Source organism: Streptomyces sp. NPDC004647 (assembly GCF_040609575.1).
Taxonomy (GTDB): domain Bacteria; phylum Actinomycetota; class Actinomycetes; order Streptomycetales; family Streptomycetaceae; genus Streptomyces.
In genome coordinates this window covers 1-56,620 of record NZ_JBEXKU010000037.1, presented here as the reverse complement: position 1 = coordinate 56,620, position 56,620 = coordinate 1, and the positions used below count along the sequence as shown (strand labels likewise).

Here is a 56,620-nt window from a genome sequence, read left to right as displayed (position 1 = left end):
GCCACCGACAAGATCATGGCGGCGATCACCGAACTCCTCGCGGAACTGCGCGAAGAGCCCGTACCCACCGAGACATACGACCACCGCCAGGCCCGCGCGGAGCAGCGCAGGAAGGCCGAGCGGCAGAAGGCCCAGGAACAAGGGGAGAGCAAGTGACGCGCTGCGCGGTGTTCGGCACCGGGTCCTGGGGCACCGCCTTCGCCATGGTGCTGGCCGACGCCGGCTGCGAGGTGACCCTCTGGGGCCGCCGCCCCGAGCTGGTCGAGGCCATCAACACCGGCCGCACGAACCCCGACTACTTTCCCGGGATCGAGCTGCCCGCCTCGGTACGGGCCACCACCGACCCCGCGGAGGCCGCTCGCGACGCCGAGTTCACGGTGCTCGCCATTCCTTCCCAGACGCTGCGCGGCAACCTCACCCGGTGGGCGCCGCTGCTGCCCTCCGACACCGTGCTCGTGAGCCTGATGAAGGGTGTCGAACTCGGCACGGCCAAGCGCATGAGCGAGGTCATCGAGGAGGTGGTCGGCAAGGCGCCCGCCGGCCCTCCCACCGGCGGCACCTCCCTCGGGACGCCCTCCGGACGGAGCCCGGGGGAACAGTCCGCGGAGGATGTGCGCAGGAGGGTCGCGGTGCTCACCGGGCCGAACCTGGCCAAGGAGATCGCAGCCCGGCAGCCCGCCGCAGCCGTCGTCGCCTGTGTCGACGAAGCGGTGGCGCGACGGCTCCAGGCCGCCTGCCACACCCCGTACTTCCGCCCGTACACCAACACCGATGTGGTCGGCTGCGAACTGGGCGGCGCGGTCAAGAACGTCATCGCGCTCGCTGTCGGAATCGCCGACGGCATGGGCCTCGGTGACAACGCCAAGGCGTCGCTGATCACCCGCGGGCTCGCCGAGACGACCCGGCTGGGGCTGGTGATGGGCGCCGACGCCCATACGTTCGCGGGCCTGGCGGGCATGGGCGACCTGGTCGCCACCTGCTCCTCACCGCTGTCCCGCAACAACACCTTCGGCACCAACCTCGGCCGCGGCATGACCCTCGACGAGACCATCGCGGTCACCAAGCAGACCGCCGAGGGCGTCAAGTCCTGTGAGTCCGTGCTCGATCTGGCCCGGCGGCACGGGGTGGACATGCCGATCACCGAGACCGTGGTCGGCATCGTCCACGAGGGCAAGCCGCCGCTCGTGGCGCTCAAGGAGATGATGTCCCGCAGCGCCAAGCCCGAACGCCGCTGAAGCCGCGGGGAGCCCCACGAACCCCGCAGCGGTGCGCCCCGCGGGACGGCGTCGGGAGCGAGCGCGATTGCCCGGTGTCGCCGACTGCCGGACGCCCGGAGGCGCAAGGTAGTCTCGTCGCGATATGAGCAGCGAGTCCTCCCCCCAGAGCCCCGTCCCCTCCTCCGTGGGAGGGACCCCTCCCACCGGAGAAGCCGGGCGCAAGCCGCGCGTCGCCGTCGTGTTCGGCGGGCGCAGCTCCGAGCACGCCATCTCCGTGGCCACCGCCGGCGCCGTGCTGCGCGCGATCGACCGGACGAAGTACGAGGTGCTGCCCATCGGCATCACCACGGACGGCCGCTGGGCGCTGACCGCCGACGATCCCGAGCGGATGGCGATCGCGGACCGCCGGCTGCCGAGCGTGGACCAGCTGACGGAGTCCGCCGAGGGCGCCGTGCTGCTGCCGGTCGACCCGGCCAGCCGCGAGGTCGTCTACACCGAACCCGGCGCGGTGCCCAAGGTGCTCGGCGAGGTCGACGTCGTCTTCCCGGTGCTGCACGGGCCGTACGGGGAGGACGGCACCCTCCAGGGGCTGCTGGAGCTGTCCGGGATTCCGTACGTCGGCGCGGGTGTGCTCGCGTCCGCCGTCGGAATGGACAAGGAGTACATGAAGCGGGTGTTCATCTCCTACGGGCTGCCCGTCGGCCCGTACGAGGTGATCAGGCCCCGCGAGTGGGACCGGAACCCCTCCGCCGCCCGGAAGAAGATCGTCGACTTCGCCGGGGAGAACGGCTGGCCGGTCTTCATCAAGCCCGCGCGCGCCGGATCCTCGATGGGCATCACCAAGGTCGACGGGCTGGAAGGGCTCGAGGACGCTCTCGAGGAGGCCCGGCGGCACGACCCCAAGATCATTGTGGAGTCGCTGCTGCGTGGCCGGGAGATCGAGTGCGGGGTGCTGGAGTTCGAGGACGGGCCGCGGGCGAGCGTCCCCGCCGAGATCCCGTCGGTGACCTCGCACGACTTCTACGACTTCGAGGCGAAGTACATCGACTCCGCCGCCGGTGTCGTGCCCGCGCCGCTCACCGCCGAGGAAACCGCGAGCGTCCAGGAGCTGGCCGTACGGGCCTTCGACGCCGCTTCCTGCGAGGGTCTGGTCCGCGCGGACTTCTTCCTGCTGGACAGCGGGGAGTTCGTGATCAATGAGATCAACACGATGCCGGGCTTCACACCGATCTCCATGTACCCGCGGATGTGGCAGGAGAGCGGTGTGAGCTACCAGGAGCTGGTGGACCGGCTGATCCAGGCGGCGCTGCGCCGCCCGACCGGGCTGCGCTAGCGGGTACCGCTACCGGCCTCAGAGCCTGCTCGGCACGGTCCTCTCCACGGCGCCCGCGAGGTCGGTCAGCGCATCGACCTCGGGGGCGTACTTTCCCGGAACCGTCAGCTCGACGAAGGCCTTGCGCCCGGTGGTGGTGAACCGGTAGCCGTCCTCCTGCTTCTCCAGCAGCCAGTCGACGCCGTTGACCTCCACCGCATCCGCCGTGGGGTTGTAATGTTCACTTCCGGGCGTCAGCAGCTCGGGCCGCGGTACCCCGCAGCGCAGCTGCACCGCGGGGTCGCCCCAGTCCGCTGCGAAGTCCGAATCGGGCTCGCTCGCACTGCGGTCGAGCCCGTCCACGGTCCCGGGCAGCTCGTCCTGCAACTTCCGGCACATCTCGGCAGCCTGCGCCGACGGCGTGGGGACCGGGCGTGCGCCGCCTCCGTCCGTGAGGGAACAACCGGCGGTGGCAGTCAGCAGGGCGACGGCGGGCAGGCAGAGGAGCCGGCGGGTGAAAGCACTCACCGGCCGAGCATAGACGGGGGCTACAGATGGACCACCGGGCAGGTCAGGGTGCGGGTGATGCCGTCCACTTGCTGGACTTTCGCGACCACCATGCGACCGAGTTCGTCAACCGTGTCGGCCTGCGCGCGCACGATGACATCGTAAGGACCGGTCACGTCCTCGGCCTGGATCACCCCCGGGATCTTGGCAATCGTCTCGGCGACGGTCGAGGCTTTGCCGACCTCGGTCTGGATCAGGATGTACGCCTGTACCACGGAACCTCCAGGGCGGCCACGAGGATCATGTGGGAAGAAGAGACGCCACGGTATCGCGTCGCCGAGCGGCAGGGGGAGACCCGCGCACCGGACGGCGTGCTCTGTGCGGCGGACAGGAAGTACAAGTTGACCGTACCGACACCACTGTCGGTACGCGAGCGCAAGCGCACTGGGGCAGAAGGGGCACACCGATGAAGGGCACCGTGGGCGAGTTGGGGGAGTTCGGGCTCATCAGGGAGCTGACCTCGCGGCTCACCACCACCCCGGCCGTACGGCTCGGGCCCGGGGACGACGCCGCGGTGGTCACCGCACCGGACCGGCGGGTCGTCGCCAGTACGGATCTGCTGTTGGAGGGCCGGCACTTCCGCCGCGACTGGTCCACGGCGTACGACGTCGGCCGTAAGGCGGCCGCCCAGAACCTCGCCGACATCGCGGCCATGGGCGCGGTCCCGACCGCGCTGCTGCTCGGCCTGGTCGTCCCGGCCGACCTCCCCGTGACCTGGCCCGTCGAGCTGATGGACGGTATCCGCGACGAGTGCCAGGTGGCGGGCGCGGCCGTGGTCGGCGGCGACGTCGTACGCGGCGACACCATCACCGTCGCCATCACCGCGCTCGGAGATCTGCGCAACCACGAGCCGGTCACCCGGTCCGGGGCCCAGCCGGGCGACGTCGTCGCCGTGACGGGATGGCTGGGCTGGTCCGCGGCCGGGCACGCCGTGCTCTCCCGGGGATTCCGGTCGCCCCGTGCCTTCGTGGAGGCACACCGCCGCCCCGAACCGCCGTACCACGCGGGGCCCGCGGCAGCCGGCCTCGGTGCCACCGCGATGACCGATGTCAGCGACGGACTCGTCGCCGACCTCGGGCACATCGCGGAGGCCAGCAAGGTCCGGATCGATCTCCACTCGGGCGCGATCGACGTCCCCACACAGATGTCCGACATCGGGCAGGCCGTCGGCGTGGACCCGCTGACCTGGGTGCTGGGCGGGGGAGAGGACCACGCGATCGTCGCGACCTTCCCGCGGGATGTGAAACTCCCGGCACGGTGGCGGGTGATCGGCGAGGTGCTCAACCCCTCGGCTCTGCCGCAGGTGACCGTGGACGGGGCGCCCTGGGAGAAGGCGGGCTGGGACCACTTCGGCGACATCGAGGACAGCCACTAGATTCGCCCGTATGCAGATATCCCCGCAGAGCCCTTCGCAGGCACCGCCCCGTGTGCTGACCATCGCCGGATCCGACTCCGGCGGCGGCGCGGGCATCCAGGCCGATCTCAAGGCGATGCTGGCCATGGGTGCGCACGGGATGAGCGTGCTCACCGCCGTCACGGCGCAGAACTCGCTGGGCGTGCAGGGCGCGTGGGAACTGCCGGCCGAAGCCGTCCGGGCGCAGTTCCGCAGTGTCGTCGACGACATCGGGGTGCAGGCGGTGAAGACCGGCATGCTCGCCTCGGCCGAACTCGTCGAGACCGTCGCGGAGCTGCTGGCGGATATCGGTGCACCGGTCGTGGTCGACCCGGTGGGCGTCTCCAAGCACGGCGATTCGCTGCTCGCGCCCTCAGCGCTCACTCACGTCCGTACGAAGCTGCTGCCGTTGGCGACCGTCGCCACCCCGAATCTGGACGAGGTGGCGCAGTTGACCGACGTGCGGGTCCGGGGGGAGGCGGATCTGCGGAGGGCGGCGGATGCGGTGCTGGAACTCGGGCCGCGCTGGGCGCTGATCAAGGGCGGGCACCTCGACGGGGATGCGGTGGATCTGCTGACGGACGGCGCGGAGGAACACTGGCTGCGGTCCGTACGGCACGACAACCGGCACACCCACGGCACCGGCTGCACGCTCGCCGGCGCCGTCGCGGCGCAGCTGGCGCGCGGGCGGACCGTGCCGGAGGCGGTGACCGCGGCCAAGGAGTACGTGACGGGGGCGATCGCGGGGGGCTTCCCGCTGGGTGGCGGCATCGGCCCGGTGGACCACGCCTGGCAGTGGCGCCGGGACTCCGCACAACGGCCCGCGACTCAGGCATGACAACGAGCCGGCGAGAGCCGCCGACGAGGCGGCAAGGGCCGGTTACGGGGCTACGGGCCCGTGAGGGCATGCAAAAAGCCGGTCCACCTGTCGGTGGACCGGCTCAGGCAACCGGCGAGGGCTGCGCTACGACGGGAACGTCAGCGCGCGACCTTGCCGGCCTTGATGCACGAGGTGCAGACGTTGAGCCGCTTCGGCGTCCGCCCGACCACAGCGCGCACCGTCTGGATGTTGGGGTTCCAACGACGGCGAGTGCGGCGGTGCGAGTGCGAAATGTTGTTGCCGAAGCCCGGCCCCTTGCCGCAGACGTCGCAGTTGGCAGCCACGGGTCACTCCAAAGACTTCAGATGCACTTACGGTGAATCCCGGCGTCGCCGAGGTCAGTGATCGACCGGCAGTGCCAGGTGGGAATGGCCCGATTCTCATCGGGCAACCGGAGCAGCATACAACGACCGCTCCCGTACAACGAAACTACCATGGCGGGCCGGGGCCCCCGCCCCGTGCAGGCCCTGGACCCGCGACTACCCTGCGGTGGAATTCCCCGCCCCGGTCCGAGGAGGACGCAGGTGCTGCACACCCTCGACGCCACCACGGTACGCACGTGGTGCGGGCTCGCCCTGGAGGCGCTGGGGGAGGCCCGGGAGGGGATCGACGCGATCAACGTCTATCCGGTCGCGGACGGGGACACCGGGACGAATCTCTATCTGACCGTGGAATCGGCGGCACAGGCCGTGGACGCGGTATTCGCCGCGCACGCGGCGGTCGCCGATGACACGGGACCCGCGCTCCCCGACGCCGTACGGGCGATGGCCCACGGGGCGCTGATCGGGGCCCGGGGGAACTCCGGGACGATCCTGGCCCAGCTGCTGCGTGGCATGGCGGAGGTGCTGGCCGCCCCTGCCGGTGACGGCGCCGGGAAGTCCGCGGGGCGTGCGCGGGGGGCCCGCCGCGCGCCCGTTGTGGTGCCGCCCGGGCTGCCCGGCCCGCTCGGCATGCCCGGTCTGCCCGGCATCGCGACTTCGGGCGGGGACGCGGAGAGACTGCGACGCGCGCTGCGGCGGGCCGCGGAGTCGGCGTACCAGGCTGTCGCGCACCCGGTGGAGGGCACCGTCCTCACGGTGGCCACCGCCGCGGCCGATGCCGCCGAGCGGGCCGAGGGCGGGGCTTCGGTCGTGGCGCGTGCCGCGTACGAAGGGGCGTGTGCGGCGCTTGAGGCGACCCCTGGGCAGCTCGACGTCCTCCGCCGTGCCGGCGTCGTGGACGCGGGCGGCTGCGGTCTGGTCACCGTGCTCGGCTCACTGGTGGAGGCCGTGTCCGGCGAGACCGCGATGGGACCGATCGGCGCCGCGGAGCGCGGGGAGGGCAGCGCCACCGGTCGGCCGGGCCGCCCTGAGCATGTGCAGCGCGGACCGTCCGCCATCGGGTCCGGCGGTGCGCTCGGCCCCGGTGGGAGAGCCCCCGCGGGGCCCGCCTACGAAGTGATCTATCTGCTGGAGGCGGACGACGAGTCGGTCGCCGAACTGCGCAGGCGGCTGGACGAGCTCGGCGACTCGCTGGTCGTGGTGGGCGGCGACGGGCTGTGGAACGTGCATGTGCACGTGGACGACGCGGGCGCCGCCGTGGAGGCGGGCGTCCACGCAGGACGCCCGTACCGGATCCGGATCACCCACTTCGACGCCGCCGTACCCACGGGCGCCGAGGTGTGCACACCGGGCGACGGCACGGGCGGCGACCCGCAAGGACAGCGTGAGCGGGCGGCACGCGCCGTCGTGGCCGTCGTCCCCGGCGAGGGGCTCGCAGCGCTCTGTCTGGAGGCCGGCGCGACGGTGGTCACCGCGCGTCCCGGGGAGCCACCGGCCAGCGGTGAGCTGTTCCAGGCCATCCGCCGGGCCCACGCGCGCGAGGTCGTGCTGCTGCCCAATGACGCGGACCTGCGGCACACCGCCGCGGCGGCGGCGGAGCAGGCGCGGACCGAGGGTGTACGGGTCGCGCTGATCCCGACCCGCTCCAGCGTCCAGGGCATCGCCGCGCTCGCCGTGCACGAGCCCGGCCGCCGCTTCGACGAGGACGTCGTCGCCATGACCGCCGCCGCCGGCGCCACCCGGTACGCCGAACTCGCCGTCGCCGAGCGGCAGTCCTGGACCATGGCCGGGGTCTGCCAGGCCGGCGACGTGCTCGGCCTGATCGACGGCGACGTCGTGGTGATCGGCGCCGATCTGGCCGGAACCGCCGCGACCCTGCTCGACCGGATGCTCGCCGCGGGTGGCGAGATGGTCACGCTGGTGCTCGGCTCCGGCATCCCGGACGACCTCGCCGACGGGCTGGAGTCGCACGTACGGGAGGCCCACCTCGCCGTCGACACCGTCGTCTACCGCGGCGGTCAGCCGTCCGTACCGCTGCTCATCGGCGTCGAGTGATCCTCGAGTGAGTCGGACGCCCGGCCCTGTCACCGCCATGGTGTGGAATGGACTGCGTGCCCGCGCTGGATGAATCCCTGAGAAAGACGGTCGGCGGCAACACCGCGAAGGTGATGGCCGACCATCTCGGCCTGCACACCGCGGGCGACCTGCTGCACCACTACCCCCGGCGGTACGCCGAGCGCGGCGAGCTGACCCGGCTCGCCGACCTCCCGCTGGACGAGCACGTCACCGTCGTCGCGCAGGTCGCCAAGGCGGCCAAGAAGACCTTCAACCACGGCAAGGGCGTACGGCTGGAGGTCGTCGTCACCGACGGCAGCGGCGCGCTGACCCTGGTCTTCTTCGGCCGGGCCGCACACCATCACGAGCGCGAACTGCTGCCCGGCCGGCGCGGCATGTTCGCGGGCAAGGTCTCGGTCTTCAACCGCACCCGCCAGCTCGCGCACCCCGACTACGAGATGCTGGACCAGGACAGCGGCGCCGACGCGGTGGACAGCTTCGCCAGTCAGCTGCTGCCGCTCTACCCCGCCTGCAAACAGCTCTCGTCGTGGCAGATCGCCAAGTCGGTCGGCGCGCTCCTGGACACCTTCGAGGCCGACGGCTGGCAGCACCTCGCCGATCCGCTCCCCACCGGGCTGCGGGCGGGCCGGGGCCTGGACACCCTGCCCGAGGCGTTCCGCAAGGTCCACCGGCCGCGCACCAAAGCCGATATCGCCGCCGCCCGTGACCGCCTCAAGTGGGACGAGGCGTTCATCCTCCAAGTCGCCCTGGCCCGGCGGCGGCATGCGGACGCGCAGCTGCCCGCCGTGCCGCGGGTACCGCGCGAGGCCGGCCTGCTGGACGCCTTCGACGCCAAGCTGCCCTTCACCCTGACCGACGGCCAGCGAGCGGTGTCGGCGGAGATCTTCGACGACCTCGCCACCGAACACCCCATGCACCGCCTCCTCCAGGGCGAGGTCGGCAGTGGAAAGACCATGGTCGCGCTGCGGGCGATGCTCGGCGTCGTCGACGCGGGCGGACAGGCCGCGATGCTCGCGCCGACCGAGGTGCTGGCCCAGCAGCATCACCGGTCGATCGTCGAGATGATGGGCGAGCTGGCCGAGGGAGGCATGCTCGGCGGGGCGGAACAGGCCACCAAGGTCGTGCTGCTCACCGGCTCGATGGGCGCCGCCGCCCGCCGTAAGGCGCTGCTCGACCTGGTCACCGGCGAGGCCGGGATCGTCATCGGCACACACGCCCTGATCGAGGACAAGGTCCAGTTCCACGATCTGGGCCTGGTCGTGGTCGACGAGCAGCACCGCTTCGGGGTCGAGCAGCGGGATGCCCTGCGTTCGAAGGGCAAACAGCCGCCGCACCTCCTGGTGATGACCGCGACACCCATCCCGCGGACCGTGGCGATGACCGTCTTCGGCGATCTGGAGACCTCCGTCCTCGACCAGCTGCCCGCCGGCCGGTCGCCGATCGCCAGCCATGTCGTACCGGCGAAGGACAAGCCGCACTTCCTCACCCGGACCTGGGAACGGGTGCGGGAGGAAGTGGAGGGCGGCCACCAGGCGTACGTGGTGTGCCCGCGCATCGGCGACGAGGAGGACGACCCCAAGAAGGCGTCGGCGGAGGACGAGGCCGAGAAGCGGCCCCCGTTGGCCGTGCTGGACATCGCCGAACAGCTTGCCAAGGGCCCGCTCGCGGGGCTCCGGGTCGAACCGCTGCACGGCAGGATGCAGCCCGACGCCAAGGACGAGGTGATGCGCCGGTTCGCCGCGGGGGACGTGGACGTCCTGGTGGCGACGACGGTGATCGAAGTCGGGGTGAACGTGCCCAACTCCACCGTGATTGTGATCATGGACGCGGACCGCTTCGGCGTCTCGCAGCTGCACCAGCTCCGCGGCCGGGTCGGCCGCGGCAGCGCCCCCGGACTCTGTCTGCTCGTCAGCGAGATGCCGGAGGCGAGCCCGTCCCGCGCCCGGCTGGACGCGGTCGCCGCGACGCTCGACGGCTTCGAACTGTCCCGGATCGACCTGGAGCAGCGACGCGAGGGCGACGTCCTGGGACAGGCCCAGTCCGGCGTCCGGTCGTCGCTGCGCATGCTCGCCGTCATCGAGGACGAGGAAGTGATCGCCGCGGCCCGCGAGGAGGCGGTGACCATCGTCTCCGGCGACCCCGAGCTGACCGGCTTCCCGGAGCTGCGGACCGCGCTGGACGCCCTGCTGGACGCCGAGCGGGAGCAGTTCCTCGACAAGGGCTGAACCACCCGCGGACCGGCCCTGGGACAGGGAACGGCGGCATCTGAACGAGGAACGGCGGCAAGCGAACGAGCGGCCGGATAACGGGCGGGCCCGGCGGCCGGCGAGCGGAAGAAATGTCAGACCCCCCTGGGAGAATGGACACAGTCCGAGCCGATCCATCAAGGGATAGGCCGACTTGGACCATTGGGGGCTGTATTCATGGCATTCAGGCACATCAACGAACTGCCGCTCGGTGACAAGATCTTCCGCATCGAGCTCGCCAGCGACGACGACTCCACCGTGACTCTGACCCTCGCCGGATGGCATGAGGACATGCCCGAGGCGCTGCTCGCCTCCGGCGCGCTCACCCTGCCCCTCTCCGAAGTACCGCCGCTCCGTATCGCGCTCAACCGCGCCCTGCGCGCGCTCGCGCTCGTCGCCGATGTGGCCGAGCCCATCCCGGACCGGGACGTCCTGCGCGAGCTGTTCCCCGGCCACGGTGCCCCCTGGGTGCCCCAGCACGAGGAGGATCTCACCCACCGATTCCACGCGGGCGAGACCATCGCCCGGATAGCCGCCCGTTTCGGCCGCACCCCCGACTCGGTGCGGACGAAGCTCCGTGAGCTCGGCCATGACTCGCGCCGCCCCGAGTACTGCCCGCCCGACGGCTGCCTGTCCTGGTCGCGGTACGCCTCTCCCGCTCTGGTCGGGGCCGTCGGGGAGTCCGCACAGGACTGACACCGGTCCGGGGCGTGACCGAGGCCGGGCCGGCGGTGGGACCGGCCCGGCCGGACGCCATATCGTGGGGGGCAGCGGCCGTCGCCGGCTGCAGGCCGCTGCTCCACCCACGACGAAGGACCGGACTCCATGACCCGCGTGATCGCCGGAGCCGCCGGCGGACGCCGCTTGGCCGTACCGCCGGGCAATGGCACCCGCCCCACCTCCGACCGCGCGCGCGAGGGCCTGTTCTCCACCTGGGAGTCGCTGCTCGGCAGCCTGCACGGTGCCCGCGTCCTCGACCTCTACGGCGGCTCGGGCGCCGTCGGCCTGGAGGCGCTCTCCCGCGGCGCCGCGCATGTGCTGCTCGTCGAGGCCGACACCCGCGCCGCCCGCGTCATCCGGGAGAACATCCGATCCATCGGGCTGCCCGGCGCCGAGGTGCGTGCCGGCAAGGCGGAGCAGATCCTGGCCAGCCCGGCTCCCGAGGCCGCGTACGACGTGGTCTTCCTCGACCCGCCGTACGCGGTCACCGACGATGATCTGCGCGAGATCCTGCTCACACTCAGTGCGAGTGGGTGGCTCACGGAGGATGCGCTCGCCACCGTGGAGCGCAGCACCAGAGGCGGTGAATTCCGGTGGCCCGCCGGGTTCGACGGGCTGCGGGCCCGTCGCTACGGCGAGGGCACGCTTTGGTACGGTCGCGCCGCCCCGACGCGCACCACTGCGACGTCCCCCATCACGTCATGACCGGACCGGAGAGCGAGGAACAACTGTTGCGCCGCGCAGTCTGTCCGGGGTCCTTCGACCCCGTTACCAATGGACACCTCGACATCATCGGCCGTGCTTCCAAGCTGTACGACGTGGTGCACGTCGCCGTGATGATCAACCAGTCCAAGCAGGGCCTGTTCACCGTCGAGGAGCGGATCGATCTGCTCCGCCAGGTCACCGCCGAGTACGGCAACGTCCAGGTCGAGGCCTTCCACGGCCTTCTCGTCGACTTCTGCAAGCAGCGCGACATCCCGGCCATCGTCAAGGGCCTCCGCGCGGTCAGCGACTTCGACTACGAACTCCAGATGGCCCAGATGAACAACGGCCTCTCCGGGGTGGAGACGCTGTTCGTCCCCACCAACCCCACGTACAGCTTCCTCTCCTCCAGCCTGGTCAAGGAGGTCGCGGCCTGGGGCGGCGATGTCTCCCACCTCGTGCCCCCGCTGGTCCTGGAAGCCCTCACCGAGCGGCTCGCCGAACGCGGTGAGTGACCTCTGCCGTTGCCGCGTCGGGCCGTTGAGCTGAAGGCCCGTCAGTAGGTGTCGGCACGGTGTCCGTGGCCGTACAGTCGTTCCGTACCGGCCCTCCGGCATGCTGTGTGTCTCCCGGAGGCGCCGCGCCCGTCGGCGGCTCCGCCGCGGGCCGGCCCCCTGGCAGAGAGAGGATTGGCGAGCACCCAAGGTGGACGTGCAGAAGAAGCTCGACGAGATCGTCGAGACCGTCGGCAGCGCTCGGTCCATGCCCATGTCGGCCTCGTGCGTGGTCAACCGCGCCGAGCTGCTCGCCATGCTCGAAGAGGTCCGCGAAGCCCTCCCCGGCTCCCTCGCCCAGGCGCAGGAACTGCTCGGCGGCCGTGACCTGATGGTCGAGGAGGCCCGCCAGGAGGCCGAGCGGATCATCAACTCCGCGCACGCCCAGCGAGGCTCGCTGATCTCCGACACCGAGGTCGCCCGGCAGTCCCAGGAGGAGGCCGACCGCATCCGCGCGGAGGCCCGCCGCGAGGCCGAGGAGATCCGCGCGGAGGCCGACGACTACGTCGACAGCAAGCTCGCCAACTTCGAGGTCGTCCTCACCAAGACCCTCGGCTCCGTCGGCCGCGGCCGCGAGAAGCTGCTCGGCCTCGGACCCGGTCTGGACGAGCAGGGGTACGAGGACGAGGACGCCCCGGAGCGCAGCGTCGACCCCGGCACCCTCCGGGAGCGGGCCGACTCGTATGTGGATGCCAAGATCGGCGCCTTCGAGGCCGTGCTCTCCAAGACCCTGGCCGCGGTGGGCCGCGGACGACAGAAGCTGCACGGTCAACAGGCCGCGGACGATCTCGGCGCGCACATGGCCGCCCAGGACGGCGCGATGCACGCCCCGCAGACCAGCGACGCCGACTACCTGGCGGGCCTGGCCGCGCCCCAGGAGCACCCCCAGCAGCCCGAGATGCCGCCCCAGCTGCCGCAGCAGCCCCAGCAGCAGCCCGAAATGCCGGTCCAGTTGCCGCAGCAGCCCCAGCCGCAGCAGGAGTACTACGATCCGGCCGCGGTCTACCAGCAGGACCCGTACGCCTACCAGGGCTACGTCCAGCAGGACGCGTACGGCTACCCGCTCCAGGACCCGTACGGCTATCAGCAGCCCTACGACCCGAACGCCGGCTACGCACCCCAGCCACCCCAGCCACCCCAGCCACCCCAGCAACAGCAGCAGCACCCACAGCAGCAACAGCAGGCCTCGGCGCTCGACGAGACGAGTCTTTTCGACACCAGCGTGATCGATCTGGACCAGCTGCGGCAGTACGAACAGGGTCGCTGACCGTCCCGGCCGCTGCCCCGCGGAGCGGATTGGGACTCCGGCCGCGCGTCCAGTATCCTGGCTGTTCGGTCGCGTGTACGTCCGCGATCTCGGCTGCCCGTTTCAGCTCAGTTTCGGACGGCCGGTACCGCAGCGTAGAAAGTTGGAAGCCCTGAACGCCCGCCTCGACCACCGCAACCCGCTCGTGTTCGACACACATGAGCTGGGTCGGCGTCCTGGCACGCTGCAGCGGCTCTCCCGCTCCGTCAAGGCGCCCGGGGACCTCGGTATCGAGGTCATCGGGGTGCCCGACGACGCGACCGTGGAGCTCGATCTCCGCTTGGAGTCGGTCATGGAAGGTGTGCTTGTCACCGGCACCGCCCGTGCACCGCTGACAGGCGAGTGCGTAAGGTGTCTGGAGCCGCTGGAGCGAGAGCTCGACGCGGACTTCCAGGAGATGTTCTCCTACCCCGACGCCGATGTCCGGAGCCGCGAAGCGGAATCGGGCGACGACGCCGAGGACGAGGACACGCTCTTCCTCGAGGACGGCCTGTTCGACCTCGAGCCCGTGCTGCGTGACGCGGTGGTGCTCGCACTGCCGCTGCAGCCGGTGTGCCGGGAGGACTGCCCCGGACTGTGTTCCGAATGCGGAGCACGGCTCGCGGACGACCCGGACCACCACCACGACGCCGTCGACGCACGTTGGGCGGCACTGCAGGGACTCGCCGAAACCGTCAAGGGCGGCGAGAAGGACAACATGAGCGGCGCCGAAGCGGGCGTCGACGAGAAGCAGGAGAAGTAGCCGTGGCTGTTCCGAAGCGGAAGATGTCGCGCAGCAACACGCGCCACCGCCGGTCGCAGTGGAAGGCTGCGGTCCCCACCCTGGTGGCGTGCGAGCGCTGCAACGAGCCGAAGCAGCAGCACATCGCGTGCCCGAGCTGCGGCACCTACAACCGCCGCCAGGTCCTCGAGGTCTGATCGGCGGGTGACAGGCTTCATGTCGGACGCCAAGACGCCCCAGGCTCCCCGTAAACGCGGGGGTGACCCGGCGCAGCAGGCGGACACGGCCTCGTCCCACACGCTTCTGGAAGGGCGGCTCGGGTACAAGCTCGAGTCCGCCCTTCTGGTGCGTGCGTTGACCCACCGCTCCTTCGCGTACGAGAACGGCGGGCTGCCCACCAACGAGCGCCTCGAATTCCTCGGGGACTCCGTGCTCGGCCTGGTGGTCACCGACACGCTGTACCGCATCCACCCCGACCTGCCCGAGGGCCAGCTGGCCAAGCTGCGGGCCGCGGTGGTCAACTCGCGCGCGCTGGCGGAGGTCGGCCGCGGCCTCGAACTGGGCTCCTTCATCCGGCTCGGCCGGGGCGAAGAGGGCACCGGGGGCCGGGACAAGGCATCGATCCTCGCGGACACCCTCGAAGCGGTGATCGGCGCGGTCTATCTCGACCAGGGGCTGGAGGTCGCCGGCGAGCTGGTGCACCGGCTCTTCGACCCGCTGATCGAGAAGTCCTCGAACCTCGGGGCCGGCCTGGACTGGAAGACCAGTCTCCAGGAACTGACCGCCACCGAGGGGCTGGGTGTTCCCGAGTACCTGGTCAGTGAGACCGGGCCCGACCACGAGAAGATCTTCACGGCTGCTGCCCGCGTCGGTGGTGTCACGTACGGCACCGGCACCGGCCGCAGCAAGAAGGAAGCCGAGCAGCAGGCGGCGGAGACCGCCTGGCTCTCGATCCGCGAAGCCGCGGACGCTGCCGCCGCGGATGCCGCCGCTGCGGAGTCCGAAGCTTCGGATCCGGACGCCGACAGCGTCGTCGACTCGGCCACGGCGGCCGAACCGACGGAGGACGAGCACACCGTCGGGCACGCCCCGGCAGGCGCCGACGCCTCGCGACCGTCGGGCAAGTCCCTCGGTGAGGCCGCCCGGGCGGGCGGCGCATCCGGAGCGGCGCGCTAGCCGGGCAGTGTCAGGGGGAGCGTCGCGGGCATGCGAGGCTCCCCCCGAACGCCCTTCCGGGGCGGGTGCCATGGCGAAGCCCGGGGGAGTCTCCCGTACAGAACGCCCGTCCCTGCCTTGGACCGCCGCCGCTGACCCGTCCCGATCGACAGGTCAGGCCCCACGCCCGGTTCGAGAGGTGGCTGCCGGGGCACGAGGACGCCGAGCCCACTGCGGAGCGGCTGATGTCCCCGTCCCGTCCGCGCGGCGGGCCGCACCTCGTCGCGCCGCCGGAGACATGCCGTAGCCGCTGCCGTGTCCACGACGTGACTCCTCCCGTGCCCCTTCAGGGGGCGGGAGGGAGAAGCAACGCCCCCGCGGCGCCGCGGAGCACCACCTTCCGCGCGCCGCGTATCCCGATCCCCTCCCGGAGGAGCCCCCGTGCCAGAGCTGCCCGAGGTCGAGGTCGTCCGCCGTGGCCTGGAACAGTGGGTCTCCGGCCGCACGATCACATCGGTCGAGGTACGGCACGCCCGCGCGATCCGCCGTCATCTGGCCGGCCCGGCCGACTTCGCGGACCGGCTGATCGGCCGTACGTTCGGTCCGGCTCACCGCCGCGGCAAGTACCTCTGGCTGCCGGTCGAGGACACCGGCACCTCCGTCCTCGGCCACCTCGGCATGAGCGGCCAACTGCTCGTACAGCCCGCGGGCGCCCCCGAAGAGCCCCATCTGCGCATCCGCGTGCAATTCACCGACACCCGGACACCAGAGGCCGGCGGGCTGGGCGGCACTGAGCTGCGCTTCGTCGACCAGCGGACCTTCGGCGGGCTGTCGCTGCACACCCAGGTGCCGGGGGAACCGGACGGCCTGCCGGACGCCATCGCCCATATCGCCCGGGACCCGCTGGACCCGGTTTTCGACGAGGACGCCTTCCACGCCGCGCTGCGCCGCCGCCGTACGACCGTCAAGCGGGCGCTGCTCGACCAGTCGCTGATCAGCGGGGTCGGCAACATCTACGCCGACGAGGCGCTGTGGCGCTCGAAGCTGCACTACGAGCGCCCGACGGCGACCGTGACCCGGCCACGGAGCGTCGAACTCCTCGGCCACATACGGGATGTGCTGAACGAGGCCCTCGCAGTCGGCGGTACCAGCTTCGACAGCCTCTACGTCAATGTGAACGGGGAGTCCGGCTACTTCGACCGCTCCCTGGACGCGTACGGCCGCGAGGACGAGCCCTGCCGCCGGTGCGGCACCCCGATCCGGCGCCGTCCGTGGATGAACAGGTCCAGCTACTACTGCCCCCGCTGCCAGCGCCCTCCGGTGCGGAGAGCGCTGCCCCGGCGCGCGTGAGCCACAGACCGTCGCCAATTGCCTATATTCATTGAGGTTTGTCCCGGTTCAGGGATCCCTCATATGCGTATGCGGAGGCGATGGTGACGGACGCGCCCACGGTGGTTGGCCCGGAGCAGCCGAGGACGACGGAGGGCGCGGCACCGCCGACGGCGACAGCGAACCACCCCGCTCCCGCTCCGGCCGTCCCGGCGGGCCGGCTTCGCTGGTCCCGGCCGCGGACCTGGCCGCGCGACTGGCTCGTGCTCGCCGCGTACTGGCTGGCCTCCCGGCTGGTGATGCTCGCGCTGCTCCGCCAGGGCCACGACGACATCGCGCGCGAGGTCCATGTCCTCTACCACCGCTGGGACGGCCGGCTGCGGGACGGGTCCTTCCCGGTCGGCGACGTCTCCTGGCAGTACCCGCCCGGGGCCGGGCTGGTGATGGTCGTGCCGGGCCTGGCGCCCGCGATCAGCTATCTGCAGGGGTTCGTCCTGCTCATGATCGTCTCCGACGCGGTGGTGCTGGTGGCTCTGGCGCGGGCTGCTCACCGGCGCCAGGGGAGCAGCCTGGCCGGTGCCTGGCTGTGGCTGCTGGGGCTGCCACTCCTGCTCAGCCTCCCCTACGCCCGCTACGACGTGCTGGTCACCGGTATCACCGTCCTCGCGCTGCTCGCACTGGCCGGCCGGCCGCGGCTGGGCGGGGTGCTGGCCGGCCTCGCCGCGGTGATCAAGGTGTGGCCGGTACTGGCCGTACTGGGCACTCCCCGCGGCCGCACGACCCGGGAGGCGTGGCTCGCGCTCACGATGTCCGCAGCGGCCCTGCTCCTGCTGCTCGGGGTCGCCTTCCGTGGCGCGTTCGACTTTCTGTTCGCGCAGCAGGAGCGCGGCGTGGAGATCGAGTCGATGGGTGGGGCGCTGCTGCACACGGCGAGGTTCCTCGGGTGGCCGGGACGGGTGAGACACCAGTACGGGTCGTTCGAGTTCGTCGGGCCGTACGTCTCCTCCGTGGCCCTCGCGTCGCTGCTGCTCACTGCCGTGGCCTTCGGCTGGCTGCTGCTGTGGCGGCTGCGGGCGCGCCGGTGGAGCGAGGCCACACCGTACGACGCCGCACTCGCGGCGGTGCTGCTGTTCACGGCGACGAGCAGGGTGATCAGCCCGCAGTACCTGATCTGGCTGATCGGCCTGGCCGCCGTGTGCCTCACCGTCGGGCGGACCACGCAGCGGCCGGTCGCGGTGCTGCTGCTGCTCGCGGCGGCGGTGACCACGGTGGACTACCCGCTGTTCTTCGGCGCGGTGCTGAACAGCTCCTGGCAGGGCGTCGCGGTGGTGGTCCTGCGGAACATGCTGCTGCTCGCGGCGACGCTGCTGTCCTGCCTACGGCTGTGGCGGGCGACCGTCCCGCGCCCCCGGTCCCGGTAGGGGCCCTTCCGGTCGGCCGTATGCCGGCCGGGTCGCCTCAGAAGCCGAAGAAGTGAAACGGGGGGTCCCTGACCTGGAGCTTCCTCGGCAACCAACGCTGTGACCTGCGGCTTAACTGTTGACGGTTGTCAACGTTGGTCGCCCTTGGGTGCCATCGGACGGCCCAGGGACGGCCCGAACGTGCCCAAACATCGAGCGGTCATAGCGCACCGTTCGGCATAGTTCTATCTATGGGACGGACTCGCGAGGAAGAGCAATGGGTAGCTGAGTGCCTTCGGGAGGCCTTGCCCGGCGTTGAGGTTTCTCCTCACGACGATGGAAGCCGCCCGGGTATGCACGACTTCCATTTGATTCGGGCCGGGCAGATATTTGCGGCCCTGGAAGTCACAGCAGCTGCCGACGCGGAGTCGATCGAACTTTGGAAGAGCATGGCGCGTCGCGGGCGTTGGATTCGCGACGAGCTCGCTGGCGGTTGGACGATAGAGCTGCTGCCCACAGCTCGGGCTAAGCACGTGCGTGCGAAGCTTCCCCAGCTGCTAGCACAGCTAGAACAACTGGGCATCACGCGCTTGGGTGAGACATATGGGCCAGCAGAAGATCTCGTGCGCCAAGCAGATGCGCTTGGGGTTGTCTTCGCACACCAGTCACCAAGCACGGACTTTCCCGGCAGCATCTACTGCACCATCAGCCTGCCGCCCGAGAAGTCTGGCGGCATGGTTGCCGACACGGGAGACGCCTTCGCTCATTGGGTCAGCGATTGGTTGGTCGAGCCGCAGCAGGCTGACAACCTCGCAAAGCTGAGGCGTTCGGAAGCAGACGAGAGGCATCTGTTCGTACTCCTGCCCGGTTTTACTACTGCACCCTTCGTTGCCTTTGACCCCTTGATGAGGCCTGACGGGCCTCTCCCGACCGTGGCCCCAGTGCTGCCTGATGAGATCACGCACCTCTGGGCCATGAGCACGTGGGATACGGGAGATGGCTTCACCTGGGCGCCTCATGTGGGGTGGTCCAGATTTCACAAGGTCGTATGAGGTCGGCGGAGTCTCAATGACCCAGTCAAGCGCCGGCGAGGCGAATCCTGGAGCGTCAGGTTGGTGGGCTGACCTGACGGGATGCTGACCTGCACGTTCCTGGGTCACACGCCGCTGTTCCCCCTTGGTCGCTGACCCTTCGGGCGCAGGGGACACGATGACCGATTGGAGTTCGCCGGTCCCGGGTTGTAACTTCCGCCCACATGAGCGAACCAGTCACGGTCAGTGCCGAAGTCTTCCGGGCTGCGGCAGGGCTGAACATCACGCTGAACCTGTCGCCTGTCGCCCTCGATGCGCTGGGCAACTCGGGCCACCTCGAAACGTACCTGGCGCACCCTGATCATGAGGGAAGCGGCGACGAGGTGGCAAAGATCACACTGGCAGTGGGGCCCTCGGCCACCTAAGCGGACGAGTGCTCAGGACGGCACATCGGGCAGCAGCCCCAGCTGCCCCAGGAAGTCCATCTCGTCGAAGTAGAGCCGGTAGTCGACGATCCGGCCGTCCGTCACGGTGGCGATGTCCACCCCGCGGATCCTGATCTCCTTCTGGGTCGCGGGAAGAGTCTCCCCGGAGGGCAGATGCAGCGGCCCGGTGTTCCTGCCGCTGAAGATCCCCTCGTCGATGGCCGTGTCGCCGACCTCGTACGCGTGCAACGACTCGAACGTGGCCTCGGGGACCGCCTCCGTCATCTGCCGCCAGTACTCCACGATGTTGTCGCGCCCGCGGATCTCCCCCTCGTCGGGGGTGACGGCGACCGCGTCCTCGGCATACAGCTCGGCGATGGCCTTCAGATCCGGGTGTGTGGTGAGCGCATCCGTGAGCCGGTCCATGACCTCACGAGCCTGTCCCATGATCCACCTCCTCAACTGCGGATCACCCACTTCATTCTCCCACCGCGGCCGCGCACGAGCAGACCGGAGAACGAGATGACAGTCCACCCGGTTGCCCCACGCACTTAAGCGAGACAGCGAGACACACATGGACGGGCCACGCCGGTCCTCCGGCAGAACACGAGCGGAGCGGGGGAGGTCCCTCCTCGGTCGGGCAGCGTAGCCGCGCCAGGGTTCTCCAGGGGCTGCCAAGGCTCACCCTGTGACGCTTGCGCTCGGCCTTGGCAGCCCCTGGAGGTTCCTGGCACGCCCTTGGGTGGCCGACCGAGGAGGGACCTCCCCCGCGCCCCCACATCGCGCACCACGACGATCGCGAGCGTGTGAGCATTGCCGCCCCTCCGAGAGAGGGCCGGGGTGTGGGGCGGAGCCCCGCTGTTCATTCACTGCTCGCTCTAGTCGCGCGACCGGCGGAGCCGGGGCCCGGAGCGGGGCGGAGACAGGAGCGTCGGGCCCCGGCGGTGAGCCGGGGAGCGCGCGGCGAGCGGAGCGAGCCGCCTTGATCGAGGTAGAGAAACCTGTAACAGGCTGCTGGGAACCCGCTAGTTCAGGTCGTACTCCGCCGTGAGCTGGCGTCCCGCCCCCATGAAGTCGGTGGCGTACTCCGTCATAGAACCATGCTGGTCCCAGTAGTAGTTGCTCATGGTCAGGGCGAGAGTGCCCGCCTCGACATCGAGCAAAGCGGCCGCGTCTTCGGGGACAGGTTGCACGCATACGACATCGCGCCTGCGCACGGCTCGCCGCCCGGTGCGGTCCTCGACCAGCCCGAACGTCATCTTCGGCAGAGGCTCCGGCACGGCCAACTCGGGCGCATCCTCGGCCAGCTCACCCGGCAGCCATGACGTGGACAGGGTGATCACACCCTCGTCGTCCAGGTACCGCCGCTGGCGACGGATGACCTGCGCCCCCTCTGCCAGTCCAAGCGCCTCTGCCACGCCGCCCGGCGCGGGCACCAGACCGGCGCTCACGATCTCGACGCGCTCGCCGTCCCGGAAGCCGCTGCCCGTCGCCCGTTGGAGCTGAAGGCGGTCCGAACCGCTCGTCAGCTTGCGCCCAAGGTCCACGAAGGTGCCCTGTGTTGACGAACGCACGTATCCCTCGGCCTGGAGCTGCTTTACGCCCTTCGCGGCCGTGGCAGTGGCGACACCCCACTCATCGGCAATTTCGGCGATGGACGGCAGCTTGGTGTCCTGCGGTAGGGCACCGTCAACGATCTGCTGTCGGAAATGGTCCGCGATCTGCATGAACGGCGGCGCGGCCCGCTGGACTCGCGGTGTCATCTCTCCTCCTTCGAGCTCGTCTACTAGCTCGCAGAGAAGCGTACCCCCGAAAGCCCCTTGCCATCGCGTACTAGCAGACGTATACATAGACGTGAGCTAGTACACGTTCGCCGGGGGTGGCGGCCTACCGCCAAGCAGAATCGCCACCCCCGGCTCCCTCGAAGGGAGCTTTCATCATGCCTGTCACGCTCACTGCTCCGCACTCCTCTCCCGTGACGGTGGACGACGAGGACGTCTGTCGGGACTGCCTGGGGTCGGTTGTGTCCGTCGATGACGACGGGGAGCTCACCGGTACTCCGGGTGCGCTGGTTCCGTGCTTCTGCGTCACCGGCTGCTCGTGCGAGGTCTGCGCCGCGCTGGGGTCCGCCACTGCCTGCCCGTGCCGGGTGGCGTGCTGGCCGCACAACGACGGTTACACCGGCTGGGTCCCGCTGACCCTCGACGAGTTCGAGGACGACAGCCCGCTCTTCCATCCGTGCGTCGTGCACCGCCCGGTGATCGCCTCTGCGGGGGTGATGGCATGACGTCTGCGTGGGTGGAGACGTCTGTGTGGTGGCACTGGGACCTCGACCGCGTGCCGTGCCCCGGCTGCAAGGGCCGGTTCCCATCCTGGACCTGGGTGGAGGTGGACGGGCTGCGGGTCCTTACCCACGACGGTGACCTTGTCTGCCCTCGGGACGCCTCCTTTGGCTGGGCTGCCCAGGGAGTCGCCCAGTGACAGGCTTTCCTGTTGCTCCGGCGGCCGTGGCTGACACTGCGGCCGCCCTGGGCACCGACCCGATCACCCTCGCCGACCTGCTGAGGGTCGCCAACTCCCCGGGCTTCGACCGCTGGCGGGAGCAGGTTCGGCGTACCGGCGGCTGTGCCCAGCCCGTTCACCTGATGGGTTCGAAGACCACCGTAGACACCCGTACGGGGCAGGTCGTCGCCTACTCGACGGTGAGCGAGCCGGGTGGGCGGCTTCGGGTGGCGTGCGGCAACCGGCGTGCCTCGCGCTGCCCTTCGTGCGCGTGGATGTACGCCGGGGACACCTACCATCTGATCCGCGCCGGGATTACTGGCGACACCCGCAAGGCCGTGCCCGTGACCGTGCGCACGCACCCCAAGGTGTTCGCCACCCTGACCGCTCCCTCCTTCGGCCCGGTGCACAACCGCCCCGCTACGGGCTGCTGCCGCTGCGGCACTCGGCACGGCGAGCATGACCCGGCCCTGGGCACTCCGCTCGCCCCTGGGCGGTACGACTACGCCGGGGCAGTGCTGTGGAACAACCACGCGGGCCAGCTGTGGCAGCGCTTCACCATCTACCTGCGCCGGGAGATCGCCGCCCGCGTCGGCCTCCACCAGTACCAAGTCACCGAGCAGGCCCGGATCTCCTACGGCAAGGTCGCCGAGTTCCAAAAGCGCGGCGCGGTCCACTTCCACGCCGTGGTGCGCATCGACGGACCCGAGGGCCCCGACTCCCCGCCCCCGCCGTGGGCCACGGTGGAGCTGCTGACCGACGTCATCCGGGCCGCCGCCGCGAAGGTCGCCGTACCGGTCCCGCCCGCCGGCGCTTTCCCCGCCCGGACCCTGCGCTGGGGTAACCAGGTCGACGTTCAGCGGATCGGCTCCGGCCTGGACGGTGACTTGACCGAAAAGGCGGTCGCCGCCTACGTGGCTAAGTACGCCACCAAGGCGGCCGAGACCACCGGCACCGTGGACCGCCGGATCGGGGAGCTCTCCGAGCTGGACCGTGCCCGGCTGCCCGCCCACGCCCGGCGGCTCATCGAAACCTGCTGGGAGCTGGATGCGGACTACCCAGACCGCAAGCTGGCGCACTGGTCGCACATGCTCGGCTTCCGTGGCCACTTCTCCACCAAGTCCCGCCGCTACTCCGTCACCCTCGGAGCCCTGCGGCAGGTGAGGGCCGACTACCGAGCCCAGGAGGAACGCCGCCGCCACAACCTGCCCGACCCCACCCCGGAGACGCCGGACGGTGACCCGGTGCTGGTGCTGGCGCACTGGACCTACGCCGGACAGGGCCACACCCCCGGCGAGTCCTGGCTCGCATCCTCCATTGCCCGCGACATCCGCGACCACCGTGAGACCGCCCGCGAAGCACTCGCCGAGCTGCAAGCCGCTGAGGGGGAGTGGTGACCATGGCCCGCCCGCTCCCCGACCGCTATCTGACACCGATCGACCTCGCCGATCTCCTGGGCGTGCCCGTGGAGACGGTCTACCAGTGGCGGCGCAAGCGCACCGGTCCCCGCGGCTTCCGCGTCGGCCGACACCTGCGCTACGACCCCGAAGATGTCCGCCGCTGGGTCGCCGACCTCATGGAAGGGGCCGCCTGATGGCTGGCCACGTGCAAGACCGCTGGTACAAGACCACCACCGGCCCGGACGGCAAGACCCTCAAGACCAAGACCGAACGTCACGGCATCGGCCTGCGCTACCGCGCCCGCTACGTCGGCCCCGACGGCACCGAGAAGAGCCGCTCATTCCCCGACAAGCAGAAGCGCAAGGCTGAGGCCTGGATCGCCAACATCGAAGCGGACATGTCGCGCGGAGACTACATCGACCCGAGTGCCGGGAAAGCCACCTTCGCGCAATACGTCACGGGGTGGCTGGCGACACAGACCACCGATCCGGCGACGCGAGAGTCCGTCGAAATGCGCCTCCGCCTTCATGCCGTCCCGCACCTGGGCGCACGGCCGATGGCGTCATTCCAGCCTTCTCACATCCGGCTTTGGATACGCGCCTTGGAGGAGGCGGGCCTCTCCGCTGCCTACCGCCGGGGGATCTTCGCGCACGTCTCAACAGTGTTCACGGCTGCTGTGGAAGACCGGATCATCCGGGACAACCCCTGTCGGTCACGGTCGGTCAAGGCTCCTCGCCTCGACCCTCACAAGATCAAGCCGTGGACCGAAGATCGCGTGAAGGCCGTCCGGGCCAAGCTGCCCGACCGGTACCGCGCGATGATCGAACCGGCTGCCGGATGCGGGCTCCGACAGGGTGAGATCTTCGGCCTGGCCGTGGAGGAGGTGGACTTCCTCGGGGGAATCGTTCACGTGGTCCGGCAAGTGAAGCTCCTCCGTGGACGGCCGGTCTTCGCTCCACCCAAGGGCGGCAAGATCCGAGATGTGCCGCTGCCCGAGTCAGTCGCCTTCGCGCTCGCCGGACACATCACGCGGTATCCGTCGGTCCAAACCACATTGCCGTGGAAGACCTTGGACGGGCCACCGGTCACCGCAACGCTGATCTTCACCAGTCCCGAGCGGCTGGCGCTGAACCGGAATCGCGTCAACGATCGGGTATGGCGTCCCACCCTCCGGGAGGCTGGTGTGGTCACCGGTCGGGAGAACGGTATGCACGCCCTGAGGCACTTCTACGCCTCGGTGCTCCTGGACGCGGGCGAGAGCATCAAGGCCCTGAGCGAGTACCTCGGCCACCATGACCCCGGCTTCACCCTGCGGACGTACACGCACCTGATGCCCGCGAGCGAGACCCGGACCCGGGCTGCCGTTGATCGCGTGTTCGGGGCCGTGTCCTCTACGGATGGCGGCCCGGAGACGGCCCCAGCGGTCGGGTAACCCCCTGACCTGCGGCTATCTCAAAAGCCGAAGTCCTGGGTCCACCAGGGGCCGCCGTCGGCGAAGTGCGCTCCTACCCCGAGGGTCTTGTAGTCGCAGTTGAGAATGTTCGCGCGGTGGCCGGGGCTGTCCATCCAGGCATCCATGACCGCCTCGGCGTCCGCCTGGCCGCGCGCGATGTTCTCGCCGCCCAGGCCGCTGATGCCCAGTTTCTCCGCCCGGTCCCACGGGTTCGTGCCGTCGGGCGCCGTGTGGTCGAAGAAGCCGCGCTCGGCCATGTCCTCGCTGAAGTCCTCGGCCAGCCCGGCGAGTTCCCGGTCTGGGGTCACCGGCCGGCAGCCGGCCGTCGCCCGCTCGCGGTTGACCAGGGTAAGCACCTCGGCCTCGGCGGCCTTCTCGGTGGCGGGCGCCTTCGTGCCGGGTGCGGTCTTCTCCGGAGCGGAGGTGGTCGTACCGGAAGGGCGCGGTACGTCGGCGCGGTCCGTGGAGCGGGAGGTCCGTTGCGACGGAGTCGCCGACGGCTCGGACGGGCCCCGGGAACGGGACTGCGAGGGGAGGGCCGTGGGAGAGTCCGCCCGCTCCCCGCCGCGATCCGCCGGGGTGGAACTCCGGTCGGTCGGGACCGCGGAAGGGGCGCCCTGAGTCCCCAGGGTCGGCAGATCCCCGGCGCGGACCCGGCCGCCGGAATCGGTGCCGGAGCCGATGGTGTATTCGTCGCCGCTGCCGGGCAGTAGCCCGGAGGCCATGGCGACAGCGCCCACCGCCATGGCGGCGGACGCACCCAGGAGACCGGTCCGAACGGGAGCACGGTTCGGGCGCACACCACGGTGCCGGCCGGCGGCAGCGTTCGGCAGCGGCTCGGGGGCAGTGCGTCGGTGGCGGCCCATCGCGGCCTTCCTCCACATGCTCGGCGTCAAGACGCTTCACTCGTACGGATGAGGTTCGTTTGGTCGGCGACTGTACGCCATGACGCATGGGGGCGAGGTGCTCTATGAGCAATTGGCCGGTTAGCGTGCTCACATGAACGAGGATGTCCGACTCACCGCGTGGGTGCGGGGCCGTGTCCAGGGCGTCGGCTTCCGCTGGTTCACCCGGGCGAACGCCCTGGCCATCGGCGGGCTCTCCGGCTTCGCGTCCAATCTGGGCGACGGGCGGGTCCAGGTCGTCGCCGAGGGCCCCCGGCGCAGTTGCGAGCTGTTGCTCGACTGGCTGCGGACCGGTGACACGCCCGGCAACGTCGACGGCGTGACGGAGATCTGGGATACCCCGCGGTGCATCTACGACAGCTTCGCCATTCGCTGAACCTCGGCACCGCTCACCGTCACCGCCGGGCGTGTCGGCGCTCCCGAGGTGCCCTGGGCATGTGCGCGGGGCTGGGGTGACCTGGTGGTTGCCAAGAACGCGAGGTCGTGCAAGGCTGCGGCACTAAGGATGATCTCCACGCCCCGCGGGCCCCCTGGAGAGAGCAGCGCCGCGCATGTCATCGCCGCGCGCACTCCAGGCCACCCGAGGATACGGGGTGTGATCGTGTTGACCGTCAAACCATTTGGTGAGACGCTGGAATCCCCACGCACCTGACCTGTTTGACACCGAGAACCATGGTGATTTGGCAGGCACGCGGGTGCGAATCCCCCAATCGACCCACACCGCTTCGGTCGGTCACTCAGTGTGGAGGACCATCCATCATGGCAAAGGCGCTTCTCGGTTACGTCGGCGGTTCCGACCCGCGACTCCTCTCCGAGATGCGACGGCTCCAGCAGCGTGTCCAGGACCTCGAATCCGAGATCGTACGGATTCAGGCCGAGAACGACGCGCTGTCCGCCGCCGCGCACCACGGTGACTCGCTGCTCGACAGCATCGACGTACCCCAGGCGGAGCCTGCGCTCACCTGACCACAGCCCTCAGGCCGGTCGGGCTGCACGTCAGCCGCTTGAGAATCTGCAAGGGACGCTTAGGCGTCCCTTCTTCTTTTCCGCCCGGTCCGTAGGGCGCCTCCCCTACGCAAGATGTGCCCTGCGTTTCCCCTGGTGAAACTCCCTGGTGAAACCCGAACGCGAAGGTAGAGTCCGACGGCGTGCACCTGAAGAGCCTGACCCTGCGCGGATTCAAATCCTTCGCCTCGGCCACGACGCTGCGCTTCGAGCCCGGTATCACGTGTGTCGTGGGCCCCAATGGCTCCGGCAAATCGAATGTCGTGGACGCGCTGTCCTGGGTCATGGGCGAGCAGGGAGCGAAGTCGCTGCGCGGCGGCAAGATGGAGGACGTCATCTTCGCCGGGACCACCGGCCGGCCGCCACTCGGCCGCGCCGAGGTCTCGCTCACCATTGACAACTCCGACGGCGTACTGCCCATCGAGTACGCCGAAGTCACCATTACACGGATCATGTTCCGCAACGGTGGCAGCGAATACCAGATCAATGGCGACACCTGCCGGCTCCTCGATATTCAGGAACTGCTGTCCGACTCCGGCATCGGCCGCGAAATGCATGTCATCGTCGGCCAGGGACAGCTCGACTCGGTGCTGCACGCCGACCCGATGGGACGCCGGGCCTTCATCGAAGAGGCGGCCGGGGTCCTCAAGCACCGCAAGCGCAAGGAAAAGGCACTGCGGAAGCTCGACGCGATGCAGGCCAATCTCGCACGCGTCCAGGACCTGACCGATGAACTGCGGAGGCAGCTCAAGCCGCTCGGGCGTCAGGCGGCGGTGGCCCGGCGGGCCGCCGTCATCCAGGCAGATCTGCGCGATGCCCGGCTGCGGCTGCTCGCCGACGATCTCGTCACCCTGCGCGAGGCGCTGCGCGCCGAGGTCGCCGACGAGGCGGCGCTGAAGGAGCGCAAGGAGGCGGCCGAGGCCGAGGTGCGCACGGCGCTGCAGCGTGAGGCGGCGCTGGAGGAGGAGGTGCGGACCCTGGCGCCGCGGCTCCAGCGGGCTCAGCAGACCTGGTACGAGCTGTCGCAGCTCGCCGAGCGGGTACGCGGCACGGTCAGCCTCGCGGACGCACGGGTGAAGAGCGCGACGGCCGCCCCGGCGGAGGAGAGACGCGGCCGAGACCCCGAGGACATGGAGCGCGAGGCGGCCCGGATCCGCGAACAGGAAGCGGAGCTGGAGGCCGCGCTCGAGGCCGCACACCGGGCCCTGGACGACACCGTCGCCCACCGGGCCGAACTGGAACGGGAGTTGGCGCAGGAGGAGCGGCGCCTCAAGGACGCGGCGCGGGCCATCGCGGACCGGCGTGAGGGCCTTGCCCGGCTGCACGGACAGGTCAACGCGGCCCGCAGCAGGGCCGGGTCCGCGCAGGCCGAGATCGACCGGCTGGCCCATGCGCGGGACGAGGCGCAGGAGCGAGCGGTCACCGCGCAGGAGGAGTACGAGCAGCTCCAGGCCGAGGTCGACGGACTCGACGCGGGTGACGCGGAGTTGGCCGACCGGCACGAGCGGGCGAAGGGCGAACTGGCCGAGGCCGAGGCCGCCCTGAGCGCTGCCCGGGAGGCCGCCACCGCGGCCGAGCGCATGCGCGCCGCGACCGCCGCCCGGCACGAAGCCCTGTCGCTGGGCCTGCGCCGCAAGGACGGCACGGGGGCGCTGCTGGGCGCCGCCGACCGGCTGACCGGCCTCCTGGGCCCTGCCGCCGAACTGCTCACGGTCGCGCCTGGCTTCGAGGTCCCGGTGGCTGCGGCGCTGGGCGCTGCCGCGGATGCGATCGCGGTCACGGACCCGTCGACCGCGGCCGACGCGCTCCGCCTCCTCCGCAAGCAGGACGCGGGGCGCGCGGCCATAGTGCTGGGCGGCGCCCCGGGCCCCGGCGCGGGAACCGCTTCCGGCGGCCCGGCCGCGGGAGAGGGGCGGGTGCCCTCGCCCGCGGGCGAGCACCGGGCCGCTGTGACCACGGTTCCGATCGGGACCGTTCCGGGAGACGAGGCGGAAGGCACCTCGACGGGCCCGCCGGGCGATGTCACGGCCCGGTCCGCTTTCGGCGTACCCCGTCCGAATTCCGGCACCTCGGTGCCCAGCGGACAACGCTCGCACGAGGACGGCGCAGTGCCGGACGGTGCGGCCGGGGCTCCTGCTCCCGCGGCCGCCACAGCGGGTTCCGTTCCCGGCGCCCGGTCGGCCCAGGACGCCGGCACCGCTCGGCCGACCGACGGCGGCCCCCCGTACGCCGCGGATCTCGTAGAGGGCCCGCACGGGCTCATGCCGGCCGTGCGTCGGCTGCTGCGGGACGTCGTGGTCGTCGGGACTCTGGAGGACGCCGAGGACCTGGTCGCCGGCCACCCGGATCTGATTGCCGTCACCGCCGAGGGGGATCTGCTCGGCGCCCACTTCGCGCACGGCGGCTCCGCCGGGGCCCCGAGTCTGCTGGAAGTGCATGCGTCGGTCGACGAGGCGGCGGCGGAGCTCGAGGAGCTGGCCGTACGGTGCGAGGAACTGGCCCGGGCCCAGCACCTGACGGGGGAGCGGCGCACCGAGTGTGTGGCGCGCGTCGAGGACCTGGCACGGCAGCGCAGCGCCGCGGACCGGGAGAAGTCCACGGTCGCCCAGTCACTGGGCCGTCTCGCCGGACAGGCGCGGGCGGCGGCCGGGGAGGCCGAGCGGATGACCGCGGCCGCCACCAGGGCCGAGGAAGCGCTGCATCGGGCCACCGAGGAGGCCGAGGAGCTCGCGGAGCGGTTGTATACGGCCGAGGAGGCCCCGGGCGAGGAGGAGCCCGACACCTCCCTGCGCGACCGGCTCTCCGCGGACGGCGCCAACGCCCGGCAGACCGAGATGGAGGCGCGGCTCCAGGTCCGTACCCACGAGGAGCGGGCCAAGGGGCTCGCAGGGCGGGCCGACTCGCTCGACCGTGCCGCGCGTGCCGAGCGCGAGGCACGGGCGCGGGCGGAACAGCGGCGTGCCCGGCTGCGCCACGAGGCCGCCGTCGCCTCCGCGGTCGCCGACGGCTCCCGGCAGCTGCTCGCCCACATCGAGGTGTCACTGGTACGGGCCGAGGAGGAGCGCGCCGCCGCCGAGCTGGCGAAGGCGGAGCGGGAGACCGGCCTCGTCGCGGAGCGCAACCGGGGCCGGGACCTGAAGGCCGAGCTGGACAAGCTGACCGACTCGGTGCACCGGGGTGAGGTGCTGGGTGCCGAGAAGCGGCTGCGCATCGAGCAGCTCGAGACCAAAGCACTGGAGGAGCTGGGTGTCGAGCCGGCCGGCCTGATCGCGGAGTACGGGCCGGGCGAGCTCGTGCCGCCGTCCCCGCCCGCCGAGGGCGAGGAGCTGCCCGAGGACCCGGAGCACCCGCGCAACCAGCCCGTGCCGTACGTCCGCGCACAGCAGGAGAAGCGGCTGAGGTCCGCCGAGCGGGCGTATCAGCAGCTGGGCAAGGTCAACCCGCTGGCGCTGGAGGAGTTCGCGGCGCTGGAGGAGCGTCACAACTTCCTGACCGAGCAGCTGGAGGACCTGAAGAAGACCCGCGCCGACCTGCTCCAGGTGGTCAAGGAGGTCGACGAGCGCGTCGAGCAGGTGTTCACGGAGGCGTTTCGGGATACGGCCAGCGAGTTCGAGGGGGTCTTCTCGCGGCTCTTCCCGGGGGGCGAGGGCCGGCTGATCCTGACCGACCCCGACAACATGCTCACCACGGGTGTGGACGTCGAGGCCCGTCCGCCCGGCAAGAAGGTGAAGCGGCTGTCGCTGCTGTCCGGCGGGGAGCGGTCGCTGACCGCGGTGGCCATGCTCGTGTCGATCTTCAAGGCACGGCCGAGTCCCTTCTACGTGATGGACGAGGTCGAGGCCGCGCTCGACGACACCAACCTCCAGCGGCTGATCCGGATCATGGTCGAGCTGCAGGAGAGCTCCCAGCTGATCGTGATCACCCACCAGAAGCGGACCATGGAGGTCGCCGACGCGCTCTACGGCGTGTCGATGCAGGGAGACGGTGTCTCGAAGGTCATCAGCCAGCGGCTGCGCTGACCCAGTCTCTCCAAATCTTCAAGACTTGAACACACCTCCTGTTTGCTCTGGCGGAAACTTCTTCGTCGGGACCTATTGACTTCGAAACTTGAAGGAATAGTCTCTGCAACGTTGTTTTTACCTTCAAGTGGTGGCCCTCGTGGAGTGACGCCCCACTGGATCATCTGCCCCCCACGCCCGGCGACGCGGCCGGGCCACAGGAGTACACGTTGACCAGCACCGCGCAGCAACCTGCGACCGAGGGCCGCAAGGCTCGTCCCGAGCACCTCGGCCACGTCATCTTCATCACGGCCGCCGCCGCGATGGGCGGCTTCCTCTTCGGATACGACAGCTCCGTGATCAACGGCGCCGTCGAGGCCATCCGCGGCAGGTTCGGCGTCGGTTCGGAAACCCTCGCCCAGGTGATCGCTGCCGCGCTGATCGGCTGCGCCATCGGCGCCGCGACGGCCGGCCGGATCGCCGACCGCATCGGCCGGATCCGTGTCATGCAGATCGCCGCGGTGCTCTTCACCGCCAGCGCGGTCGGCTCGGCGGTACCGTTCGCGCTCTATGACCTCGCCCTCTGGCGGGTCCTCGGCGGCGTCGCCATCGGCATGGCCTCGGTCATCGGTCCGGCCTACATCGCCGAGGTCGCCCCGCCCGCCTACCGCGGCCGTCTCGCGTCCTTCCAGCAGGCCGCGATCGTCATCGGCATCGCCGTCTCCCAGCTGGTCAACTGGGGCGTACTGAACATCGCGGACGGAGACCAGCGCGGCGAGATCGCCGGGTTCGAGGCCTGGCAGTGGATGCTCGGCGTCATGGTCATCCCGGCCGTCCTCTACGGGCTGCTGTCGTTCGCGATCCCCGAGTCGCCCCGCTTCCTCATCTCGGTCGGTCGCACCGACCAGGCGCGGAAGGTCCTCGCGGAGGTCGAGGGCAAGGACGTGGATCTCGACATACGCGTCGCCGAGATCGAGACGGCGATGCGCAGCGAGCACAAGTCGAGCTTCAAGGACCTGATGGGCAGCCGCGGCGGCCTGCTGCCGATCGTCTGGATCGGTATCGGCCTCTCGGTCTTCCAGCAGCTCGTCGGCATCAACGTGATCTTCTACTACTCGTCGTCGCTGTGGCAGTCGGTCGGCATCGACCCGACCAACTCGTTCTTCTACAGCTTCACGACGTCGATCATCAACATCCTCGGCACCGTGATCGCGATGCTCTTCGTCGACAAGATCGGCCGTAAGCCGCTCGCCCTCATCGGCTCCGCCGGTATGGCCGTCTCGCTCGGCCTCGCCGCCTGGGCGTTCTCGTACAAGACCGGCAGCGGCCAGAACATCTCGATGCCCGACCTCCAGGGCTCCGTGGCTCTCGTCGCCGCGCACTCCTTCGTGCTCTTCTTCGCCCTCTCCTGGGGTGTGGTCGTCTGGGTGCTGCTCGGCGAGATGTTCCCGAACAAGATCCGCGCCGCGGCGCTCGGCGTCGCCGCCTGCGCCCAGTGGGTCGCCAACTGGGGCATCACCGTCAGCTTCCCGAGCCTCTCCGACTGGAATCTGTCCGGTGCGTATGTGATCTACACGGTCTTCGCCGTGCTCTCGATCCCCTTCATCCTCAAGTGGGTGCCGGAGACCAAGGGCAAGGCGTTGGAGGAGATGGGCTAACCCCCCGCTGCCCCTCTCCTCTCGGCAGGCTGCCCCGGCTCATCCCTTGAGCCGGGGCAGTACCTTTTCGCCGAACAGGTGCAGGCTGCGCCACCCCTCGTCGACCGGCATGCCACCGCAGAGCGGGTGCAGCACCAGGCCGGCCGTGCTGCCCGCCGACTCCGCGATGGACAGGCACTCCTCGGGCGTGACGATGCGGTAGACGCCCTCGCGGCGCAGCTCCTCGATGCCGCCGGCACCGGAGCGTACGGCGGACCTGACGCCTGTCCCGGCCTGCCAGGAGGCGTAGGTACGCGCCTCGTGCAGCAGGTACCCGCCGTACAGTGCCCAGGCCCGTTCCGGGTCCTCGGCCACGTGCAGCAGCGGGGTCTCGGCGGCCGGCATCATGGCCCAGCCCTCGGTGCGGTACTCCGCGCGTTGGGCGTGGTAGTACGCCTCCAGGCCGGGGAGGTGGGCGCTCGGGAAGAACGGCAGTCCGAGCCGGGCGGCGCGGCGGGCCGCGGCCTTCGAGCTGCCGCCGACCAGCAGCAGCGGATGCGGCCGGGTGAACGGGCGGGGGGTGACCCGTACGGTGCCGCCCCGGTACGCGAACGGTTCGCCGGTCCAGGCCCGCAGGAGCGTCTCCAGCGTCTCGTCCTGCAGCCGACCGCGGTCGTGCCAGTCCCGGCCGTGCGCGGCATACTCCTCGGGGCGGTAGCCGATGCCCGCGACCGTCACGAGACGGCCGCCGCTGAGGAGGTCCAGCACCGCCAGCTCCTCGGCCAGCCGCAGCGGGTCGTACAGCGGGGCGATCAGCGCGGAGACGGTGACCGTGATCCGGCCGGTCGCGCCGAGGACCGCCCCGGCGAAGACCAGCGGCGAGGGCAGCCAGCTGTTCTCCGCGCCGTGGTGCTCCTCGGTCTGAACGGTGTCCAGGCCGCGGTCGTCCGCGTACGCGGCCATCTCGACGGCGGCGCGGTAGCGGGTGGACAGGCTCTCGGGTGTGGCCGCGGGATCGACGAGGTTGAACCGGACGACCGTGGTGGGCATGGTGACATCCCCTTCGCCGTGGACGGGCGAGGGGGACGCTAACTGACGTTGCGTCAGATGAATAGGGGTGGTGCGCGGCAGGGCCCTCGTACGGCGCTGCGCCACATGCCGCGCTGATGCTTCCCGGTCCGATGGCACCGGTCGAGGACCGCCGGAAGGACCCTCCCGCCCGCGCCGGCGACGCGTACGAGCTGGTGCTGACGGCCACGGGCTTCCTCCCGCCCGGCGCCGGGTCATGTCCACGCCGAAGCCGTCGTTTCGCGCTCGCTGTGCGGCACCGGCCCGGCACCGAGGGTCTCCGTCGTACGCCCCGCCCCGCCGGATGCGAAGGGTTACGGAAACTCAGTGGGGGGAGACGTGGGGGAACCTCCTCCGTGACTGATACTGGGTGCGTTATGGAAATCGTCATCCTTGCTGTAGTCATCGCCCTGGTCGCGCTCGGTGCGGTCACCGGCCTCGTGGTCAGCAGCCGCAGGAAGCAGCTGCCGCCCTCGCCGCCGTCGAGTACGCCGACCACCACCGCCCCGCCCGCCGAGCCGCACGTCGGTGAGGAAGCCGAGACGCCGCGCGACGAACCGCGCCGCACCATCGAAGAGGTCGGCCTGCCGGAGGCCGAGGCGCATGCGCCCGTCGTCGCCGAGCCCGTCCCGCCGCTCGAGGTCCCCGAGCCGACGGCCGGCCGCCTCGTACGGCTGCGCGCCCGGCTCTCCCGCTCGCAGAACTCGCTGGGCAAGGGGCTCCTCACCCTGCTCTCCCGCGAGCACCTCGACGAGGAGACCTGGGAGGAGATCGAGGACACCCTGCTCACCGCCGATGTCGGCGTCGCGCCGACGCAGGAGCTGGTCGAGCGGCTGCGCGAGCGCGTGAAGGTCCTCGGCACCCGTTCCCCCGAGGAGCTGCGCGGCCTGCTGCGCGAAGAGCTGCTCCACCTGATCGGCACCGAGGCAGACCGCGCCGTCCGGACCGAGAGTCCTGAGGACGTCCCGGGCGTCGTCCTGGTCGTCGGCGTCAACGGCACCGGAAAGACGACCACGACCGGCAAACTCGCGCGGGTGCTCGTCGCCGACGGGCGCAGTGTGGTGCTCGGCGCGGCCGACACCTTCCGTGCCGCCGCTGCCGACCAGCTGCAGACCTGGGGCGAGCGGGTCGGTGCGCGTACGGTCCGCGGGCCCGAGGGCGGAGACCCGGCGTCGATCGCCTACGACGCGGTCAAGGAAGGCATCGCGGAGGGCGCTGATGTCGTCCTCATCGACACCGCCGGACGGCTGCACACCAAGGCCGGCCTGATGGATGAGCTGGGCAAGGTCAAGCGGGTCGTGGAGAAGCACGGGCCCCTTGACGAGGTGCTGCTCGTCCTGGACGCCACAACCGGCCAGAACGGCCTGGTGCAGGCACGGGTCTTCGCCGAGGTCGTGGACATCACCGGCATCGTGCTGACCAAGCTCGACGGCACGGCCAAGGGCGGCATCGTGATCGCCGTGCAGCGCGATCTGGGCGTGCCGGTGAAGCTGGTCGGGCTCGGCGAGGGCGCGGACGATCTGGCGCCCTTCGAGCCCGAGGCGTTCGTCGACGCCCTTATCGGCGACTGAACTGCCCTCCGCGGCCGAGCCGCCCCGCCGCTCTCGCGGATGTGGCCGCTCGCCGCGGGGGTGATTCGATCGACGGTTGCTGCCCTGAAGTTCGCCTGCGGCCGACGACGGTGCCGACGCCCCGCCGCGTGCTGCGGCCGCGGCGGGTGCTTCTCGGGACCGTCGATCAGGCCGCCGAGCGGTGGCAGACGTACGCCAGGGTGCCCAGCAGCAGCCGGGCCTGTGGGGGGCGTCCGGCTGTGTCGAGCGTCGGCGGCCGCAGCCAGCGCATGGGGCCCCGGCCCGCCAGATCCGACGGCGGGGCCGTGATGTGGCTGCCGGCGCCGAGACCGCGCAGATCGAGCTCGGCGTCGTCCCAGCCCATGCGGTAGAGCAGCGCGGGGAGTTCGGCGGCCGCACCGGGCGCGACGAAGAACATCGCCCGGCCGTGCGGCGTCGCGGCGACGGGGCCGAGCGGCAGCCCCATGCGCTCCAGGCGTACCAGGGCGATGCTGCCGGCGGACTCCGCGACCTCGATCACGTCGAAGGAACGGCCGACGGGGAGGAGCACGGCAGCGCCCGGGACCTGCGCCCAGGCGGCCGTGACCTCGTCGAGCGTGGCGCCGGCCCGCACCTCGGGGGCGAAGCTCAGCGCGTGGGCGCCGGGGGAGGGGCAGTCGGCGGCTCCGCACGAGCACTGCGCGGCGGCGGGACCGTCACCGGCTGTGGCACTCCGCTTCGCGCGGGCGCCGGGGGCCACGTCCCACCCCCACAGACCGGTGTACTCCGCCACCGTGGTGCACTCGGAGGCACGGCCGCGCCGCCGCGAGCCGGACCGCATGTCGAGGATGCCGCCGATCGTGAAGCCCATGCCCCCTCCAACGGGTTGCAGTCGCCGATGGTTACGTCATGGAGTCTCGCCGTAACCGTCCGTCGCCATCCCGTGATCGGGGCGGCGTGGTGCGGCACGGCGGGTGGTGCGTGGCGGCGCGCGCGCCCTCGCGGGCCTCGCTCCGCCGGTTTCGCTGCCGGTTCCTCGCGTGTCAAGTGAAGCGTGAAGAGCTGAGGATGAGTTCATTCGAAGGGGTGGCGAATGGTGGCGATTCCGGGAACCGCCTCGCGGGACGGTGATCGTAGGATTACTTTCGGTGCACGAACCCCCGTAAGGCCGCCGGTTCTTGGGTATGCCGGAGGCATGACGTTCGGTCTGCCGGTCCGGCCAGGACGGCACTTCATGGGACAGGGCGCCGCACAGGGCGGCATCCTGTTGAGCGGTTCGCAGTACGGCAGTTCAGAGTCGGATGGGGGCGCTTCCAGTGGGCGGCAACGGCGGTAGCGGTACGAACGCTGAAAAACGCCCCAATGAGCAGCTCGGTTCGTGGTTCGCGCGCAGCGGATGGTCGAAGGGCGAGCTCGCGCGCCAAGTGAACCGCCGCGCCCGCCAATTGGGCGCCCACCACGTCAGCACGGACACCTCCCGGGTGCGCCGCTGGCTCGACGGCGAGCAGCCGCGCGAGCCGATTCCGCGGATCCTCAGCGAGCTCTTCTCCGAGCGATTCGGCTGCGTTGTGGCGATCGAGGACCTGGGGCTGCGCTCCTCGCACCAGTCGCCCTCGGTCTCCGGTGTCGACATGCCCTGGGCGGGGCCGCAGACCGTCGAGTTGATCAGCGAGTTCTCGCGCAGCGACCTCATGCTGGCGCGGCGGGGCTTCCTCGGCACCTCGCTGGCTCTCTCCGCCGGTCCCGCACTCATCGAGCCGATGCAGCGTTGGCTCGTACCCGCTCCTTCCGCCGGGGGGCGGCCGGACCTCCCCGCCGTGCCCGCCCAGGCCGGGCCCCGGCGCGGGAACCGGCTCTCCGGGCCGGAGCTGGACCTGCTCGAGGCCACCACCGTGATGTTCCGGCAGTGGGACGCCCAGTGCGGTGGCGGCCTGCGCCGCAAGGCGGTGGTGGGACAGCTGCACGAGGTCACCGACCTGCTGCAGGAGCCGCAGCCGGAGCCGGTGTCCCGGCGGCTGTTCAAGGTCGCCGCGGAGCTCGCCGAGCTCTCCGGCTGGATGAGTTACGACATCGGTCTCCAGCCCACCGCGCAGAAATACTTCGTGCTCGCCCTGCACGCCGCCAAGGAGGCCGGGGACAAGCCGCTCGGCTCGTTCATTCTCTCGAACATGGGTCGCCAAATGATCCACGTCGGGCGGCCGGACGACGCCCTGGAGCTGATCCACCTCGCGCAGTACGGGAGCCGGGACTGCTCGACCGCGCGCACCCAGGCGATGCTGTATGCGATGGAGGCCAGGGCGTACGCCAACATGGGCCAGCCCAACAAGTGCCACCGCGCGGTGCGGATGGCCGAGGACGCCTTCGCCGACACGTCCGTGTCCGACGGCGACCCGGACTGGATCCGCTTCTTCTCCGAGGCCGAGCTGAACGGCGAGAACGCCCACTCCTACCGTGACCTGGCCTATGTGGCCGGGCGCAGCCCGACGTACGCCTCGCTCGCCGAGCCGGTGATGCAGAAGGCCGTAGACCTTTTCGGCCAGGACCAGGAGCACCAGCGGTCGTATGCGCTGAACCTGATCGGCATGGCCACGGTCCATCTGCTCAAGCAGGAGCCCGAGCAGTCGGCGGAGCTGGCGGAACGGGCGCTCGACATCGCCAAGCGGGTCCGCTCGGAGCGGGTGAACACCCGGCTGCGCAAGACCGTCGACACCGCGGCCCGGGGCTTCGGCGGCGTGGCGGAGGTCGTCCACCTCACCGAGCAGCTCGACCTGCATCTGCCGGACTCGCTGGAGGCCGTCCGGGCGGGCTGAAGCGCACCGCCTTCCCGAGGCTTTTGCGCAGGCCAGGCGCCCGGCGCGGGGCCCGAAACGGACCAGTGCGGGCCCATCGACCCCGGCTGCGGCCGCCATCCCGTGATACCCGACTCGGCTCCCCCGTGCCAGGTCAACCGGATGGCGGTCGCGGCCGGTCCCTGTGCTCGGGGGAGAGTAGCCGGAGCGCCGGGTGGCCCACCGGCAGTTCATCCGCACGTAACACACGCACGCCCTTCGTCACTGCGGCGAAACACCGTGCGGCATCGGCTGAAACCGGCCTCCGTCAATCTCGAGGCGAAAACCGGCCCACATTCAGAACCTGCCCGCACGGGCCGTCGCATCGAGGAGACGTCGACATTGAATGGCGCAGATACCGCATTCGTATTGATCAGTGCCGCGCTCGTCATGCTGATGACGCCCGGCCTGGCCTTCTTCTACGGCGGCATGGTCCGGGTCAAGAGTGCCCTCAACATGCTCATGATGTCCTTCATCTCCCTCGGCATCGTCAGTGTGCTGTGGGTGCTGTACGGATACTCGCTGGCCTTCGGCGATGACATCGGCGGAGGGCTGCTCGGCAACTTCGACCACATCGGCCTCCAGGGGATCACCCCCGAGACGCTGACCGATGGCAAGGAAGGCATCCCGGTCTTCGCCTTCGCCCTCTTCCAGCTGATGTTCGCCATCATCACCCCCGCCCTGATGAGTGGAGCGCTCGCCGACCGCGTGAAGTTCAGCGCCTGGGCGCTGTTCATCACCCTCTGGGTCAGCGTCGTCTACTTCCCGGTGGCGCACTGGGTCTGGCAGGCGGACGGCTGGCTGTACAAGCTCGAGGTGATCGACTTCGCCGGTGGTACGGCGGTGCACATCAACGCCGGTATCGGCGCGCTCGCCGCCGTACTGGTCGTCGGCAAGCGGATCGGCTTCAAGAAGGAGCCGATGCGGCCGCACAGCCTGCCCCTGGTGATGCTGGGCGCCGGCCTGCTGTGGTTCGGCTGGTTCGGCTTCAACGCCGGCTCGGCGCTGGCCGCCGACGGCACCGCCGCCAACATGGCGCTGAACACCCAGGTCGCCACCGGTGCCGCCATGCTCGGCTGGCTGGTGTACGAGCGGATCCGGCACGGTGCGTTCACCACGCTGGGCGCCGCATCCGGCGCGGTCGCCGGCCTGGTCGCCATCACCCCGTCCGGTGCGCATGTCAACGCCTTCGGCGCGATCCTCATCGGTGTCGTGGCGGGTGTGCTCTGCTCCTGGGCCGTCAGCCTCAAGTACAAGCTGGGCTACGACGACTCCCTCGACGTCGTCGGCGTCCACTTGGTCGGCGGTCTCATCGGCACCCTGCTCGTCGGCGTACTCGCCACCGACGGTGTCGGTGGCATGGACCAGCTGGGCAAGCAGGCCATCGGAGCCTTCTCGGTGATGGGCTTCTCCTTCGTGGTCTCCTGGATCCTCGCCAAGCTCGTCGATGTCACCATCGGCTTCCGGGCGAGCGAGGACGACGAGACCTCCGGCGTCGACCAGGCGTTCCACGCCGAGACCGCGTACGACTTCAGTGCGGTCGGCGGCTCGCCGGAGGGCCGTAGCACGGCGTCCGCCCTCGGCTCGGACGAGTCCGGAGCGGCCGCGTCGCAGAAGGCACAGAAGGCGCAGAACAAGAAGGTGGATGCATGAAGCTCATCACGGCAGTCGTGAAGCCGCACCGGCTCGACGAGATCAAGGAGGCCCTGCAGGCCTTCGGAGTCCAGGGCCTGACCGTCACCGAGTCGAGCGGTTACGGACGGCAGCGGGGCCACACCGAGGTCTACCGCGGCGCGGAGTACACCGTCGACCTGGTTCCGAAGATCCGGATCGAGGTGCTGGTCGAGGACGCGGACGCCGAGCAGCTGATCGACGTCGTCGTGAAGGCCGCCCGGACCGGCAAGATCGGCGATGGCAAGGTGTGGAGTGTCCCGGTCGACACGGCGGTCCGGGTGCGGACCGGCGAGCGCGGCCCGGACGCGCTCTAGCAACCGGCTCTGGAACGAGCAGAGCGCAAGAGAAGAGAGGGCCCTCCTCGCCGCAGGCGGCGAGGAGGGCCGGCAGCCGGCACCGGGTCCGAGCGCCCGGGGACGAGCGGACACGATCGGTCAGGAGCCCGAGTGACAGCAGAGAGCCTCGAAGACCAGACGCCATCGGCAAGCTCGGGACCCAGCGGCTACGCGGCGGCCCGACTGCGGCTTCTCCAGGAGAAGTCGCAGGGCGGGCCGCCGCGCCGTGCGGGGCTCGCCGGACTTACCGACGAGTGGCTGGCGGCTCTGGTCTCGGGCGCGGCCGAGGCCGCCGGGACGCGCGGAGTCGCGCTGGTGGCCGTCGGGGGGTACGGCCGGGGTGAGCTCTCGCCGCGCAGCGACCTGGACCTTCTGCTGCTGCACGACGGAACGGCGGACGCGGGCGCGGTGGCCTCGCTGGCGGACCGGGTCTGGTACCCGGTCTGGGACCTCGGGCTCGCCCTCGACCACTCCGTACGCACTCCGGCCGAGGCGCGGAAGACGGCGGGCGAGGACTTGAAGGTGCAGCTCGGGCTGCTGGACGCCCGGCACGTCGCGGGGGACGCCGCACTGACCGCGGGACTGCGTACGGCCGTGCTCGCCGACTGGCGCAACCAGGCGCCGAAGCGGCTTCCGGAGCTCCATGAGCTGTGCCAGGAGCGGGCGCATCGCCAGGGCGAGCTGCAGTTCCTGCTGGAGCCGGACCTGAAGGAGGCGCGGGGCGGGCTGCGTGATGTCACCGCGCTGCGCGCCGTCGCCGCGTCCTGGCTCGCCGACGCCCCGCGTGAGGGGCTCGAGGAGGCCCGGCGGCTGCTGCTGGACGCCAGGGACGCTCTGCATCTGGCCACCGGGCGGGCCACCGACCGGCTGGCGCTGCAGGAACAGGACCAGGTCGCCGACCACCTCGGCCTGCTGGACGCCGACGCGCTGCTGCGACAGGTGTACGAAGCCGCACGCACCGTGTCCTACGCGGGGGATGTGACCTGGCGCGAGGTCGGCCGGGTGCTGCGCGCCCGCTCGATGCGCCCGCGGCTGCGGGGGCTGCTCGGAGGCCGTGGCGGGCGCGCGGGCGGGGGCCGCGCGCCGGGGGAGTACGGCGCCGAGCGCACCCCGCTCGCCGAAGGAGTCGTGGAGCAGGACGGCGAGGTGGTGCTGGCCCGTACCGCGCGGCCCGAGCGCGATCCGGTGATCCCGCTGCGCGCGGCGGCGGCCGCGGCCCAGGCGGGGCTCCCGCTCTCGCTGCACGCCGTACGGAGGATGGCCGGTGCCGCACGCCCGCTGCCCGTACCGTGGCCGGCCGAGGCCCGGGAACAGCTCGTCACGCTGCTCGGCGCGGGTGAGTCCACCGTTCCGGTCTGGGAGGCGCTGGAGGCCGAAGGGCTGATCACCCGGCTGCTGCCGGACTGGGAGCGGGTCCGCTGCCGTCCGCAGCGCAACGCCGTGCACCGCTGGACAGTGGACCGGCACCTCGTCGAGACCGCCGTACAGGCCGCCGCCCTGACACGTCGCGTCGGCCGCCCCGATCTGCTGCTGGTCGCGGCGCTGCTGCACGACATCGGCAAGGGCTGGCCGGGCGACCACTCGGTGGCGGGCGAGACCATCGCCCGCGACGTGGCCGCCAGGATCGGTTTCGACCGTACGGACGTCGCGGTGGTCGGCACGCTGGTACGCCGGCATCTGCTGCTCGTGGAGACCGCGACCCGGCGCGACCTGGACGACCCGGCGACGATCCGCTCGGTCGCCGAAGCTGTCGGCAGCGCCGGGACGCTCGAACTGCTGCACGCCCTGACGGAGGCCGACGCGCTGGCCACCGGCCCTGCGGCCTGGAGCACCTGGCGCGGCTCGCTCGTGGCCGATCTGGTGAAACGCGTCACGGCTGTTCTGGCGGGCGAGGCGGCGGAGGACCTGAGCACGCCCGGCGAGCCGACCGCTGAGCAGGAGCGGCTCGCGATCGAGGCCCTGCGGACGGGTGGGCCCGTCCTCGCGCTGCACGCGCAGACGGAGGCGGCGCTGCCCGGTGAGGACGGGGCCGCCGGCGCGTCGGGCGGTATGGCGCCGACGGCGGCGGCGGATGGCGGCGCCACCGGGCCCGGACCCGAGCCTGTCGGCGTCGAGCTGCTCATCGCCGTTCCCGACCAGCCGGGTGTGCTGCCCGCCGTGGCCGGTGTGCTCGCGATGCACCGGCTGACGGTCCGCGCGGCGGATCTGCGCGCCGTCGATCTTCCGGAGAGCCTGGCCGGGGTGCCGGCCGGGGCGCAGGCCGGCACCGGCGTACTTCTGCTGAGCTGGCGGGTGGCCGCCGAGTACGGCTCGCTGCCGCAGGCGGCCCGGCTCCGGGCGGACCTGGTCCGCGCCCTGGACGGATCGCTGGACATCCCGGCACGGCTCGCGGAGCGCGAAGCGGCCTATCCGCGCCGCCGCGGCGTGCCGGCCCCGCCCGCGCGGGTGACCGTCGCCTCCGCCGGTTCCCGTCTGGCCACGGTCATCGAGGTACGCGCCCAGGACGCCCCAGGGCTGCTGCACCGTATCGGCCGGGCCCTGGACGGAGCCGGAGTGCGGGTGCGCAGCGCCCATGTCAGCACGCTGGGAGCGAACGCCGTGGATGCCTTCTATGTCACAGATGCCGAGGGCGCCAAGCTCCCCGATCCGCAGGCCACGGAGGTCGCTCAGGCGGTCGAGAGCGCCCTGCGCTGAACCGGAGGCAGAAGCCCCGGTCCGGGTGCGGGGCAGACCACACCCCGGCCGGACGGATACGCTTGGGAGTCATTCGCCCGACTGCCCCCCGATACGAGGATTCGCGACCGCCGTGTTCGACACTCTTTCCGACCGCCTCGCAGCGACGTTCAAGAACCTCCGGGGCAAGGGCCGCCTGTCCGAGGCGGACATCGACGCCACCGCGCGCGAGATCCGTATCGCGCTGCTGGAGGCGGATGTCGCGCTGCCGGTGGTGCGGGCCTTCATCAAGCAGATCAAGGACCGGGCGCTCGGCGCCGAGGTCTCCCAGGCGCTGAACCCCGCGCAGCAGGTCATCAAGATCGTCAATGACGAGCTGATCGGCATCCTCGGTGGCGAGACCCGCCGCCTGCGGTTCGCCAAGACCCCGCCGACCGTGATCATGCTCGCCGGCCTCCAGGGCTCCGGTAAGACCACGCTCGCCGGAAAGCTCGGTCTCTGGCTCAAGGGCCAGGGCCATACGCCGCTGCTCGTCGCCGCCGACCTCCAGCGCCCCAATGCCGTGAACCAGCTGGCGGTGGTCGCCGAGCGCGCGGGTGTCGCCGTCTTCGCCCCGGAGCCGGGCAACGGCGTCGGTGACCCGGTGCAGGTCGCCGCCGACTCGATCGACTTCGCCCGGACCAAGCAGCACGACGTGGTGATCGTCGACACCGCCGGCCGCCTGGGCATCGACCAGGAGCTGATGCAGCAGGCCGCGGACATCCGCGACGCGGTCAGCCCGGACGAGGTGCTGTTCGTCGTCGACGCCATGATCGGTCAGGACGCGGTCAACACCGCCGAGGCGTTCCGCGACGGCGTCGGCTTCGACGGCGTGGTGCTCTCCAAGCTCGACGGTGACGCACGGGGTGGTGCCGCTCTCTCCATCGCGCATGTCACCGGCCGCCAGATCATGTTCGCCTCCAATGGCGAGAAGCTGGACGAGTTCGACGCGTTCCACCCGGACCGCATGGCGTCCCGCATCCTCGGCATGGGCGACATGCTCAGCCTGATCGAGAAGGCCGAGCAGACCTTCAGCCAGGACGAGGCCGAGAAGATGGCGGCCAAGCTGGCGAAGGGGCCCAAGGAATTCACCCTGGACGACTTCCTGGCCCAGATGGAGCAGGTCCGGAAGATGGGCTCCATCTCCAAGCTGCTCGGGATGCTTCCCGGCATGGGCCAGATGAAGGACCAGATCAACAACCTCGACGAGCGCGAGGTGGACCGCACCGCCGCGATCATCAAGTCGATGACGCCCGGCGAGCGCCAGGACCCGCACATCATCAACGGCTCACGCCGCGCCCGCATCGCCCGCGGTTCCGGCGTCGATGTCAGCGCGGTGAAGAGCCTGGTGGAGCGCTTCTTCGATGCGCGCAAGATGATGTCGCGGATGGCCCAGGGCGGCGGGATGCCGGGGATGCCCGGCGTACCGGGCATGGGCGGTGGACCCGGCCGTCAGAAGAAGCAGCAGAAGCAGGCCAAGGGCAAGCGCAAGAGCGGCAACCCGATGAAGCGCAAGGCCGAGGAGCAGGCCGCGGCGCAGCGGAGAGCGGCGGGCGCGGGAGCGGGGCCGGGAGCCGACCAGGGCGGCGCGTTCGGAATGCCGGGCGCCGGCATGGACGCGAGCTCCTTCGAACTCCCGAAGGAATTCCGGGACATGCTGCCCCCGGACGACAAGTAGTAGTGAGCACGGCCCGGTGGCCGGGGAGCGGTCCGCTCCCCGGCCACCGGTCTCAGACGCGGGCGATGAGGTAGCGGAAGACGTTCGGCATCCAGACGGTGCCGTCCGGGCGCAGATGGGGATGCAGGGCCTCGGTCAGCTCCTTGCCGACCTGCTCCCGGTCGGTCGCCGCCACCGCGGCGTCGAACACGCCGGTCGACAGCAGACCGCGTACCGCGCTGTCCAGGTCGGCGTAGCCGAACGGGCAGGCCACCCGCCCCGACCCGTCCGGCCGCAGACCGGCCCGGTGGGCCAGGTCCTCCAGGTCGTCCCGGCCGCCGGGCCGCCAGCCGTGCGGCGTTCCGGGGACCGGCACGCCGAGTTCCGTCTGCCGTTCGGACGGTGTACCCCAGGCAGGACCGGCGAGCCCGGATGCCACCCGCAGCACCGACGAGGTGGCACACCGCTCGGCCGGTCCCCACCCGGCCAGTACGACCGGGCTGCCGCGCTCCGCCAGGGCAGCCGCCGCCTTCAGCGCCGGTACGAGGTCTCCGAGATCGCCCCCGGCCCAGAACTGCGGGTCGAAGGCCGTCACCAGATTGAATGCCGGCCCTCGCCTGTCCGTGAGTTCCTCAGGAGCACTCCGCAGCAAGCGCGTACGGGCCTCGTGCCCGCCCTCCTCAGCGCCCGGCGCCAGCCGCTCCCGGGCCAGCGCGAGACGCTGCGGATCCGCGTCCGTACCGGTGACGTACGCGCCCCGCGCCGCCGCCATGAGCAGGGCCAGGCCGGTGCCGCAGCCGAGACCCAGCAGCCTGGTCCCGGAGCCCACGTCCAACCGTTCGTGGACCGCTTCGTAGAGCGGCACCAGCATGCGCTCCTGGATCTCCGCCCAGTCCCGGGCACGCGCAGCGGCGTCCGGGTGTGGTGGGGAAACGGGGTGTAGGTGGTGCTGCCGAACGAGCGTGGGTGTCATCGAAGCGCCCCAATCCGCCGAGAGCCATTCCCATCGTCTGCCAGATCCGCCCCCGTTACCGCTCCACATCCCCCGTATGCCAGGGAACTCCGCATCCGTCCCTCAGTCCAGGGGTTGTGCGGCAATGCTTGCGTGCCCCCCTCCGTGCGCCCCCGGTACCGCCTCGCACGCCGTCCGCACGCCCGCTGATTCACAAGTCAGCGTGACACCCCCGTACCATCTCCGCCATGGCAAAGGCTCCCGTTCTCACCCCCCAGGCGGATGACTTCCCGCGCTGGTACCAGGACCTGATCAACAAGGCCGAGCTGGCCGACAACGGCCCGGTGCGCGGCACGATGGTCATCCGTCCATACGGATACGGGCTCTGGGAGCGGATGCAGCAGGAGATGGACGCCCGCATCAAGGGCGCGGGTGCCTCCAACGCCTACTTCCCCCTCTTCATCCCGCAGTCGTACCTGACCAGGGAAGCCGAGCACGTCGAGGGCTTCGCCCCCGAGCTCGCGGTGGTCACGCACGGCGGTGGCAAGGAGCTGGAGGAGCCGGTCGTCGTCCGGCCCACCTCCGAGACGATCATCAACGAGTACTTCTCCAAGTGGGTGCAGAGCTACCGGGACCTGCCCCTGCTGATCAACCAGTGGGCCAACGTCGTCCGCTGGGAGATGCGCCCCCGCGTCTTCCTACGCACCACCGAGTTCCTCTGGCAGGAGGGCCACACCGCCCACGCCACCTACGAGGACGCCCGCGACTACGCCGCCCGCATCCACCGGGACGTCTACGCCGACTTCATGACGAACCTTCTCGGCATCGACGTCGTCCTCGGACGCAAGACCCCCAAGGAGCGCTTCGCCGGCGCCATCAACACCCTCACCCTCGAGGCGATGATGGGCGACGGCAAGGCCCTCCAGATGGGCACCAGCCACGAGTTGGGCCAGAACTTCGCCAAGGCCTTCCACACCCAGTTCCTGTCCAAGGACGGCAAGCAGGAACTGGTCTGGCAGACCTCCTGGGGCGCCTCCACCCGGATGGTCGGCGGGCTGATCATGTCCCACGGTGACGACAGCGGTCTGCGCGTCCCGCCGCGCCTCGCGCCCGTCCAGGCCGTGGTCCTCGCCATCAAGGGCGACGACGCGGTGCTCGCCAAGGCCCGCGAGATCGGCGGCCGGCTCTCCGCCGCGGGCATCCGCGTCCAGGTCGACGACCGCACCGACACCCCCTTCGGCCGGCGCGCCGTGGACTGGGAGCTCAAGGGCGTCCCGGTCCGGATCGAAATCGGCCCGCGGGACCTGGAGAACGGCTCCGCGATGCTGGTCCGCCGTATCGCCGGGGGCAAGGAGCCGGTGCAGTTCGACGCGCTCGAGGCGCTCCTCCCGAAGATCTTCGAGGACGACCAGGCGCTGCTGCTCCGGCAGTCCCGGGAACGCCGCGAGTCCCGTACCTCCGACGTGAAGAGCGTCGCCGAGGCCGCCGAGGCGGCGATGGCGGGTGGCTGGGCCCGTATCCCGTGGTCCGAGCTGGGGGCCGAGGGAGAGGCCGCGCTCGCGGAGAAGGCGGTGACCGTACGCTGTCTGGTCGCCGAGGACGGGTCGGTTCCGGACTCCGACGACGCCCCCGGTACGCTCGCCGTCGTCGGACGCGCCTACTGAGCGCGGTTCTTGGCGGCGGTGCGGGTGGCCGTGCGGGCCGACCGGGGGCAGGTTCCGACCCGGCGTGAGGAGTTTCTCTACGCGCTGGGGCGTACGAACCGGTACGTACCGGCTTGGCGGGAGCTGCGCCACTTCTCCGTAGATCCGCGCACCCGCCCTCGTCAGGACGCATGAGCGTAAACTGACTGGTACGTGCAAATTATTTGGGATGGCCCGGAATCGGAACACCGGGGCACTCCGGCTCGTTATTACGACGTGAGCACGACACCACCTGTTCTCGCCGCGGAACTGGCGCAGGCGTGGGCCGATATTCAACGGCACCACCCCGAGCTGCCGGATCTCGCCGCGCCAGAATCACTGATCGGAGAGTCCTCGTCCGCTTGCGGCGCCGAGCTCTCCTTCGAACGGCTGCTCCATGAGGCCGTCCATGGCATCGCCGCAGCCCGCGGGGTGCGCGACACTTCGCGGGCCGGGCGGTACCACAACCGCAGATTCCTCGCGATCGCCGAGGAGCTGGGGCTCGACCACACGGACGAGCCGCATCCCAGCAGCGGTTTCTCTTTGGTCGTTCTCAGCCCGGAGGCGAGGAAGCGCTACCGACCCACCATCGAACGATTGCAGCGCGCACTGAAGGCGCACACCGCCGCGACAACGGCCGACACCGGCCGCAGCTTCCGTGGCCCGGCCGCGCGGCACGGGTCCTCCGGTGGAGGCGTCCGGGTCAAGGCGGTGTGCGACTGCGGGCGCAATGTCCGGGTCGTGCCGTCCGTACTCGCCCAGGCGCCGATCGTCTGCGGCGGGTGCGGGAAGCCGTTCCGGATTCCCGAGGCGGCCGCGGCCGCCTGACGATGCCGTACGGCCCCCGGGCGGCTCATGCGCCATACGGGGTCGCACAGGGGCGTACGGCAGTACTCCGGCGATGTGGCAGAATGGACCGCTGAGTACTCGGCAGCCGGTCCGGACCCCTCTCTCCCTCGGCTGACGCGTCCATCGAGCACTCGGATCCCACAACCCCACGTGGAAGACGTCGTGCTCAAACACGTCATAGAGCAGGAGACACCACAGCCGTGGCAGTCAAGATCAAGTTGAAGCGTCTGGGCAAGATCCGGTCGCCGCACTACCGCATCGTCGTTGCGGACTCCCGTACCCGCCGTGACGGCCGGGCCATCGAGGAGATCGGTCTGTACCACCCGGTGCAGAACCCCTCCCGTATCGAGGTGGACTCCGACCGCGCGCAGTACTGGCTGTCCGTCGGTGCCCAGCCGACCGAGCCGGTTCTCGCCATCCTCAAGGTCACGGGCGACTGGCAGAAGTACAAGGGCCTGCCTGCTCCCCCGCCGATGAAGGTCGCCGAGCCCAAGGCCGACAAGCGCGCGCTCTTCGAGGCCGCGGCCAAGGAGTCCGGCGACGAGCCGAAGGGTGAGGCCATCACCCCCAAGGCCAAGAAGTCTGAGAAGAAGGCGGACGAGGCGGCCGAGCCCGCTCAGTCCACCGAGTCGACCGAGGCCTGAGGATGCTCGAGGAGGCCCTCGAGCACCTGGTGAAGGGCATCGTTGACAATCCCGATGACGTACAGGTCGCCTCGCGCAACCTGCGTCGCGGACGTGTGCTGGAGGTCCGGGTGCACCCCGATGACCTCGGCAAGGTGATCGGCCGCAACGGTCGCACCGCTCGCGCTCTGCGCACCGTCGTGGGCGCCATCGGCGGCCGTGGTATCCGGGTCGACCTCGTCGACGTGGACCAGGTCTGAATCTTGCGGCCCAGCCTCCCCGGACCCCGTCCGGGGGAGACCCCATCCGCTCTCGCGGAGGTGGGTCCCGTTGCTGAGGTACTCAATTGATGGCTGAGGTGACGAAGGGCCGGGGGCGCTGAAACGTCCCCGGCCCTTCGCCCTTCACGAAGGTGGAGTGGAAAGGACGGGCTGTGCAGCTCGTAGTCGCGCGGGTGGGCCGCGCCCACGGCATCAAGGGCGAGGTCACGGTGGAGGTGCGCACCGACGAGCCGGAGCTGCGGCTATCGCCCGGCGCCGTACTGGCCACGGACCCCGCCTCGGCAGGCCCGCTGACCATCGAGACCGGCCGGGTGCACAGTGGCAGGCTGCTGCTGCGCTTCGAGGGAGTGGCGGACCGTTCGGGGGCCGAGGCCCTCCGGAACACCCTGCTCATCGCGGAGGTGGACCCCGAGGACACTCCTGAGGACCCCGAGGAGTTCTACGACCACCAGTTGGTCGACCTCGACGTGGTGACCACCGACGGCACCGAGATCGGCCGTATCGCCGAAATCACCCATCTCCCGTACCAGGACCTGCTGATCGTCAGGCGGCCGGACGGCAGCGAGGTCATGGTGCCGTTCGTCGGGGAGATCGTCCCCGAGATCGACCTGGAGCAGCAGCGGGCCGTCATCGACCCGCCGCCGGGGCTGATCGACGAGATTCAGCCGGCTTCCGGCGAAGCCGCGGACGAAGGCGACGAAGGCAGTGAGAACGGCCGGGAAGAGTCCTGATGAGGCTCGACATCGTCACGATCTTCCCGGAGTACCTGGAGCCGCTGAACGTCTCGCTCGTCGGCAAGGCACGCGCGCGTGGACAGCTGGACGTACGCGTCCACGACCTCCGTGACTGGACGCACGACCGGCACAACACCGTGGACGACACCCCGTACGGCGGCGGCCCGGGCATGGTGATGAAGCCCGAGCCATGGGGCGAGGCGCTGGACTCGATCATCGAATCCGGTTCCGGCGAGGAAAAGCCGGTACTGATCGTGCCGACTCCCAGCGGCCGGCCCTTCACCCAGGCCCTGGCCGTGGAACTGGCCGAGCGGCCGTGGCTCGTCTTCACACCGGCCCGCTACGAAGGCATCGACCGCCGGGTCATCGACGCGTACGCCGAGCGGCTGGACGTCCTCGAGGTGTCCATCGGGGACTACGTCCTGGCCGGCGGCGAGGCCCCCGTACTGGTGATCACCGAGGCGGTGGTCCGGCTGCTGCCCGGCGTGCTGGGCAACGCCGAATCGCACCGCGACGACTCCTTTGCGCCGGGCGCGATGGCGGACCTCCTGGAAGGGCCGGTCTACACCAAGCCCCCTGAGTGGCGGGGCCGGGGCATTCCGGAGGTCCTGCTGAGCGGTCACCACGGCAAGATCGCGCGGTGGCGGCGGGACGAGGCCTTCCGCCGTACGGCCCTCAACCGGCCGGAGCTGATCGAGCGTTGTGACCCGGCCGCTCTCGACAAGGACGATCGCAGGATCCTGGCCGAGCTCGGCTGGGAACAGCGGCCGGACGGCGGATTTGGGCGGTCGGCCCAGGCCGTGGAAGAATAGGCCGCTGCTGTGCGTCCGGCGTGCGCCCCTGCCACAGGGGGAACGACGCTCGCCCGACCCAGCGCCACTTTTGTGAGTGGCACCCCGAATCTCATCACCATGTTCCGTTGATGACCTGTGGCATCAACGAAGAAAGCAGACGGTCATGCACCTTCTCGACCACGTCGACTCCGCTTCGCTGCGTACCGACGTCCCGGCGTTCCGCCCCGGCGACACCGTGAACGTCCACGTTCGCGTCATCGAGGGCAACCGCTCCCGTGTCCAGCAGTTCAAGGGCGTCGTGATCCGCCGCCAGGGCGACGGCGTGCGCGAGAGCTTCACGGTCCGCAAGGTGAGCTTCAGCGTCGGCGTCGAGCGCACCTTCCCGGTGCACACCCCGATCGTCGAGAAGATCGAGGTCGTCACCCGCGGTGACGTGCGTCGCGCGAAGCTCTACTACCTGCGCGAGCTGCGCGGCAAGGCCGCGAAGATCAAGGAGAAGCGCGGCAACTGAGCTCTGCTTCGCACGTCTTTGGCACAGAGCAGAGGCATGGTGAAGGCAAGCTCCCGTGTCGGGTGCTCCCCGGACGCCGGATAAGCTCCGGTGTCGATGGACACCGACGGACAGCTTTCGGAGCGCGATCGCTCTTCCGCCCTCGATGAGGGATGTGAACAGAGATCGCGCTCCGTGCGTATTCCGGGGAAGGAACGGTTGCTCCGGCTCCCCCGGCGCGGGCGGCGTGCGCTTCTGCTGGCGGGTGTCTGTGTGACTGTTCTGATGCTGTTCAGCTCCTACGTCGTCCAGCCTTTCCTGATTCCGAGCGGGTCGATGGAGCCGACTACGCGGGCAGGGGACCGGGTGCTGGTGAACAAGCTCGCGTACCGTTTCGGGGATGGGCCGCGGCGCGGCGATGTGGTGGTCTTCGACGGCACCGGGTCGTTCGTCCGCGGGGGTCCGACCGGAAATCCGGTCACGGGACTGCTGCGGAAGGGGGCTGCCGCGGTGGGACTGGCCGAGCCGGACGAGACCGACTACATCAAGCGTGTGACGGGAGTCGGCGGCGACCGGGTCACCTGCTGCGACGAGCGGGGGAGGATCACAGTGAACGGCGAGGCGGTCGACGAGCATTACCTGCATCCGGGCGACGCCCCGTCGCAGGTGCCGTTCGACATCGTGGTGCCGGAAGGCAGACTCTGGGTGATGGGCGACCACCGTAGCGACTCCAGGGACTCGCGCGACCATCTCGGCGAGCCGGGCGGGGGCATGGTCCCCGTCGATCGGGTGATCGGCAGAGCCGACTGGATCGGTTGGCCACTGGGCCGCCTGACCACGCTGGACCGGCCGGCCGGTTTTGACCACGTACCGACCGCGTCCGCACAAGGACGATGGCATGGGTAATCGAGGACGGCCCCGGTACGGACATCACCGCTCGGACACCCGGCTGCCCACGGGCACCCGCCCCACAACGGGCAGGCTCACGCCCGGGCGCGCGGACCGGCGCAAGGCCGCCCGGCGGGTCAAGCGGCGCCGCCGCGGCAAGGCGGTGCGGGAGGTACCGATCCTCGCGGGCGTGGCGCTGCTCATAGCACTGGTGCTCAAGACGTTCCTCGTGCAGGCGTTCGTGATCCCCTCGGGCTCGATGGAGCAGACGATCCGGATCGGCGACCGGGTGCTGGTCGACAAGCTCACCCCCTGGTTCGGTTCGAAGCCGAAGCGGGGCGACGTGGTGGTCTTCAAGGATCCGGGCGGCTGGCTGGAGAAGGAGCAGACCACCACCTCCGAGGATCCCGTGGGCGTCAAGCAGGCCAAGGACGTTCTGACCTTCATAGGCCTGCTGCCGTCCGAGGACGAGCAGGACCTGATCAAGCGGGTCGTCGCGGTCGGCGGGGACACGGTGAAGTGCTGCGACAAGGACGGGCGGGTCACGGTCAACGGCATGCCGCTGAACGAGCCGTATCTGAATCCCGGAAATGCCCCCTCCGAGATGAAGTTCGCCGTGGAAGTGCCGCCCCGGCGGATGTTCGTGATGGGCGATCACCGAGCCAACTCGGCCGACTCACGCTTTCACCTGAACGAGACCGGCAGCGGTACGGTCTCCGAGGACGTCGTGGTCGGCAGAGCCCAGGTCATCGCTTGGCCGTTCGGGCACATGCGGCGCCTGGAAGAGCCCGAAACGTACGCTTCTGTACCCGACGCGCGGAGCGCGACGACGGCCGCGGGCGGCTCAGCGCCTAGGGTGTCGTACGGGGCCGAACGGTCCCGAGAGTCCCAAGCGAAGCAAGCAATGATTCAGCTCCCGACCCCTGCGGAACTCCCGCTCGTTATGGGAGTGGTGGGCCTGCGCCGAGTGTGGGGCAGGCGGCAGCATGGAGTGAGGAGTGGATGTGGGGGACTTGGCGGTCGGGGCACGATCCGGTCACGAAGAGCCCGAGGAGCGGCCCGAAGAGCTCGCTGAACCACCCGAGGAGGAAGGCGGCCGGGTGAAGCAGAAGAAGCATCGCTCCTTCTGGAAGGAGCTGCCGATTCTCATCGGTATCGCTCTGCTGCTTGCTCTTCTGATCAAGACCTTCCTGGTACAGGCTTTCTCGATCCCCTCGGACTCGATGCAGGACACGCTGCAGCGGGGCGACCGCGTGCTGGTGGACAAGCTGACCCCGTGGTTCGGCTCGCAGCCGGAACGCGGTGAGGTGGTCGTCTTCCATGACCCGGGCGGTTGGCTCGACGAGGCGGCGACGACCGAGTCCGGCCCTGTCGCCGAAGGCTTCCAGGAGGTGCTGAGCTTCATCGGGCTCATGCCGTCGGCCGAGGAGAAGGACCTGATCAAGCGGGCCATCGCGGTCGGCGGGGACACCGTCGAGTGCAAGGGCGGGACCCAGCCGGTGAAGGTCAACGGCAAGGCGCTCGACGAGCCGTACCTCTACCCCGGGGACACGCCCTGCGGGGACAGGCCCTTCGGGCCGGTAAAGGTGCCCGACGGGCGGATCTGGGTGATGGGCGACCACCGCCAGAACTCGCTGGACTCGCGTTACCACCAGGACCTGGCCGGGAACGGCACGGTCTCGCAGGACGACGTCGTCGGGCGCGCGGTCGTGGTGGCCTGGCCGCTCAACCGCTGGTCCACGCTGCCGGTGCCGGACACCTTCGACCAGAAGGGGCTGAGCGCCGCGGGGACCGTGGCTCCCGCGGCCCTGGGGCTCGCCGGCGCTGTGCCGCTGGTGCTGTGGCGGCGCAGGCGGCTGACTGCGGACGGTACCCCCGGGTAGGGTGCCGCCCAGATCTTCGAGACGAGGAGCTGGGATGAGCGCTGCAGTACGTACGGATGACGGCCGCGGCCGGCTGGGCAGTGTGCTGTCCGGGCTGGCCGTGGCCGTCGGCTGCGTGCTCTTCCTCGGCGGTTTCGGCTGGGGTGCGGTGCTCTACAAGCCGTACACCGTGCCGACCGATTCCATGGAGCCGACCGTGCACGCCGGGGACCGGGTGCTCGCGCAGCGGATAGACGGCGGCGAGGTGCGGCGCGGGGATGTGGTCGTCTTCACCGACTCGGTGTGGGGCAATATGCCGATGGTGAAGCGGGTGGTCGGCGTCGGCGGCGACACGGTCTCCTGCTGTGACACACAGGGCCGGCTGAAGGTGAACGGCGGCCCCGTCGAAGAACCGTATCTGCAGGGCCGGGGGCCCGCATCGCCGGACGAATTCGAGACCTCGGTACCCCGGGGAAGTCTGTTCCTGCTGGGGGACAACCGCCGCACTTCGCAGGACTCGCGGATGCATCTCACGGACGGTGACCACGGGGCCGTGCCGCGGGGATCCGTCGACGCCCGCGTGGAGGCGACCGCGTGGCCGCTCGGTGGCTCCGGCATGCTGGCACCGCCCACACCGTTCGAGGCGCTGCCCGGCGGGGTCTCGGAGCCCGGTCCGCTGCCCTTGATCTTTGTGGCGGTGGTCGCGGGGGTCGTGCTGATCCTCGGCGGAGCGGCGTACGGGCCGATCGTCGCCCGCGCCGGGCGGCGCAGGGTGCGTGCCGGTGTCTGAGGAAAGCGCCGCGAAGGACCCGCAGCGCAAGGTCGCGCGGGTCGTTCTGCTGGACCCGCAGGACCGGATCCTGCTGCTGCACGGCTTCGAACCGTCCGATCCGGCCTCCACCTGGTGGTTCACACCCGGTGGCGGGGTCGAGGAGGGGGAGACCCTGGAACAGGCGGCACGGCGGGAGCTCGCGGAGGAGACCGGGATCACCGATGTCCGGCTCGGGCCCGTGCTGTGGCGGCGCAGCTGCTCCTTTCCGTTCGACGGGCGGCGATGGGACCAGGACGAGTGGTACTACCTGGGCCGTACTGTCCAGACGCGGACGGAGACCGGCGGACATACGGAGCTGGAGCGGCGCAGTGTCGCGGGGCTGCGGTGGTGGACGTCCGAGGAACTGTCCGCGACGCGTGAGACGGTGTATCCGACCAGGCTCGCCGGGCTGCTGCGCACGCTGCTCGACGAGGGTCCCCCCGCTGCGCCCGTGGTCCTGGCTGCTGAAGTCGTCTAGGGCTTGCGGGTCTGACGCACAATGGGGGGACGCACGGCTGAAGGGGAACATGCCATGAGCGCCGAGGACCTCGAGAAGTACGAGACCGAGATGGAGCTGAAGCTCTACCGGGAGTACCGCGATGTCGTCGGCTTGTTCAAGTACGTGATCGAGACCGAGCGTCGCTTCTACCTGACGAATGACTACGAGATGCAGGTGCACTCGGTCCAGGGTGAGGTGTTCTTCGAGGTCTCGATGGCCGATGCGTGGGTGTGGGACATGTACCGACCGGCGCGCTTCGTCAAGCAGGTCCGCGTCCTGACGTTCAAGGACGTGAACATTGAGGAGCTCAATAAGAGCGATCTCGACCTGCCGTCCGGTGAGTCCGGATTCAACAGCTGAGGCCGAGCGCCACTCGAAAGACCGGGCTTTCACTCGGAAGAGTGGTCGGGTTGTCCACAACCGGCGAGTAATCCACCGTTCTCGAGCATGATCCACTGAATCCCTCCGGAGCCGTCACAGTCGGTGACGGAGGTGGTGGCGATGAACGCGCAGGGAGCGCTCGGGCGCTACGGAGAGGACCTGGCGGTCCGGAGACTGGCCCAGGCGGGGATGACGGTCCTGGAGCGCAATTGGCGCTGCCAGGCCGGAGAGATCGACATCGTCGCCAGGGACGGCGATGCACTGGTGGTCTGCGAAGTGAAGACCCGCAGGGCGGGGACGTACCAGCATCCGATGGCAGCTGTCACACGCAGCAAGGCGGCGCGGTTGCGGCGGCTGGCGTCGCGCTGGCTCGCGGAGCGGTGGCTGGAGCGGCACGGTGGACCGCCGCTCGGCGGGGTGCGGATCGACCTGGTCGGAGTGCTGCTGCCGCTGCGCGGGGCCCCGGTCGTCGAGCATGCGCGGGGGGTGGCCTGATGGGGTTCGCCCGTACCTGCTCGGTCGCGCTGGTCGGCGTCGAGGGAGTGGTCGTCGAGGTCCAGGCGGACCTCGAGCCCGGTGTCGCGGCCTTCACGCTTGTCGGCCTGCCGGACAAGAGCCTGGTGGAGAGCCGGGACCGGGTGCGGGCCGCTCTGGTCAACTCGGGTGCCGACTGGCCACAGAAGAAGCTCACGGTGGGGCTCAGCCCGGCGTCGGTGCCGAAGGGCGGCAGCGGATTCGATCTCGCCGTTGCCTGTGCCGTGCTGGGAGCCGCGGAGCGGATCGATCCGCGGCAGGTCGCGGATCTCGTGATGGTGGGCGAGCTCGGCCTCGACGGGCGGGTGCGCCCTGTCCGCGGCGTACTGCCCGCCGTACTCGCCGCGGCGGACGCGGGCTACCGGCAGGTCGTCGTCCCGGAGCGTACGGCCGCCGAGGCCTCACTGGTTCCCGGGACCTCGGTCATCGGTGTCCGGAGCCTGCGGCAGCTCATCGCGATCCTGGCCGACGAGCCGGTCCCGGAGGAGGAACCTCCGGAGGACGGGAGACCGGATCCGATGCTGGCGGGGCTCATGGTTCCGGGGGCGGCGATGGGCTCCGGCCTCGTGGCCGGAGGGGCCGACGGCGGAGCGCCGCCCGATCTGGCCGATGTCGCGGGGCAGCGAGCCGCCCGTGCGGCGCTGGAAGTAGCGGCGGCCGGAGGCCATCACCTGTTCCTGAAGGGGCCGCCGGGCGCGGGCAAGACGATGCTGGCCGAGCGGCTTCCCGGCCTCCTGCCTCCGCTCACACAGCGGGAGTCGCTGGAGGTCACGGCGGTGCACTCGGTGGCCGGGCTCCTTCCCCCGGGAAAGCCGCTGGTGGAGGTGGCGCCGTACTGCGGCCCGCATCACTCGGCCACCATGCCGTCGCTCGTCGGCGGCGGAAACGGGCTGCCCAGACCGGGCGCGGTTTCGCTCGCCCACCGCGGCGTGCTGTTTCTCGACGAAGCCCCGGAGTTCAGCGGACGCGTCCTCGACGCCCTGCGCCAGCCGCTGGAGTCGGGCCATGTGGTCGTCGCCCGGAGCGCCGGGGTGGTGCGGCTGCCGGCGCGTTTCCTTCTGGTGCTGGCTTGTGCACGCTCGGTCATTGACTGCAGAACTGGACTCATCGAGGCGATCGCGCTGGTGGCGTGACAAGGCGCAGGTTGCTCAGGGCTCGGTCA

At 70.5% G+C, this 56,620-nt stretch carries 55 protein-coding genes and 1 pseudogene (1 of these 56 cut by a window edge); 47 read left to right on the top strand and 9 right to left on the bottom strand.

Going from position 1 to position 56,620, the window contains the following annotated elements:
- The 3 genes from ABZW18_RS18305 to ABZW18_RS18295 all read left to right on the top strand — a co-directional run.
- A protein-coding gene (locus tag ABZW18_RS18305) for a lysophospholipid acyltransferase family protein (RefSeq protein ID WP_356188486.1) crosses the window boundary here: on the top strand, positions 1–156 show its end. Its footprint begins 615 nt before the window's first position; only the last 156 of its 771 coding nucleotides appear in the window; its start codon lies off the left edge, out of view; the stop codon is at positions 154–156.
- Entirely contained in the window at positions 153–1,235 is a 1,083-nt protein-coding gene (locus ABZW18_RS18300) for an NAD(P)H-dependent glycerol-3-phosphate dehydrogenase (protein ID WP_356188484.1), read from the top strand. Before ABZW18_RS18305 ends, ABZW18_RS18300 begins: the two co-directional genes overlap by 4 nt.
- Before the next feature lie 124 nt (positions 1,236–1,359).
- Positions 1,360–2,550 (top strand): D-alanine--D-alanine ligase family protein, encoded by a 1,191-nt coding sequence (locus ABZW18_RS18295; protein ID WP_356188482.1) that lies wholly within the window; start codon positions 1,360–1,362, stop codon positions 2,548–2,550.
- Positions 2,551–2,568: 18 nt separating this feature from the next.
- On the opposite strand, the gene ABZW18_RS18290 is transcribed toward ABZW18_RS18295, so the two are convergent.
- Together ABZW18_RS18290 and ABZW18_RS18285 are read right to left on the bottom strand one after the other, a co-directional pair.
- A complete protein-coding gene (locus ABZW18_RS18290) occupies positions 2,569–3,057 on the bottom strand; it encodes a DUF3515 domain-containing protein (RefSeq protein ID WP_356188480.1) in 489 nt (162 codons plus the stop codon).
- Positions 3,058–3,077: 20 nt separating this feature from the next.
- Complete coding sequence (locus ABZW18_RS18285; protein WP_064070330.1) at positions 3,078–3,311, bottom strand: Lrp/AsnC ligand binding domain-containing protein; 234 nt, start codon at positions 3,309–3,311, stop codon at positions 3,078–3,080.
- 191 nt (positions 3,312–3,502) lie between these two features.
- Here ABZW18_RS18285 and ABZW18_RS18280 point away from each other — a divergent pair, with 191 nt between their 5' ends.
- Positions 3,503–4,471, top strand: coding sequence for a thiamine-phosphate kinase (locus ABZW18_RS18280; protein WP_356188478.1), 969 nt, complete (start codon positions 3,503–3,505; stop codon positions 4,469–4,471).
- Positions 4,472–4,481: 10 nt separating this feature from the next.
- Positions 4,482–5,327, top strand: a complete 846-nt coding sequence (gene thiD, locus ABZW18_RS18275) for a bifunctional hydroxymethylpyrimidine kinase/phosphomethylpyrimidine kinase (RefSeq protein ID WP_356188476.1) — start codon at positions 4,482–4,484, stop codon at positions 5,325–5,327.
- Between the two features lie 140 nt (positions 5,328–5,467).
- Here the strand turns inward: thiD and rpmB are convergent, their stop codons facing one another.
- Positions 5,468–5,653, bottom strand: a complete 186-nt coding sequence (rpmB, locus tag ABZW18_RS18270) for a 50S ribosomal protein L28 (protein ID WP_014628431.1) — start codon at positions 5,651–5,653, stop codon at positions 5,468–5,470.
- Positions 5,654–5,893: 240 nt separating this feature from the next.
- On the opposite strand from rpmB, the gene ABZW18_RS18265 reads away from it, so the two are divergent.
- From ABZW18_RS18265 to ABZW18_RS18205, 13 genes are all read left to right on the top strand, one after another.
- Positions 5,894–7,744 (top strand): DAK2 domain-containing protein, encoded by a 1,851-nt coding sequence (locus tag ABZW18_RS18265; RefSeq protein ID WP_356188474.1) that lies wholly within the window; start codon positions 5,894–5,896, stop codon positions 7,742–7,744.
- 47 nt (positions 7,745–7,791) lie between these two features.
- On the top strand, positions 7,792–9,990 hold the full coding sequence (gene recG / locus ABZW18_RS18260; protein WP_356188472.1) for an ATP-dependent DNA helicase RecG: 2,199 nt from the start codon (positions 7,792–7,794) through the stop codon (positions 9,988–9,990).
- A gap of 198 nt (positions 9,991–10,188) precedes the next feature.
- Positions 10,189–10,707: a hypothetical protein gene (locus tag ABZW18_RS18255; protein ID WP_356188470.1), complete on the top strand. Its 519-nt coding sequence runs from the start codon at positions 10,189–10,191 to the stop codon at positions 10,705–10,707.
- A 129-nt stretch (positions 10,708–10,836) separates the two neighbouring features.
- Positions 10,837–11,436 carry a 16S rRNA (guanine(966)-N(2))-methyltransferase RsmD gene (rsmD, locus tag ABZW18_RS18250; protein WP_356188468.1) on the top strand — a complete coding sequence of 200 codons (600 nt, stop codon included), beginning with the start codon at positions 10,837–10,839 and terminating at the stop codon, positions 11,434–11,436.
- A gap of 26 nt (positions 11,437–11,462) precedes the next feature.
- Positions 11,463–11,948, top strand: coding sequence for a pantetheine-phosphate adenylyltransferase (coaD, locus tag ABZW18_RS18245; RefSeq protein WP_356188516.1), 486 nt, complete (start codon positions 11,463–11,465; stop codon positions 11,946–11,948).
- 190 nt (positions 11,949–12,138) lie between these two features.
- Positions 12,139–13,254, top strand: a complete 1,116-nt coding sequence (locus ABZW18_RS18240) for a cell division initiation protein (RefSeq protein WP_356188466.1) — start codon at positions 12,139–12,141, stop codon at positions 13,252–13,254.
- Positions 13,255–13,405: 151 nt separating this feature from the next.
- Positions 13,406–14,035 carry a YceD family protein gene (locus ABZW18_RS18235; protein ID WP_356188514.1) on the top strand — a complete coding sequence of 210 codons (630 nt, stop codon included), beginning with the start codon at positions 13,406–13,408 and terminating at the stop codon, positions 14,033–14,035.
- A gap of 2 nt (positions 14,036–14,037) precedes the next feature.
- Positions 14,038–14,211, top strand: coding sequence for a 50S ribosomal protein L32 (gene rpmF / locus ABZW18_RS18230; protein ID WP_356188464.1), 174 nt, complete (start codon positions 14,038–14,040; stop codon positions 14,209–14,211).
- A gap of 19 nt (positions 14,212–14,230) precedes the next feature.
- Positions 14,231–15,190, top strand: a complete 960-nt coding sequence (rnc, locus tag ABZW18_RS18225; RefSeq protein ID WP_356188512.1) for a ribonuclease III — start codon at positions 14,231–14,233, stop codon at positions 15,188–15,190.
- A gap of 420 nt (positions 15,191–15,610) precedes the next feature.
- On the top strand, positions 15,611–16,519 hold the full coding sequence (gene mutM, locus ABZW18_RS18220) for a bifunctional DNA-formamidopyrimidine glycosylase/DNA-(apurinic or apyrimidinic site) lyase (protein ID WP_356188462.1): 909 nt from the start codon (positions 15,611–15,613) through the stop codon (positions 16,517–16,519).
- A gap of 83 nt (positions 16,520–16,602) precedes the next feature.
- The gene (locus ABZW18_RS18215) at positions 16,603–17,919 is read left to right on the top strand and encodes a glycosyltransferase family 87 protein (RefSeq protein ID WP_356188460.1); all 1,317 of its coding nucleotides are present in this window, start codon (positions 16,603–16,605) and stop codon (positions 17,917–17,919) included.
- Between the two features lie 332 nt (positions 17,920–18,251).
- Positions 18,252–18,950, top strand: a complete 699-nt coding sequence (locus tag ABZW18_RS18210) for a hypothetical protein (protein WP_356188458.1) — start codon at positions 18,252–18,254, stop codon at positions 18,948–18,950.
- A 203-nt stretch (positions 18,951–19,153) separates the two neighbouring features.
- Positions 19,154–19,354 carry a hypothetical protein gene (locus ABZW18_RS18205; RefSeq protein ID WP_356188456.1) on the top strand — a complete coding sequence of 67 codons (201 nt, stop codon included), beginning with the start codon at positions 19,154–19,156 and terminating at the stop codon, positions 19,352–19,354.
- A 12-nt stretch (positions 19,355–19,366) separates the two neighbouring features.
- On the opposite strand, the gene ABZW18_RS18200 is transcribed toward ABZW18_RS18205, so the two are convergent.
- Complete coding sequence (locus ABZW18_RS18200; RefSeq protein WP_356188454.1) at positions 19,367–19,801, bottom strand: nuclear transport factor 2 family protein; 435 nt, start codon at positions 19,799–19,801, stop codon at positions 19,367–19,369.
- A 578-nt stretch (positions 19,802–20,379) separates the two neighbouring features.
- Positions 20,380–21,117, bottom strand: a complete 738-nt coding sequence (locus tag ABZW18_RS18195) for a GntR family transcriptional regulator (RefSeq protein ID WP_356188452.1) — start codon at positions 21,115–21,117, stop codon at positions 20,380–20,382.
- 176 nt (positions 21,118–21,293) lie between these two features.
- Here ABZW18_RS18195 and ABZW18_RS18190 point away from each other — a divergent pair, with 176 nt between their 5' ends.
- From ABZW18_RS18190 to ABZW18_RS18175, 4 genes are all read left to right on the top strand, one after another.
- Positions 21,294–21,641, top strand: coding sequence for a hypothetical protein (locus tag ABZW18_RS18190; RefSeq protein WP_356188450.1), 348 nt, complete (start codon positions 21,294–21,296; stop codon positions 21,639–21,641).
- A gap of 220 nt (positions 21,642–21,861) precedes the next feature.
- A complete protein-coding gene (repSA, locus tag ABZW18_RS18185) occupies positions 21,862–23,253 on the top strand; it encodes a replication initiator protein RepSA (RefSeq protein ID WP_356188448.1) in 1,392 nt (463 codons plus the stop codon).
- A 2-nt stretch (positions 23,254–23,255) separates the two neighbouring features.
- Entirely contained in the window at positions 23,256–23,450 is a 195-nt protein-coding gene (locus tag ABZW18_RS18180) for a helix-turn-helix domain-containing protein (RefSeq protein ID WP_356188446.1), read from the top strand.
- Positions 23,450–24,688, top strand: a complete 1,239-nt coding sequence (locus tag ABZW18_RS18175) for a tyrosine-type recombinase/integrase (RefSeq protein ID WP_356188444.1) — start codon at positions 23,450–23,452, stop codon at positions 24,686–24,688. The genes ABZW18_RS18180 and ABZW18_RS18175 overlap by 1 nt, the downstream gene beginning before the upstream one ends.
- Before the next feature lie 20 nt (positions 24,689–24,708).
- Here ABZW18_RS18175 and ABZW18_RS18170 read toward each other — a convergent pair whose 3' ends face one another.
- Positions 24,709–25,575: a CAP domain-containing protein gene (locus tag ABZW18_RS18170; protein WP_356188442.1), complete on the bottom strand. Its 867-nt coding sequence runs from the start codon at positions 25,573–25,575 to the stop codon at positions 24,709–24,711.
- Between the two features lie 133 nt (positions 25,576–25,708).
- On the opposite strand from ABZW18_RS18170, the gene ABZW18_RS18165 reads away from it, so the two are divergent.
- From ABZW18_RS18165 to ABZW18_RS18150, 4 genes are all read left to right on the top strand, one after another.
- Entirely contained in the window at positions 25,709–25,990 is a 282-nt protein-coding gene (locus tag ABZW18_RS18165; RefSeq protein ID WP_356188440.1) for an acylphosphatase, read from the top strand.
- A gap of 383 nt (positions 25,991–26,373) precedes the next feature.
- Positions 26,374–26,580, top strand: coding sequence for a hypothetical protein (locus tag ABZW18_RS18160; protein WP_356188438.1), 207 nt, complete (start codon positions 26,374–26,376; stop codon positions 26,578–26,580).
- Positions 26,581–26,762: 182 nt separating this feature from the next.
- Entirely contained in the window at positions 26,763–30,638 is a 3,876-nt protein-coding gene (locus ABZW18_RS18155; RefSeq protein ID WP_356188436.1) for an AAA family ATPase, read from the top strand.
- A gap of 209 nt (positions 30,639–30,847) precedes the next feature.
- Entirely contained in the window at positions 30,848–32,275 is a 1,428-nt protein-coding gene (locus ABZW18_RS18150) for a sugar porter family MFS transporter (protein ID WP_356188434.1), read from the top strand.
- A 39-nt stretch (positions 32,276–32,314) separates the two neighbouring features.
- Here ABZW18_RS18150 and ABZW18_RS18145 read toward each other — a convergent pair whose 3' ends face one another.
- Complete coding sequence (locus ABZW18_RS18145) at positions 32,315–33,304, bottom strand: LLM class flavin-dependent oxidoreductase (RefSeq protein WP_356188432.1); 990 nt, start codon at positions 33,302–33,304, stop codon at positions 32,315–32,317.
- 395 nt (positions 33,305–33,699) lie between these two features.
- Here ABZW18_RS18145 and ftsY point away from each other — a divergent pair, with 395 nt between their 5' ends.
- A complete protein-coding gene (ftsY, locus tag ABZW18_RS18140) occupies positions 33,700–34,893 on the top strand; it encodes a signal recognition particle-docking protein FtsY (RefSeq protein ID WP_356188430.1) in 1,194 nt (397 codons plus the stop codon).
- 166 nt (positions 34,894–35,059) lie between these two features.
- Here ftsY and ABZW18_RS18135 read toward each other — a convergent pair whose 3' ends face one another.
- Positions 35,060–35,743, bottom strand: coding sequence for a bifunctional DNA primase/polymerase (locus ABZW18_RS18135; RefSeq protein WP_356188428.1), 684 nt, complete (start codon positions 35,741–35,743; stop codon positions 35,060–35,062).
- A gap of 445 nt (positions 35,744–36,188) precedes the next feature.
- Between ABZW18_RS18135 and ABZW18_RS18130 the strand changes: the two genes are divergently transcribed.
- The 5 genes from ABZW18_RS18130 to ffh all read left to right on the top strand — a co-directional run bounded on the left by ABZW18_RS18130 (position 36,189) and on the right by ffh (position 44,099).
- The gene (locus tag ABZW18_RS18130) at positions 36,189–37,682 is read left to right on the top strand and encodes a hypothetical protein (RefSeq protein ID WP_356188510.1); all 1,494 of its coding nucleotides are present in this window, start codon (positions 36,189–36,191) and stop codon (positions 37,680–37,682) included.
- 360 nt (positions 37,683–38,042) lie between these two features.
- A complete protein-coding gene (locus ABZW18_RS18125; protein WP_356188426.1) occupies positions 38,043–39,353 on the top strand; it encodes an ammonium transporter in 1,311 nt (436 codons plus the stop codon).
- A complete protein-coding gene (locus tag ABZW18_RS18120; RefSeq protein WP_356188424.1) occupies positions 39,350–39,688 on the top strand; it encodes a P-II family nitrogen regulator in 339 nt (112 codons plus the stop codon). Before ABZW18_RS18125 ends, ABZW18_RS18120 begins: the two co-directional genes overlap by 4 nt.
- A gap of 132 nt (positions 39,689–39,820) precedes the next feature.
- Complete coding sequence (locus tag ABZW18_RS18115; protein ID WP_356188422.1) at positions 39,821–42,403, top strand: [protein-PII] uridylyltransferase; 2,583 nt, start codon at positions 39,821–39,823, stop codon at positions 42,401–42,403.
- A 112-nt stretch (positions 42,404–42,515) separates the two neighbouring features.
- Positions 42,516–44,099 carry a signal recognition particle protein gene (ffh, locus tag ABZW18_RS18110; protein WP_356188420.1) on the top strand — a complete coding sequence of 528 codons (1,584 nt, stop codon included), beginning with the start codon at positions 42,516–42,518 and terminating at the stop codon, positions 44,097–44,099.
- Positions 44,100–44,151: 52 nt separating this feature from the next.
- On the opposite strand, the gene ABZW18_RS18105 is transcribed toward ffh, so the two are convergent.
- Entirely contained in the window at positions 44,152–45,051 is a 900-nt protein-coding gene (locus ABZW18_RS18105) for a methyltransferase domain-containing protein (RefSeq protein ID WP_356188418.1), read from the bottom strand.
- Positions 45,052–45,278: 227 nt separating this feature from the next.
- Here ABZW18_RS18105 and proS point away from each other — a divergent pair, with 227 nt between their 5' ends.
- The 15 genes and pseudogenes from proS to ABZW18_RS18030 form a co-directional block, all read left to right on the top strand.
- The gene (proS, locus tag ABZW18_RS18100; RefSeq protein ID WP_356188416.1) at positions 45,279–46,694 is read left to right on the top strand and encodes a proline--tRNA ligase; all 1,416 of its coding nucleotides are present in this window, start codon (positions 45,279–45,281) and stop codon (positions 46,692–46,694) included.
- 255 nt (positions 46,695–46,949) lie between these two features.
- Positions 46,950–47,540, top strand: coding sequence for a hypothetical protein (locus ABZW18_RS18095; RefSeq protein ID WP_356188414.1), 591 nt, complete (start codon positions 46,950–46,952; stop codon positions 47,538–47,540).
- Positions 47,541–47,761: 221 nt separating this feature from the next.
- The gene (rpsP, locus tag ABZW18_RS18090) at positions 47,762–48,205 is read left to right on the top strand and encodes a 30S ribosomal protein S16 (RefSeq protein ID WP_356188412.1); all 444 of its coding nucleotides are present in this window, start codon (positions 47,762–47,764) and stop codon (positions 48,203–48,205) included.
- A gap of 2 nt (positions 48,206–48,207) precedes the next feature.
- Positions 48,208–48,444 (top strand): RNA-binding protein, encoded by a 237-nt coding sequence (locus ABZW18_RS18085; RefSeq protein WP_040247777.1) that lies wholly within the window; start codon positions 48,208–48,210, stop codon positions 48,442–48,444.
- A gap of 173 nt (positions 48,445–48,617) precedes the next feature.
- Positions 48,618–49,196 carry a ribosome maturation factor RimM gene (gene rimM, locus ABZW18_RS18080; protein WP_356188410.1) on the top strand — a complete coding sequence of 193 codons (579 nt, stop codon included), beginning with the start codon at positions 48,618–48,620 and terminating at the stop codon, positions 49,194–49,196.
- Positions 49,196–50,011, top strand: a complete 816-nt coding sequence (gene trmD / locus ABZW18_RS18075; RefSeq protein ID WP_356188408.1) for a tRNA (guanosine(37)-N1)-methyltransferase TrmD — start codon at positions 49,196–49,198, stop codon at positions 50,009–50,011. The genes rimM and trmD overlap by 1 nt, the downstream gene beginning before the upstream one ends.
- A 145-nt stretch (positions 50,012–50,156) precedes the next feature.
- Entirely contained in the window at positions 50,157–50,504 is a 348-nt protein-coding gene (gene rplS / locus ABZW18_RS18070; protein ID WP_356188406.1) for a 50S ribosomal protein L19, read from the top strand.
- Positions 50,505–50,600: 96 nt separating this feature from the next.
- Positions 50,601–51,389, top strand: coding sequence for a signal peptidase I (gene lepB / locus ABZW18_RS18065; RefSeq protein WP_356188404.1), 789 nt, complete (start codon positions 50,601–50,603; stop codon positions 51,387–51,389).
- Positions 51,382–52,446: a signal peptidase I gene (lepB, locus tag ABZW18_RS18060; RefSeq protein ID WP_356188402.1), complete on the top strand. Its 1,065-nt coding sequence runs from the start codon at positions 51,382–51,384 to the stop codon at positions 52,444–52,446. Before lepB (ABZW18_RS18065) ends, lepB (ABZW18_RS18060) begins: the two co-directional genes overlap by 8 nt.
- The gene (lepB, locus tag ABZW18_RS18055) at positions 52,385–53,254 is read left to right on the top strand and encodes a signal peptidase I (RefSeq protein WP_356188508.1); all 870 of its coding nucleotides are present in this window, start codon (positions 52,385–52,387) and stop codon (positions 53,252–53,254) included. Before lepB (ABZW18_RS18060) ends, lepB (ABZW18_RS18055) begins: the two co-directional genes overlap by 62 nt.
- Before the next feature lie 34 nt (positions 53,255–53,288).
- A complete protein-coding gene (gene lepB / locus ABZW18_RS18050) occupies positions 53,289–54,023 on the top strand; it encodes a signal peptidase I (RefSeq protein WP_356188400.1) in 735 nt (244 codons plus the stop codon).
- Entirely contained in the window at positions 54,016–54,522 is a 507-nt protein-coding gene (locus tag ABZW18_RS18045) for an NUDIX hydrolase (protein ID WP_356188398.1), read from the top strand. Before lepB (ABZW18_RS18050) ends, ABZW18_RS18045 begins: the two co-directional genes overlap by 8 nt.
- 54 nt (positions 54,523–54,576) lie before the next feature.
- On the top strand, positions 54,577–54,903 hold the full coding sequence (locus tag ABZW18_RS18040; protein ID WP_356188396.1) for a DUF2469 domain-containing protein: 327 nt from the start codon (positions 54,577–54,579) through the stop codon (positions 54,901–54,903).
- 141 nt (positions 54,904–55,044) lie between these two features.
- Positions 55,045–55,419: a YraN family protein gene (locus tag ABZW18_RS18035; RefSeq protein WP_356188394.1), complete on the top strand. Its 375-nt coding sequence runs from the start codon at positions 55,045–55,047 to the stop codon at positions 55,417–55,419.
- A pseudogene (locus ABZW18_RS18030) lies at positions 55,419–56,528 on the top strand (ATP-binding protein); the annotation flags it as partial. The gene ABZW18_RS18035 and the pseudogene ABZW18_RS18030, both read left to right, overlap by 1 nt.
- Positions 56,529–56,620 lie beyond the last annotated feature (92 nt).

Bases quoted from the DNA above. Each gene is read 5' to 3' on its own strand.
- ABZW18_RS18175 (WP_356188444.1), top strand. From the start codon at position 23,450: ATGGCTGGCCACGTGCAAGACCGCTGGTACAAGACCACCACCGGCCCG.
- ABZW18_RS18165 (WP_356188440.1), top strand. From the start codon at position 25,709: ATGAACGAGGATGTCCGACTCACCGCGTGGGTGCGGGGCCGTGTCCAG.
- recG (WP_356188472.1), top strand. From the start codon at position 7,792: ATGGACTGCGTGCCCGCGCTGGATGAATCCCTGAGAAAGACGGTCGGC.
- rsmD (WP_356188468.1), top strand. From the start codon at position 10,837: ATGACCCGCGTGATCGCCGGAGCCGCCGGCGGACGCCGCTTGGCCGTA.
- lepB (WP_356188400.1), top strand. From the start codon at position 53,289: ATGAGCGCTGCAGTACGTACGGATGACGGCCGCGGCCGGCTGGGCAGT.
- trmD (WP_356188408.1), top strand. From the start codon at position 49,196: ATGAGGCTCGACATCGTCACGATCTTCCCGGAGTACCTGGAGCCGCTG.
- ABZW18_RS18180 (WP_356188446.1), top strand. From the start codon at position 23,256: ATGGCCCGCCCGCTCCCCGACCGCTATCTGACACCGATCGACCTCGCC.
- ABZW18_RS18295 (WP_356188482.1), top strand. From the start codon at position 1,360: ATGAGCAGCGAGTCCTCCCCCCAGAGCCCCGTCCCCTCCTCCGTGGGA.
- ABZW18_RS18135 (WP_356188428.1), bottom strand. From the start codon at position 35,743: ATGGGCTTCACGATCGGCGGCATCCTCGACATGCGGTCCGGCTCGCGG.
- ABZW18_RS18200 (WP_356188454.1), bottom strand. From the start codon at position 19,801: ATGGGACAGGCTCGTGAGGTCATGGACCGGCTCACGGATGCGCTCACC.
- rnc (WP_356188512.1), top strand. From the start codon at position 14,231: ATGTCGGACGCCAAGACGCCCCAGGCTCCCCGTAAACGCGGGGGTGAC.
- ABZW18_RS18160 (WP_356188438.1), top strand. From the start codon at position 26,374: ATGGCAAAGGCGCTTCTCGGTTACGTCGGCGGTTCCGACCCGCGACTC.
- ABZW18_RS18255 (WP_356188470.1), top strand. From the start codon at position 10,189: ATGGCATTCAGGCACATCAACGAACTGCCGCTCGGTGACAAGATCTTC.
- ABZW18_RS18195 (WP_356188452.1), bottom strand. From the start codon at position 21,117: ATGACACCGCGAGTCCAGCGGGCCGCGCCGCCGTTCATGCAGATCGCG.
- ABZW18_RS18040 (WP_356188396.1), top strand. From the start codon at position 54,577: ATGAGCGCCGAGGACCTCGAGAAGTACGAGACCGAGATGGAGCTGAAG.
- ftsY (WP_356188430.1), top strand. From the start codon at position 33,700: ATGGAAATCGTCATCCTTGCTGTAGTCATCGCCCTGGTCGCGCTCGGT.
- lepB (WP_356188402.1), top strand. From the start codon at position 51,382: ATGGGTAATCGAGGACGGCCCCGGTACGGACATCACCGCTCGGACACC.
- ABZW18_RS18280 (WP_356188478.1), top strand. From the start codon at position 3,503: ATGAAGGGCACCGTGGGCGAGTTGGGGGAGTTCGGGCTCATCAGGGAG.
- proS (WP_356188416.1), top strand. From the start codon at position 45,279: ATGGCAAAGGCTCCCGTTCTCACCCCCCAGGCGGATGACTTCCCGCGC.
- ABZW18_RS18145 (WP_356188432.1), bottom strand. From the start codon at position 33,304: ATGCCCACCACGGTCGTCCGGTTCAACCTCGTCGATCCCGCGGCCACA.
- thiD (WP_356188476.1), top strand. From the start codon at position 4,482: ATGCAGATATCCCCGCAGAGCCCTTCGCAGGCACCGCCCCGTGTGCTG.
- ABZW18_RS18210 (WP_356188458.1), top strand. From the start codon at position 18,252: ATGCACGACTTCCATTTGATTCGGGCCGGGCAGATATTTGCGGCCCTG.
- ABZW18_RS18170 (WP_356188442.1), bottom strand. From the start codon at position 25,575: ATGGGCCGCCACCGACGCACTGCCCCCGAGCCGCTGCCGAACGCTGCC.
- ABZW18_RS18085 (WP_040247777.1), top strand. From the start codon at position 48,208: ATGCTCGAGGAGGCCCTCGAGCACCTGGTGAAGGGCATCGTTGACAAT.
- lepB (WP_356188404.1), top strand. From the start codon at position 50,601: ATGGACACCGACGGACAGCTTTCGGAGCGCGATCGCTCTTCCGCCCTC.
- rplS (WP_356188406.1), top strand. From the start codon at position 50,157: ATGCACCTTCTCGACCACGTCGACTCCGCTTCGCTGCGTACCGACGTC.
- ABZW18_RS18190 (WP_356188450.1), top strand. From the start codon at position 21,294: ATGCCTGTCACGCTCACTGCTCCGCACTCCTCTCCCGTGACGGTGGAC.
- ABZW18_RS18120 (WP_356188424.1), top strand. From the start codon at position 39,350: ATGAAGCTCATCACGGCAGTCGTGAAGCCGCACCGGCTCGACGAGATC.
- ABZW18_RS18035 (WP_356188394.1), top strand. From the start codon at position 55,045: ATGAACGCGCAGGGAGCGCTCGGGCGCTACGGAGAGGACCTGGCGGTC.
- ABZW18_RS18105 (WP_356188418.1), bottom strand. From the start codon at position 45,051: ATGACACCCACGCTCGTTCGGCAGCACCACCTACACCCCGTTTCCCCA.
- ABZW18_RS18205 (WP_356188456.1), top strand. From the start codon at position 19,154: ATGAGCGAACCAGTCACGGTCAGTGCCGAAGTCTTCCGGGCTGCGGCA.